Origin of the sequence: Pseudomonas entomophila (assembly GCF_018417595.1) — a bacterium.
GTDB lineage: Bacteria > Pseudomonadota > Gammaproteobacteria > Pseudomonadales > Pseudomonadaceae > Aquipseudomonas > Aquipseudomonas entomophila_C.
Genome location: NZ_CP070982.1, coordinates 2,519,002 through 2,576,672 on the forward strand (window position 1 = coordinate 2,519,002; position 57,671 = coordinate 2,576,672).

Annotated in this window: 49 protein-coding genes and 1 pseudogene (1 of these 50 running past the window's edge); 32 read left to right on the forward strand and 18 right to left on the reverse strand. The window is 61.3% G+C overall.

Annotated elements, in window-relative coordinates; translation table 11 throughout:
• Window positions 1-316, forward strand: the 3' portion of a protein-coding gene (gene tam / locus JYG34_RS11355) for a trans-aconitate 2-methyltransferase (protein ID WP_213660769.1). The gene continues 461 nt to the left of window position 1, outside the view; only the last 316 of its 777 coding nucleotides appear in the window; its start codon lies beyond the left edge, outside the window; its stop codon occupies window positions 314-316.
• Here the strand turns inward: tam and JYG34_RS11360 are convergent.
• On the reverse strand, window positions 293-667 hold the full coding sequence (locus tag JYG34_RS11360) for a DUF2784 domain-containing protein (protein WP_213660770.1): 375 nt from the start codon (window positions 665-667) through the stop codon (window positions 293-295). The two genes, tam and JYG34_RS11360, sit on opposite strands and share 24 nt — an antisense overlap.
• A 682-nt stretch (window positions 668-1,349) precedes the next feature.
• Entirely contained in the window at window positions 1,350-2,219 is an 870-nt protein-coding gene (locus tag JYG34_RS11365; protein ID WP_213660771.1) for a LysR substrate-binding domain-containing protein, read from the reverse strand.
• 263 nt (window positions 2,220-2,482) lie between these two features.
• Between JYG34_RS11365 and JYG34_RS11370 the strand changes: the two genes are divergently transcribed.
• Together JYG34_RS11370 and JYG34_RS11375 are read left to right on the forward strand one after the other, a co-directional pair.
• Window positions 2,483-3,799, forward strand: coding sequence for an MFS transporter (locus tag JYG34_RS11370; protein ID WP_213660772.1), 1,317 nt, complete (start codon window positions 2,483-2,485; stop codon window positions 3,797-3,799).
• A gap of 14 nt (window positions 3,800-3,813) precedes the next feature.
• On the forward strand, window positions 3,814-5,205 hold the full coding sequence (locus JYG34_RS11375; protein WP_213660773.1) for an FAD-dependent oxidoreductase: 1,392 nt from the start codon (window positions 3,814-3,816) through the stop codon (window positions 5,203-5,205).
• A gap of 8 nt (window positions 5,206-5,213) precedes the next feature.
• Here JYG34_RS11375 and JYG34_RS11380 read toward each other — a convergent pair whose 3' ends face one another.
• Window positions 5,214-6,500, reverse strand: a complete 1,287-nt coding sequence (locus tag JYG34_RS11380; protein WP_213660774.1) for a sensor histidine kinase — start codon at window positions 6,498-6,500, stop codon at window positions 5,214-5,216.
• A complete protein-coding gene (locus JYG34_RS11385; RefSeq protein WP_213660775.1) occupies window positions 6,497-7,237 on the reverse strand; it encodes a response regulator in 741 nt (246 codons plus the stop codon). The genes JYG34_RS11380 and JYG34_RS11385 overlap by 4 nt, the downstream gene beginning before the upstream one ends.
• Before the next feature lie 218 nt (window positions 7,238-7,455).
• Here JYG34_RS11385 and JYG34_RS11390 point away from each other — a divergent pair, with 218 nt between their 5' ends.
• From JYG34_RS11390 to JYG34_RS11450, 13 genes are all read left to right on the forward strand, one after another.
• Entirely contained in the window at window positions 7,456-7,725 is a 270-nt protein-coding gene (locus JYG34_RS11390; RefSeq protein WP_213660776.1) for a DUF2790 domain-containing protein, read from the forward strand.
• Between the two features lie 15 nt (window positions 7,726-7,740).
• Window positions 7,741-8,298, forward strand: a complete 558-nt coding sequence (locus JYG34_RS11395) for a thioredoxin family protein (RefSeq protein WP_213660777.1) — start codon at window positions 7,741-7,743, stop codon at window positions 8,296-8,298.
• 135 nt (window positions 8,299-8,433) lie between these two features.
• A complete protein-coding gene (locus JYG34_RS11400; protein WP_213660778.1) occupies window positions 8,434-9,312 on the forward strand; it encodes a DMT family transporter in 879 nt (292 codons plus the stop codon).
• A 292-nt stretch (window positions 9,313-9,604) separates the two neighbouring features.
• A complete protein-coding gene (locus tag JYG34_RS11405; RefSeq protein WP_213660779.1) occupies window positions 9,605-11,929 on the forward strand; it encodes an FdhF/YdeP family oxidoreductase in 2,325 nt (774 codons plus the stop codon).
• A 99-nt stretch (window positions 11,930-12,028) separates the two neighbouring features.
• On the forward strand, window positions 12,029-13,420 hold the full coding sequence (locus tag JYG34_RS11410; RefSeq protein ID WP_213660780.1) for a cytochrome ubiquinol oxidase subunit I: 1,392 nt from the start codon (window positions 12,029-12,031) through the stop codon (window positions 13,418-13,420).
• A 14-nt stretch (window positions 13,421-13,434) separates the two neighbouring features.
• Window positions 13,435-14,451, forward strand: a complete 1,017-nt coding sequence (gene cydB, locus JYG34_RS11415) for a cytochrome d ubiquinol oxidase subunit II (protein ID WP_213660781.1) — start codon at window positions 13,435-13,437, stop codon at window positions 14,449-14,451.
• A gap of 310 nt (window positions 14,452-14,761) precedes the next feature.
• Entirely contained in the window at window positions 14,762-15,244 is a 483-nt protein-coding gene (locus tag JYG34_RS11420) for an Hcp family type VI secretion system effector (RefSeq protein ID WP_213660782.1), read from the forward strand.
• The gene (locus tag JYG34_RS11425; RefSeq protein WP_213660783.1) at window positions 15,241-15,957 is read left to right on the forward strand and encodes a DUF4225 domain-containing protein; all 717 of its coding nucleotides are present in this window, start codon (window positions 15,241-15,243) and stop codon (window positions 15,955-15,957) included. The genes JYG34_RS11420 and JYG34_RS11425 overlap by 4 nt, the downstream gene beginning before the upstream one ends.
• Before the next feature lie 511 nt (window positions 15,958-16,468).
• Entirely contained in the window at window positions 16,469-16,759 is a 291-nt protein-coding gene (locus tag JYG34_RS11430) for a hypothetical protein (protein ID WP_213660784.1), read from the forward strand.
• A gap of 1,700 nt (window positions 16,760-18,459) precedes the next feature.
• Window positions 18,460-19,158 carry a hypothetical protein gene (locus tag JYG34_RS11435; RefSeq protein WP_090342397.1) on the forward strand — a complete coding sequence of 233 codons (699 nt, stop codon included), beginning with the start codon at window positions 18,460-18,462 and terminating at the stop codon, window positions 19,156-19,158.
• Between the two features lie 113 nt (window positions 19,159-19,271).
• On the forward strand, window positions 19,272-21,068 hold the full coding sequence (locus JYG34_RS11440) for a hypothetical protein (RefSeq protein ID WP_213660785.1): 1,797 nt from the start codon (window positions 19,272-19,274) through the stop codon (window positions 21,066-21,068).
• A complete protein-coding gene (locus tag JYG34_RS11445) occupies window positions 21,065-21,976 on the forward strand; it encodes an ATP-binding protein (protein ID WP_213660786.1) in 912 nt (303 codons plus the stop codon). Before JYG34_RS11440 ends, JYG34_RS11445 begins: the two co-directional genes overlap by 4 nt.
• The gene (locus JYG34_RS11450) at window positions 21,966-23,294 is read left to right on the forward strand and encodes a hypothetical protein (RefSeq protein WP_213660787.1); all 1,329 of its coding nucleotides are present in this window, start codon (window positions 21,966-21,968) and stop codon (window positions 23,292-23,294) included. The genes JYG34_RS11445 and JYG34_RS11450 overlap by 11 nt, the downstream gene beginning before the upstream one ends.
• 45 nt (window positions 23,295-23,339) lie before the next feature.
• Here the strand turns inward: JYG34_RS11450 and JYG34_RS11455 are convergent, their stop codons facing one another.
• Both JYG34_RS11455 and JYG34_RS11460 read right to left on the reverse strand, forming a co-directional pair.
• A complete protein-coding gene (locus tag JYG34_RS11455; RefSeq protein ID WP_213660788.1) occupies window positions 23,340-24,431 on the reverse strand; it encodes a site-specific integrase in 1,092 nt (363 codons plus the stop codon).
• Window positions 24,432-24,762: 331 nt separating this feature from the next.
• Window positions 24,763-25,116 carry a hypothetical protein gene (locus tag JYG34_RS11460; RefSeq protein ID WP_213660789.1) on the reverse strand — a complete coding sequence of 118 codons (354 nt, stop codon included), beginning with the start codon at window positions 25,114-25,116 and terminating at the stop codon, window positions 24,763-24,765.
• A gap of 182 nt (window positions 25,117-25,298) precedes the next feature.
• Between JYG34_RS11460 and JYG34_RS11465 the strand changes: the two are divergent.
• A pseudogene (locus JYG34_RS11465) lies at window positions 25,299-25,619 on the forward strand (recombinase family protein); the annotation flags it as partial.
• A gap of 26 nt (window positions 25,620-25,645) precedes the next feature.
• Window positions 25,646-26,038, forward strand: a complete 393-nt coding sequence (locus tag JYG34_RS11470) for a hypothetical protein (protein WP_186711847.1) — start codon at window positions 25,646-25,648, stop codon at window positions 26,036-26,038.
• Window positions 26,039-26,430: 392 nt separating this feature from the next.
• Here the strand turns inward: JYG34_RS11470 and prpR are convergent, their stop codons facing one another.
• On the reverse strand, window positions 26,431-28,383 hold the full coding sequence (prpR, locus tag JYG34_RS11475; protein ID WP_213660790.1) for a propionate catabolism operon regulatory protein PrpR: 1,953 nt from the start codon (window positions 28,381-28,383) through the stop codon (window positions 26,431-26,433).
• Window positions 28,384-28,585: 202 nt separating this feature from the next.
• On the opposite strand from prpR, the gene JYG34_RS11480 reads away from it, so the two are divergent.
• The 7 genes from JYG34_RS11480 (at window position 28,586) to JYG34_RS11510 (ending at window position 35,761) form a co-directional block, all read left to right on the forward strand.
• Window positions 28,586-29,644, forward strand: a complete 1,059-nt coding sequence (locus JYG34_RS11480) for a phosphotransferase family protein (protein ID WP_213660791.1) — start codon at window positions 28,586-28,588, stop codon at window positions 29,642-29,644.
• Window positions 29,641-29,997, forward strand: coding sequence for a 4-hydroxypentanoyl-CoA kinase subunit LvaB (lvaB, locus tag JYG34_RS11485; protein ID WP_213660792.1), 357 nt, complete (start codon window positions 29,641-29,643; stop codon window positions 29,995-29,997). The genes JYG34_RS11480 and lvaB overlap by 4 nt, the downstream gene beginning before the upstream one ends.
• A gap of 53 nt (window positions 29,998-30,050) precedes the next feature.
• Window positions 30,051-31,223: an acyl-CoA dehydrogenase family protein gene (locus tag JYG34_RS11490; protein ID WP_213660793.1), complete on the forward strand. Its 1,173-nt coding sequence runs from the start codon at window positions 30,051-30,053 to the stop codon at window positions 31,221-31,223.
• On the forward strand, window positions 31,223-31,990 hold the full coding sequence (locus JYG34_RS11495) for an SDR family NAD(P)-dependent oxidoreductase (protein WP_192440023.1): 768 nt from the start codon (window positions 31,223-31,225) through the stop codon (window positions 31,988-31,990). Before JYG34_RS11490 ends, JYG34_RS11495 begins: the two co-directional genes overlap by 1 nt.
• A gap of 86 nt (window positions 31,991-32,076) precedes the next feature.
• Window positions 32,077-33,726 carry an acyl-CoA synthetase gene (locus tag JYG34_RS11500; RefSeq protein ID WP_409264239.1) on the forward strand — a complete coding sequence of 550 codons (1,650 nt, stop codon included), beginning with the start codon at window positions 32,077-32,079 and terminating at the stop codon, window positions 33,724-33,726.
• Between the two features lie 56 nt (window positions 33,727-33,782).
• A complete protein-coding gene (locus tag JYG34_RS11505) occupies window positions 33,783-34,106 on the forward strand; it encodes a DUF485 domain-containing protein (RefSeq protein WP_213660794.1) in 324 nt (107 codons plus the stop codon).
• A complete protein-coding gene (locus JYG34_RS11510) occupies window positions 34,103-35,761 on the forward strand; it encodes a cation acetate symporter (RefSeq protein WP_213660795.1) in 1,659 nt (552 codons plus the stop codon). Before JYG34_RS11505 ends, JYG34_RS11510 begins: the two co-directional genes overlap by 4 nt.
• 49 nt (window positions 35,762-35,810) lie before the next feature.
• On the opposite strand, the gene JYG34_RS11515 is transcribed toward JYG34_RS11510, so the two are convergent.
• The 10 genes from JYG34_RS11515 to JYG34_RS11560 form a co-directional block, all read right to left on the reverse strand.
• Entirely contained in the window at window positions 35,811-35,963 is a 153-nt protein-coding gene (locus JYG34_RS11515; RefSeq protein ID WP_213660796.1) for a hypothetical protein, read from the reverse strand.
• A gap of 66 nt (window positions 35,964-36,029) precedes the next feature.
• The gene (locus tag JYG34_RS11520) at window positions 36,030-36,938 is read right to left on the reverse strand and encodes an NAD(P)-dependent oxidoreductase (RefSeq protein WP_213660797.1); all 909 of its coding nucleotides are present in this window, start codon (window positions 36,936-36,938) and stop codon (window positions 36,030-36,032) included.
• Window positions 36,939-36,992: 54 nt separating this feature from the next.
• Entirely contained in the window at window positions 36,993-38,372 is a 1,380-nt protein-coding gene (locus tag JYG34_RS11525) for an aspartate aminotransferase family protein (RefSeq protein WP_213660798.1), read from the reverse strand.
• 96 nt (window positions 38,373-38,468) lie between these two features.
• On the reverse strand, window positions 38,469-39,722 hold the full coding sequence (locus JYG34_RS11530; protein ID WP_213660799.1) for a diaminobutyrate--2-oxoglutarate transaminase: 1,254 nt from the start codon (window positions 39,720-39,722) through the stop codon (window positions 38,469-38,471).
• A gap of 46 nt (window positions 39,723-39,768) precedes the next feature.
• Complete coding sequence (locus tag JYG34_RS11535) at window positions 39,769-41,193, reverse strand: gamma-aminobutyraldehyde dehydrogenase (RefSeq protein ID WP_213660800.1); 1,425 nt, start codon at window positions 41,191-41,193, stop codon at window positions 39,769-39,771.
• A 79-nt stretch (window positions 41,194-41,272) separates the two neighbouring features.
• Window positions 41,273-42,604 (reverse strand): APC family permease, encoded by a 1,332-nt coding sequence (locus JYG34_RS11540; RefSeq protein ID WP_213660801.1) that lies wholly within the window; start codon window positions 42,602-42,604, stop codon window positions 41,273-41,275.
• Window positions 42,605-42,616: 12 nt separating this feature from the next.
• A complete protein-coding gene (locus JYG34_RS11545) occupies window positions 42,617-43,774 on the reverse strand; it encodes an iron-containing alcohol dehydrogenase (RefSeq protein ID WP_213660802.1) in 1,158 nt (385 codons plus the stop codon).
• A 217-nt stretch (window positions 43,775-43,991) separates the two neighbouring features.
• Complete coding sequence (locus tag JYG34_RS11550) at window positions 43,992-44,867, reverse strand: alpha/beta fold hydrolase (RefSeq protein WP_213660803.1); 876 nt, start codon at window positions 44,865-44,867, stop codon at window positions 43,992-43,994.
• Entirely contained in the window at window positions 44,864-46,390 is a 1,527-nt protein-coding gene (locus JYG34_RS11555; RefSeq protein ID WP_085663859.1) for a flavin-containing monooxygenase, read from the reverse strand. The genes JYG34_RS11550 and JYG34_RS11555 overlap by 4 nt, the downstream gene beginning before the upstream one ends.
• A gap of 301 nt (window positions 46,391-46,691) precedes the next feature.
• The gene (locus JYG34_RS11560; RefSeq protein WP_213660804.1) at window positions 46,692-47,270 is read right to left on the reverse strand and encodes a TetR/AcrR family transcriptional regulator; all 579 of its coding nucleotides are present in this window, start codon (window positions 47,268-47,270) and stop codon (window positions 46,692-46,694) included.
• 388 nt (window positions 47,271-47,658) lie between these two features.
• On the opposite strand from JYG34_RS11560, the gene JYG34_RS11565 reads away from it, so the two are divergent.
• The 7 genes from JYG34_RS11565 to JYG34_RS11595 all read left to right on the forward strand — a co-directional run bounded on the left by JYG34_RS11565 (window position 47,659) and on the right by JYG34_RS11595 (window position 56,619).
• Window positions 47,659-48,546 (forward strand): phytanoyl-CoA dioxygenase family protein, encoded by an 888-nt coding sequence (locus JYG34_RS11565; RefSeq protein WP_213660805.1) that lies wholly within the window; start codon window positions 47,659-47,661, stop codon window positions 48,544-48,546.
• Window positions 48,547-48,617: 71 nt separating this feature from the next.
• Entirely contained in the window at window positions 48,618-48,833 is a 216-nt protein-coding gene (locus JYG34_RS11570) for a hypothetical protein (RefSeq protein ID WP_213660806.1), read from the forward strand.
• 177 nt (window positions 48,834-49,010) lie between these two features.
• On the forward strand, window positions 49,011-49,658 hold the full coding sequence (locus JYG34_RS11575) for a hypothetical protein (RefSeq protein WP_139833475.1): 648 nt from the start codon (window positions 49,011-49,013) through the stop codon (window positions 49,656-49,658).
• 505 nt (window positions 49,659-50,163) lie between these two features.
• Window positions 50,164-51,552 (forward strand): DUF1329 domain-containing protein, encoded by a 1,389-nt coding sequence (locus JYG34_RS11580; RefSeq protein WP_409264902.1) that lies wholly within the window; start codon window positions 50,164-50,166, stop codon window positions 51,550-51,552.
• Window positions 51,553-51,576: 24 nt separating this feature from the next.
• Complete coding sequence (locus JYG34_RS11585; protein ID WP_331833015.1) at window positions 51,577-53,223, forward strand: DUF1302 domain-containing protein; 1,647 nt, start codon at window positions 51,577-51,579, stop codon at window positions 53,221-53,223.
• 8 nt (window positions 53,224-53,231) lie between these two features.
• Window positions 53,232-55,646 carry an efflux RND transporter permease subunit gene (locus JYG34_RS11590; protein ID WP_213660809.1) on the forward strand — a complete coding sequence of 805 codons (2,415 nt, stop codon included), beginning with the start codon at window positions 53,232-53,234 and terminating at the stop codon, window positions 55,644-55,646.
• A gap of 10 nt (window positions 55,647-55,656) precedes the next feature.
• Window positions 55,657-56,619 carry a WD40/YVTN/BNR-like repeat-containing protein gene (locus JYG34_RS11595; protein WP_213660810.1) on the forward strand — a complete coding sequence of 321 codons (963 nt, stop codon included), beginning with the start codon at window positions 55,657-55,659 and terminating at the stop codon, window positions 56,617-56,619.
• A gap of 116 nt (window positions 56,620-56,735) precedes the next feature.
• On the opposite strand, the gene JYG34_RS11600 is transcribed toward JYG34_RS11595, so the two are convergent.
• Window positions 56,736-57,605, reverse strand: coding sequence for a phytanoyl-CoA dioxygenase family protein (locus tag JYG34_RS11600; protein WP_213661152.1), 870 nt, complete (start codon window positions 57,603-57,605; stop codon window positions 56,736-56,738).
• Window positions 57,606-57,671: the final 66 nt, after the last annotated feature.

Sequence of the window (57,671 nt, forward strand, 5' to 3'; positions counted from 1 at the left end):
GTCCGACAAGTTCGCCGACTTCAGCCTGCCGCCCCGGCATGGCGCGGCGTTCTATTACGATCTGCTCAGCCCGTTGTGCGCACGGGTGGATGTATGGCGCACCACCTACCATCACCCGTTGATGGGCGGCGCGGAGGCGGTCGTGGAGTGGTTCAAGGGGTCGGCGTTGCGGCCGTACCTGGCCAGGCTGGATGAACAGGAGCAGGCGGACTTCCTGCAGTTGTACCTGCAGGCCATGCAGCATGACTATCCACCGGCCACCGATGGCAAGGTGTTGTTGCCGTTCCCGCGGTTATTTGTGGTGGCGACGCGCTAGGCGCCAGAGCACGTAGCCGTAGATTCCCAGGTTGAGCAGCAGGACGAAGGTACCGAGCCATAGTTGGATCTGCGGAGTCAGCCCGACCGGATAGATAACCGGCCAGATGTAGTGTTCGACGAATCCCCCGGGGTAGCCGCTGTCGCCGGCAGCGGCGCGCAGGCGGTTCTCCCAGGCGGTGAGCGGGCACTCCAGGTGCAGGCCCTCCACCGCCAGGCCCCAGGCGAGGGCGGGCAGGTGGATGAACAGGGCACGGCGGTGCTTGAGCGCCAGCAGGCCGCCGAACAGGACCAGCAGGATGAAGGACAGGTGGAACAGGACCAGGGTGTCGGCGGCTAGGCGGTAGAGCATGGGTGGGGCCTTGGGGGGAGCCGGGTATGTTAGGGGGGCATTGTATTTGAGTTCCTGAGTTCCTGAGTTCCTGAGTCGTTAGTTGGTTTTTGTGTTTGTGGGCATATCCGTTTGCTTTGTTGACGCAGAGTCACCTTTGCGCCCTTGCGGCCAGGCCTTTCAAGGTGTTCGACGTTAGCGTTGTAGCGCCAATGAGATCGAGCGCCGCCCGCGCGGCGCATCGCGGATGAATCCGCTCCTACATCGGTTGCAACGTGCCGCACCTGTCAGGCCATGGTTGCCAGCCTTGGCGCATGGCGTGAGCCGGGCGGGGCGGCGGTAGCGCCTGCCGAAAAACCGCGTCGTACAAACAAGGCGAACAACCATGGCCTATCGGTCATGGCCACGTTGCAACGAATGTAGGAGCGGATTCATCCGCGATGCGCCGCGCGGGCGGCGCTCGATCTGATAGACGCCGCAAGAATCCCGGCGGGCATCTGGCGGCCCTGATGCGGTCACGCCCCCTGCGTCCAAAGACCTTGAAAGGGATGGCCGTAAGGGCGCAAAGGTGAATCAGCGTCTCCATCGCCAATGGATATGCTTACAAAACTCCAAACCCAAACTCTTAAAGCCGAAGCCGAAGCCGAAGCCGAAGCCGAAGCCGAAGCCGAAGCCGAAGCCGAAGCCGAAGCCGAAGCCAAAATCAAAGCCCCTCCCGCACCATCTCCAGAAACGTAGCCACCACCCGTCGCGTCCGCTGCTCGCTCAGGCACACCAGCGTCTCGGTCAGATGCCGCTGGCAATCGACAATCGGCAAGGCACAAACCCGGGCATCGGCCCCGAACTCCGCCGCCGACACCACCCCCACGCCAATCCCCACCACCACGGCCTCGCGCGCCGCCTCCCGGCCTTCCACCTGGATCGCCGGACGAATGCGCAACCCGGCCCGCTGCATTTCCTCATCCAGCGTCTGCCGCGTCACCGACCCCGGCTCGCGCAACACCAGCGGCGTGTCGTCCAGGTCCGCCAGGCTGATCTCGCCACGGCTGGCCCACGGATGCTGATGCGAGACGAACGCCACCATCGGGTCCCGGCGCATCGGCACGCAATACAGGCGTTCGTCATCGACATCACGCCCCAGCAGGGCAAGGTCGGCCTGGTAGCTGAACAACCGGGCCAGCGACTCATCGGTGTTGCCGGTCTCGATCTTCACCTGGATGCCCGGGTAGCGCTGGCAGAAGCGCGCGATCTGCGGCAGCACGTGCACCGGGGCATCCACCGCCAGCACCAGGCTGCCGGTGTGCAGGGCGCGGGAGTCCTGCAGCAGTTCAACGGCCTCCGCCTCGCAGGCGAACAGGCGCTGGGTCACCCCCAGCAGGCGCTCGCCCAGGTCGGTCAGTTGCACCGAGCGTTTGTTGCGGTGGAACAGCAGCACCCCGAAGCGCTCCTCCAGCTTGCGCACCTGGTCGGACACCGCCGGCTGGGTGAGGAACAGCCGTTCAGCCGCACGAGTGAAGCTGCCCTGTTCGGCGACGGCGTGGAAGGCCTTGAGTTGAGCATGGGAGACCGACATCGAAGACTCCTGTTACAAGCTGGGCTTATGAGTGAAATACGATAAATCGATTTTATTTATCAGTCTGCACCTGTTTCCATGTCTTTCAACCCCGGACTGGCCGCCACAAGCGGCGTTCAAGGGCCATGGCTGCCGAGGGTCACGCCAGACCGCCGAGCCATCTGACCAGGTGACGTCCCTCCGTCACGCAGTGCGCAACACAACAACAAGACAGGCGTTTCTTCACATTCTGCCGGCACACTCAAGCAAGAGGTCAGATCCACATGAATCAATCCCTGGGCGCCATCAAGCGGTGGCGCATGCAGATCTTCGCGATCACCTGGCTGGCCTACGCCGCCTTCTACTTCACCCGCAAGGCCTTCTCGGTCGCCAAGCTCGGCATCGCCGAAGACCCGACGTTCATGCTCGACAAGGCCGCCATGGCCAACCTCGATGCGATCTACCTGGCCGCCTATGCCGTGGGCCAGTTCACCTGGGGCATGCTCGCCGATCGCTTCGGGCCGCGGGTGGTGGTGCTGGGTGGCTTGTTGATCTCCGCCGTCGCCGCCGTGGTGATGGGTAGCTACGCGACCTTCCCGATCTTCGCCACCTGCATGCTTGTACAAGGCCTGGCGCAGTCCACCGGTTGGGCGGGGTTGTGCAAGAACATCGGCAGTTTCTTCCCCGCCTCGCAGCGTGGGCGGGTGCTTGGGCTGTGGAGCTCGTGTTATGCCTTCGGTGGGTTGGTCGCTTCGCCGTTCGCCGGTTGGTGGGCCTACACCCTGGTCGGCACCTGGCATGCGGCGTTCTTCTCCAGCGCCGCGGTGGTGGCGGGCGTAGCCGTGCTGTTCTTCATCTTCCAGCGCAACAAGCCTGAGGATGTCGGCTTGCCGGCGGTGGAACCGGAACCCCAGAGCATGGCCCCGGGCGCGAACCTGTGCAGCGTCTGGGCGCCACTGCGCGAGATTCTGCGCAACCGCACGGTGCTTACCCTGGGGCTGGCCTATTTCATGCTCAAGCCCGCGCGCTACGCCATCCTGCTCTGGGGGCCGGTGATCGTCTTCGAGCAGATGCCCACGGTGGGCAAGGTGGGCGCGGCGATCATTCCCACCGCCTTCGAGCTGGCCGGGCTGCTCGGGCCGATCATCATCGGCCTGGCCTCGGACAAGCTGTTCGGCGCCCGGCGCATGCCGGCCTGCGTGATCAGCCTGGTGCTGCTGACCGTGACCCTGGCGGGCTTCATGGCGGCGATGCACAGCGGCAGCGTGGCGCTGGTGGTGGCCTTGCTGTTCGTCATGGGCCTGACCCTGTACGGCCCGGACTCGATGATCAGCGGCGCCGCGGCCATCGACTTCGGCACCGCCAAAGCCGGCGCCACGGCGGCCGGTTTCGTCAACGGCTGCGGCTCGGTGGGCGCGGTGCTCGGTGGCTTGCTGCCGGGCTACTTCGACAGCGTCACGGTGTTCATGATCTTCGCCGGCACCGCGCTGTTCTCCGCCCTGGTGCTGCTGCCGCACTGGAACAGCCGCCCGGCGACCGCGCCACAGGCCAACGACGTGGCTCCCAACACCGGCATGGCGATCAAGCCACTGCGTACCTAGAGGAAAGCGAGTAGATGAGACCCTTCTGGCTGCAACAGGCCCTGGACCAGGAAGACGAAGCACTGTGCCCGCCGCTGCAAGGCGACGCCCGCTGCGATGTGTGCATCGTCGGGGGTGGCTACACCGGGCTGTGGACGGCCCTGATGCTCAAGGAGCAAGCGCCGCAACTCGACGTGCTGCTGGTCGAGGCGGACATCTGCGGCGCCGGTGCCAGTGGCCGCAATGGTGGCTGCGCACTGTCCTGGTCGGCCAAGTACTTCACCCTTGAGCGTCTGTTCGGGGTGGTGGAGGCGATACGCCTGGTGCGTGAGTCGGAACGCAGCATCGAGGCCATCGGCGCGTTCTGCCGCGCCAATGGCATCCACTGCGACTACCGTATGGACGGTACCCTGTACACCGCCACGAACCAGGCCCAGGTTGGCGGTACCGACGCGGTGATCGCCGCGCTGGAGCAGAAGGGGATCAATTCGTTCCAGCGTTTGCCGTTGGCACAGGTGCAGCGGGTTGCCGGCTCCAGCCGCCACCTCGAGGGCTGGTATTCACCGGCCGCGGCCACGGTGCAACCCGGGCGGCTGGTGCGCGGCCTGCGTCGGGTCGCCCTGCAGCGCGGCGTGCGCATTCATGAGGGTACCGCGATGACCGGGCTGGAGCATGGCGCCCCGGTGCAGGTGCGCACCCAGGGTGGGACCGTTCGCGCCGACCGCGTGGTGCTGGGGCTCAATGCCTGGATGGCGCGGGCCTTCCCGCAGTTCGAGCGCAGCGTGGCGATCGTCTCCAGCGACATGGTGATCACCGAGCCGTGCCCGGAACTGCTGCGCCAGATCGGCCTGGACAGCGGGGTCAGCGTGCTCGACTCACGGATCTTCGTGCACTACTACCACAACACCTCCGATGGCCGGCTGATGCTGGGCAAGGGCGGCAACACCTTCGCCTATGGCGGGCGCATGCTGCCGGTGTTCGACCAGCCATCGCCTTACCAGCCATTGCTGCGCGACAGCCTCACGGAGTTCTTCCCGGCGCTGGCCGATGTTCCCCTGGCAGCCAGCTGGAACGGCCCCTCGGATCGCTCGGTGACCGGCCTGCCGTTCTTTGGTCGGCTCGACGGGCAGGGCAACGTGTTCTACGGCTTCGGTTACTCCGGCAGCGGTGTCGGGCCGTGCCACATGGGCGGGCAGATCCTGGCGTCGCTGGCACTGGGCCTGGACAACGACTGGACCCGCTCACCGCTGGTCAAGGGGCCGCTCGGGCAGTTCCCGCCGGAACCGATCCGCTACCTGGGGTCGTTGATGGTGCGCAACGCCATCCGGCGCAAGGAGCATGCCGAGGACCGCGGTGCACGACCGCGCCGGCTGGATGTGCGGTTGGCGCGCTTCGCGGCGGCGGCGGGGAAGGCGGACAAGGGCTGAGCGGCGCTTCAGCGCAGCTCGATCTGCGCGCACAGCCCGCCTTCCAGGCGATTGCTCAGGGTCAGGTTGCCGCCCATGGACTGGATCAATTGCTGGGCGATCGCCAACCCCAGCCCGGTGCCGCCGGTGCTGCGGTTGCGCGAGGCCTCGACGCGGTAGAACGGCTTGAGCACTTCGTCCAGTTCGTCTGCCGGGATGCCCGGGCCGTCATCCAGCACGCGGATCAGCGTCACCCCCTGTTCGTGGTTCACTTCCAGGCGTGCGGCACCGGCGAACTTCAAGGCGTTGTCCACCAAGTTCACCAGCACCCGGCGCAGGGCATGGGGGCGGGTTTCCAGGGTGGCCTGGGCGCTGCCATGGCGATCCACCCTGGCACCGCTGTCCTGGTAGTCGAAGACCAGGCTGTCGAGGAAGGCGTCGAGGTTGACCCGGCAGGGCGCCTCGGTGCTGCTGTCCATGCTGCGGGCGTAGGCCACGCCCTCGCGCACCAGGTGCTCCATGGCATCCAGGTCATGCCACAGCTTTTCCTTCTCCAACCCTTCGTCCATCTGCTCCACCCGCAGCTTCATGCGCGTGATCGGGGTCTGCAGGTCGTGGGAAATGGCGGCCAGCAGTTGCATGCGCTCCTTGAGGTAGGCGGCGATGCGCGCCTGCAGGGCGTTGAAGGCGACTGCGGCGTAACGCACTTCACGCGGGCCGCTCTCGTCGAGCAGCGGCCCGGGGCTGTTCGGGTCGAGGTTGTCGACAGCCTGCACCAGGCGTGTCAGTGGCCCGATGGCCAGGCGAACCGCCAGCCAGGTGCACGACAGCAGTACCAGCAACTGGATCAGCAGGACCCCGGGCAGCCAGGTGGCCACTGGCACCGGAGTGGGGGTGACATCGATGGTCAGCGGCGCGCCATCGGCCAGGCGCAGGTGGGCCTGGAAGTGCGCGTTGGGGCCGGGAATTTCCTGGAACGTCAGGCGGTACTGGCCGCCGATGGCCTTGACGATCGACTCGGCGGCCATGGGCGGGTCGGCCGTTGGCATTGCGGTGCCTTGCACACCGCCATCCAGGCGGTAGCGGTAGGTACGTCGCTCCAGCCGCGTGAGCCAGGCCGGGCGTTCTGCCGCAGGCAGGCGGTCGAGGATGGCCACCGAGGTGGCGACGTCCATTTCCAGGTTGCTGAGCATCATCGAGCGGCTGCTGACGTAGCGCTCGTAGGCTTGCAGGCTGAACGACAGGCCGTAGGCCAGCACCAGGCCGGTGAAGAAGATCAGGGCCAGGCGCGAGGCCAGGGTGCGCGGCCACTTCATATAGACGCCCCCAGCAGTTGCACCGCCAGGGAGAATACATAGCCCTCGCTGCGCACGGTCTTGATGCAGGTGGGCTCGCGGGCGTCATCGCCCAGGCGCTGACGCAGGCGGCTGACCAGCAGGTCGATGGAACGGTCGAAGATGTCTGCTTCGCGGCCCTGGGTGAGGTTGAGCAGTTGTTCGCGGCTGAGCACCCGCTGGGGGTGGTCAAGAAACACTCGCAACAGGCGGTACTCGGCGCCGGACAACGCCACCAGGGTGCCTTCGCTGTCGAGCAGGTGGCGCGCGGTGGTGTCCAGGCGCCAGGGGCCGAAGGCGATCAGCTGGCTGCTTTCGCTGATGGTGAGGTTGGGCGGCAGCATGCGGGTGCGGCGCAGCACGGCGTTGATCCGCGCCAGCAGTTCGCGGGCGGAGAAGGGCTTGGTGAGGTAGTCGTCGGCGCCCATTTCCAGGCCGATGATGCGGTCGGTCTCGTCGTTGCGCGCGGTGAGCATCAGCACCGGCGTGTTGCGGTGCTTGCCCGCACGCAGCTCGCGGCACAGCAGCAGGCCATCGTCGCCGGGCATCATGATGTCGAGGACGATCAGGTCGACCGCGTTGTTCTCCAGGAAGGCGCGCATCTGCCGGCCATCGGCGACGATGCTGGTGCGCAGGCCGTTCTTCTTCAGGTAGTTGCCGACCAGTTCGCGGATCTCGCGGTCGTCGTCGACGACCAGGATGTGATCGACATGTTCCATCGGGCGGTGTCCTTGTACGTTGGGAGTGGGCGCAGTCTACCGAGGTGATTGCGGCTTGCCTGCCCCGGTTTGTATTGCAGTGTATCTGTTGTATCCGCAGATACAGGAGGAGGCACGGCGGCCGCTGGGCCGACACAAGCGGGATACCTGGCGGGCATCAAATGGCGCTACCGGGAAGCACACGCCTTCCCACATAAAGCCGCACAAGGAGACACACCATGAACGCCAAGACCTTCGCCAGCGCCAGCCTGTTCGCCCTGCTCAGCCTGGGTGCCTTCGCCGCACAGGCCGCCACCCAGCCAGCCCCCGAAACCATGCCGTATCACTACGGGGAGCATCTGGACGTGAAGAAAGTGCTGTCGATCCAGACGGATCCGAGCGTCAGCTGCGGGGTGGCCAACTCACGCATGAACTACCTCGACTCCCAAGGCCGCCAGCACGACCTGCAATACCTCACCTATGCCACCGATGGCTGCCACGAACACTGATCGGGAGCCTGGCCGATGACTTCGATACCTGGCGGCGCCTGGCGCCGCCCTGGGCGTGTGTTGCTGGTCGCCGTGGCGGCCACCTGCGCCCTGGGTGGCCTGGCCCTGGCGGCCCGGTCGCCCGCGCCCGACCTGGGGGCCATGCCACCGTTGGCCGGCGCGCAGCAGTGGCTCAACTCGCCACCACTGGATGGCGCCGCGCTCAAGGGCAAGGTGGTACTGGTCGACTTCTGGACCTATGACTGCATCAACTGCCGGCGCAGCCTGCCGCATGTCAACGACTGGGCCCGGCGCTACGCCGACCAGGGGTTGGTGGTGATCGGGGTGCACACACCGGAGTACGACTACGAGCACGATGTCGGCAACCTGCGCACGCAGGTCCGGCAGTTGGGCATCGGCTACCCCGTGGCGGTGGACAACGACTACCGCATCTGGAATGCCTGGGGGAATCAGTTCTGGCCCGCACATTACTTCGTCGACCGCCGTGGCCAGGTCCGTCATGTGCATTTTGGTGAGGGGGACTACGCAGGCCAGGAACAGGTGATCCGGCAATTGCTGGACGAGCGGGAGTGACCCAGGCCTGGGGAAAGTGGCCGATCAGCGAACGGAATGTACCAATTGGAACATAAAGCTTTGTCCATCCCCGGGGTTCTCTTCTAGAATCCGCGCATGCCCAGGCGCCATGCCGGGCCATCGCCCGAGAGCCTCATGAGTTCCAGTACGCCGCTGTCCGGAGTCAACCAGCCGCTGCGCGGCATCGCCCTGGTGGTGGTGGCCACCTTCCTGTTTGCCAGCCACGATGGGCTTTCGAAGTTTCTCGGTGGCGTGTACCCGATCATCATGGTGGTGTGGGCGCGCTATGTGGTGCACACGTTGCTGATGGCCGGGATCTTCCTGCCCAAGGCGGGCCTTGCCGTGTTGCGCACCCGCCGGCCGCTGCTGCAGACCCTGCGCGCACTCAGCCTGCTCAGCACCAGCTTGTTGTTCACCGCTGGCCTGCAGTATCTGCCGCTGGCGGAGGCAACCTCGGTCAACTTCCTCGCGCCGGTGCTGGTCACCGCGTTGTCGGTGCCCTTGCTCAAGGAGCGGGTCACGCTGGGGCAGTGGGTGGCGGTGGTGATGGGGTTCATCGGTGTGTTGGTGGTGGTTCACCCGGGGGGCGCCCTGTTCACGCCGGCCATCCTGTTCCCGTTCGGTTCGGCGCTGGGGTTCTGCTTCTACCAGTTGCTCACGCGCAAGTTGGCGGCCCATGACAGCCCGACCACCAGCAACTTCTACGCGGGGTTGTGCAATACCTTGATCATGACGGCGCTGGTGCCGTTCTTCTGGCAGGTGCCGGCTTGGCCGCACGTGTTGTTGATGTTGGCGCTGGGCGGCTGCGGCATGACCGCGCACCTGCTGTTGACCCAGGCGTTCCGCCATGCCGCGCCAGCGTTGCTGGCGCCGTTCAGTTACTGCCAGATCGTGTTTGCCGGGTTGCTGGGGGCGGTGGTGTTCGGTCAGGTGCCGGACGGGATGAGCCTGGCGGGAATTTCGGTCATTTGCCTGAGCGGGTTGGCGGCGGCGTGGATGCAGCGGCGCGGCTAAGGTTTCGGGGCGCTGTCAGGATTGCATTCGCCGGCAAACCATTTTGAAGTTCATATAATCAGCCTGTTTGAAGTTTTGCGCGATGTCCGATTGTATTTAATGAACACGTGATTGGTGTTATCTATCGTGGTGGCATGATAGAGAGTGCCGATCATTTCGTCATAACTTTTGATTGGACGGCCGTGTATCGCAGTCAATAGCCTGTAGGGGTCGACAGTGTTGAAGTTGGTTATTCGGATAACTTGAAACTTCGCGCTGGTTATTCCGCACACCGCGATCACGGGTGACCCTGATGAACGAAGAAGAACATATCAAGCGTTACAATGGCCCGGCCGCAGGCTGGGGCGCGCTCAAGAGCGTGACCAAGGCCTGGCTGGGCAGCGAGAACGCCGTCAAGAACATCCGCATGATGCTCAAGACCAACCAGGACAGTGGTTTCGACTGCCCCGGCTGTGCCTGGGGCGAGTCGCCCGAGAGCGGCATGGTCAAGTTCTGCGAGAACGGCGCCAAGGCGGTCAACTGGGAAGCCACCGGGCGCTCGGTGGACCCGGCATTCTTCGCCAAGTACAGCGTCGGCGCACTGCTTGAGCAGAGTGACTACTGGCTCGAATACCAGGGCCGGCTGTCCCATCCGATGCGTTATGACGCCGCCACCGACCACTATGTCGAGATCAGTTGGGACGACGCCTTCGCCCTGATCGCCCAGCACTTGAACAGCCTTGAGTCGCCTGATCAGGCTGACTTCTATACATCGGGTCGAGCCAGCAACGAAGCCGCCTTCCTTTATCAGTTGTTCGTGCGCACCTTCGGTACCAACAACTTCCCCGATTGCTCGAACATGTGTCACGAGGCCAGTGGCCTGGGCATGTCCAGCACCCTGGGCGTGGGCAAGGGCACCGTGGTGTTCCACGACCTGGAGCAGGCCGACGCGATCTTCGTCATCGGCCAGAACCCTGGCACCAATCACCCGCGCATGCTCGAACCCTTGCGTGAAGCGGTGGAGCGCGGCGCCCAGGTGGTGTGTTTCAACCCGCTGAAGGAGCGCGGCCTGGAGCGCTTCCAGCACCCGCAGCACCCGTTCGAGATGCTCAGCAACGGTTCCGAACCGACCAACACCGCTTACTTCCGCCCAGCCCTGGGCGGCGACATGGCAGTGCTGCGCGGCATGGCCAAGTTCCTCCTGCAGTGGGAGCGCGAGGCCCAGGCCAACGGCATGCCGCCGGTGTTCGACCATGCCTTCATCAAGGCCCATACCGATGGTATGGACGACTACCTGGCGCAGGTCGACGCCACTTCCTGGGAACACATCGTCGAGCAGTCCGGCCTGAGCAAGGCCGAGATCGAGCTGGCCGCGCGCATGTACCGCAAGGCCGAGCGGGTGATCATGTGTTGGGCCATGGGCGTCACCCAACACCGTCACTCGGTGCCGACCGTGCAGGAGATCGTCAACCTGCAATTGCTGCGCGGCAATGTCGGCCGCCCGGGCGCCGGGTTGTCGCCGGTGCGTGGCCACAGCAACGTGCAGGGCGACCGCAGCATGGGCATCGACGAGAAACCGCCGACCTGGTTGCTCGACAACCTGCAACAGCGCTTCGGCATCGAGGTGCCGCGCGGCCACGGGCACAATGCCGTGCTGGCGATCCAGGCCATGGAGGAGGGGCGCACCAAGGTGTTCGTCGCCCTGGGCGGCAACTTCGCCCAGGCCACCCCGGACACCCCGCGCACCCATGCGGCGCTGCGCAACTGCGAATTGACCGTGCACATCGCCACCAAGCTCAACCGCTCGCACCTGGTCACCGGCCGTGACGCGCTGATCCTGCCGTGCCTGGGGCGCACCGAGATCGATATCCAGGGTGAAGGCCCGCAAGGTGTCACGGTCGAGGACACCTTCAGCATGGTGCATATCTCCCATGGCCAACTGAAACCGCGTTCGCCGCACCTGCGCTCGGAGCCGGCGATCATCGCCGGCATGGCCAAGGTGACTCTGGGCGATCGCCCCATCGACTGGGACTGGGTTGTGGCCGACTATGGGCGCATCCGCGACCTGATCGCCGATACCATTCCCGGATTCGCCGACTTCAATGCGCGCCTGCACCACCCCGGCGGCTTCTACCTGGGCAATGCCGCCGCCGAGCGCGAATGGAACACCGCCAGCGGCAAGGCGCAGTTCACCGCCTGCCCATTGCCGGCGCAACTGGTCAACGACGTGGTGCTGGCCCGTGGTGAAAAACCTGACCTGATCCTGCAGACCTTGCGCTCCCACGACCAGTACAACACCACGCTGTACGGCCTGGACGACCGCTACCGTGGCGTGTTCGGCCTGCGCGAGGTGGTCTTCGCCAATGAGGCGGACATCCGTCGGTTGGGCTTCGCGCCGGGTGACAAGGTGGACATGGTGTCGCTGTGGGAGGACGGCCTGGAGCGGCGGGTCACGGGCTTCACCCTGGTGGCCTACGACATTCCCACCGGCCAGGCAGCTGCCTACTACCCGGAGACCAACCCGCTGGTGCCTCTGGAGAGCTACGGCGACCAGACCTTCACCCCCACCTCGAAGTTCGTCGCCATTCGCCTCGAGCGGGCACAGCCGGATGCGTTGATCCACGCCGTCGCCGGATAACCCTCAACTGCCTTCATTCATCGACTGCGGGCCCTCGGGCGTGCGGCGCGCTGCTGGCCGCCGCACGGCAGGGGCCTGCCTGTCCACAAGGATATTGTCATGTCGACTCTGAGTGCACTGGACCTGGCGCGGCTGCAGTTCGCCTTCACGGTCTCGTTCCACATCATATTCCCGGCCATCACCATCGGGTTGGCCAGCTTCCTGGCCGTGCTCGAAGGCTGCTGGCTGAAAACCGGCCATTCGGTCTACAAGGATCTCTACACGTTCTGGTCGAAGATCTTCGCCGTCAACTTCGGCATGGGCGTGGTCTCGGGCCTGGTGATGGCCTACGAGTTCGGTACCAACTGGGCGCGGTTCTCCGACTTCGCCGGCAGCGTGACTGGCCCCTTGCTCACCTACGAGGTGCTCACCGCGTTCTTCCTCGAGGCGGGCTTTCTCGGGGTGATGCTGTTCGGCTGGGGCAGGGTGGGGCGCAAGCTGCATTTCTTCGCCACGATCATGGTGGCGATCGGCACGCTGATCTCGATGTTCTGGATCCTTTCGTCCAACAGCTGGATGCAAACACCCCAGGGTATCGAGATCGTCGATGGCCGTGTGGTGCCGCTGGACTGGTTCAAGATCGTCTTCAACCCGTCGTTCCCCTATCGCCTGGCGCACATGGCGCTGGCCGCGTTCCTCTCCACCGCGTTCTTCGTCGGCGCCTCGGCCGCCTGGCACCTGCTGCGCGGGCGCGACACCCCGCAAGTGCGCAAGATGCTGTCGATGGCCATGTGGATGGTGCTGGTCGCAACGCCCGTGCAGGTGGTGGTCGGTGACGCCCACGGCCTGAACACCCTGGAGCACCAGCCGGCGAAGATCGCCGCCATCGAAGGGCACTGGGACAACAAACCGGGCGAAGCCTCGCCGCTGGTGCTGTTCGGCCTGCCGGACATGGCCAGCGAAACCACCCGCTACAGCCTCGAGGTGCCTTACCTGGGCAGCCTGATCCTGACCCACAGCCTGGACAAGCAGATCCCGGCGCTGAAGAGTTTCGCCAAGGAAGACCGCCCCAACTCGACGATCATCTTCTGGAGCTTCCGGGTCATGGCCGGGCTGGGCATGCTGATGCTGGCCTGCGCGCTGCTGGCCCTGGCGCTGCGCCGCAACGGCGCGCTGTACCGCCAGCGTGCTTTCCTCTGGTTCGCCCTGCTGATGGGGCCGTCGGGGCTGATCGCCCTGCTGGCCGGCTGGTTTACCACCGAAGTGGGCCGCCAGCCCTGGGTGGTCTACGGCATGTTGCGCACCACCCAGGCGGCGTCGAACCATAGCACCATGCAGATGAGCATCACCCTGGCGGCGTTCGTGGTCATCTACTGCCTGGTGTTCACCGTGGGCATCGGCTACATGATGCGCCTGGTGCGCAAGGGCCCGACCGCGTACCAGGTGCCGCCAACCCCCGAGCAACCGCAATCGCTGGCCAGCGCGCGGCGCCCGCTGTCCGTCGCCGACTGAAAAGGAGCAGGCACATGGCAATTCAAGGTATCGACCTGTCAGTCATCTGGGGCGTGATCATCGCCTTCGGCCTGATGATGTACGTGATCATGGACGGCTTCGACCTGGGGCTGGGGATTCTCTTCCCGTTGATCGAGGACGCCAGTGATCGCGACGTGATGATGAACACCGTGGCACCGGTATGGGACGGCAACGAGACCTGGGCGGTGCTGGGGGCGGCGGCGTTGTACGGCGCCTTCCCGCTGGCCTACTCGGTGATCCTCGAGGCCCTGTACCTGCCGCTGGTGCTGGTGCTGGCCGGGCTGATCTTCCGCGGCGTGGCCTTCGAGTTCCGTTTCAAGGCCCACCCGCGCAAGCGTCACCTGTGGGACAAGGCGTTCATCGGCGGCTCGGTGCTGGCGACCTTCTTCCAGGGCGTGGCCATTGGCACCTACATCGGCGGCATCCCGGTGGTGGACCGTCAGTTCGCCGGCTCTGGCTGGGACTGGCTGGCGCCGTTCCCGTTGTTCTGCGGCGTCGGCCTGTTGCTGACCTACGCACTGCTGGGTAGCACCTGGCTGCTGATCAAGACCGACGGCATGCTCGAGTCGCGCATGCGCCACTACAGTCGTCCGCTGACCTACCTGCTGGCGCTGGTGATCGTGGTGATCTGCGCCTGGACCGCCTGGCTGCATGACGACATCGCCCAGCGTTGGTTCGGCGCCAGTCACTGGCTGCGCTCGGCGCTGATCGCGGTGCTGGCGGTGGTGGCCGTGGTGGTGATCCAGAATACCTTGCGCAAGCGCCACTCGCACCTGCCGTTCATGGCCGTGGTGGGGTTGGTGTTCCTCGGTTACCTGGGCCTGGCGATCAGTCTCTGGCCGAACATCGTGCCCCCGGGCATCACCCTGTGGCAGGCGGCCGCTCCACTGACCAGCCAGCTGTTCGCGCTGATCGGGGCGCTGTTCATCATCCCGATCATCCTGGGGTACACCTTCTGGAGCTACCACGTGTTCCGCGGCAAGGTGCAGGCGGGGGATGCGTATCACTGAGGGGGCTTTCGATTGCAGGGTGCCGGATAGGTGCGGACGATAGCCTTGCAGCATTTTCGAGGTCGAGCGGCGCGCAGGCGGCGCTCGATCTGTAGGGCACTGCAAGTGATATCGTCCAGCACCTGGCTGCCATCATGCGATAAAGAACCCGCCTTCAAAGATCCTGAAGGTGATGCGTTCTGGGCAGCTATGAAAGTCAGTGATGTCTGTCGTACTTGGTAACTTCTCAATGGCGTAATTTCGGACGCGTCTGACATACAACACGGTTTTACGTTTTTACAGTGCGAACTTTTTACAGGGAGTTCGCAGCATGGCTTATCACGGCTACATGACGATCACGGGCGCGCTTCAGGGCCTGATTTCGGCGGGGTGTTCCGCCCAGGATTCCATCGGCAACAAATGCCAGGCGGGTCATCGGGACCAGATCATGGTCCTGGCCTTCGATCACAGCCTTTCCAACCTCGACAACGTCAGCCGGGCGCTGCACCGGCCGGTCTACCTCACCAAGTTCATCGACAAGTCCACCCCGTTGCTGGCGCAGGCGCTCGATTCGAGGGAGCGGGTGGAGTGTGACCTCACCTTCTTCCGCACCAGTGCTGCGGGCCTGCAGGAGCGGTACTACTCGGTAAGGCTCGGCGGCGGGCTGATCGTCCAGCAGAACGTGGCCATGCCCCATGCCGTCCTGCTCAACGAGCAGGAACCGCAGGAGCACCTGGCGATCCGCTATCGGGAGATTTCCTGGGTGCACCATGCGGCGGGAACCACCGGTTATTCGACCTGGGGTGAAGAATGACGGCGCGCAGCGAGCACGAGGTCCCGTGGGATGACGACTTCTGGGAAGTGAGCCATGCGGCGGCCCGGCTGACTCAATATGCCTGCGAGGTGGCCGCGCGGTGTTTGGATGACGGGATGTTGCGGCTGCAGTTCACGCAGGAGATGGCGTATGTCGGGAAGGGCATTGTGGAGGAGGTCCGGACCGGCAGGAACACTGCGGAGGAGGGACTGAAGAAAATCAGGGAAGAACATCGCGCCCTCTACTCTGATGTTGTTGAATATATGAAAATTGTCGCGGGGCTAGGATCGGGGATTTTACAGGTCGCGGGTGGCGTTGCCGTTTGTAAGTACTCCGCTGGCCTCATGTGCGGTACAGCAGGCATGGCGCTTGTTCAACATGGATTGAATAATGTTTATGAGAATGGGCGTAATATTATTCAGGGAGGGAACGATACCGTAGGGCCGCTTCGTAGAGGCTATCAAGAGATCGCCAAGTCGCTTGGCGGTAAAGCATCGCATGGAAATATCGCATACGGACTTGGTGATCTACTGCTGTCTGGTTATTCTCTAGGCCGATTTGTCGTCTTGCCTACCGCTAGGCGTTTATTTAGATATATCGATTCAGATAAAGTTCGGGCTCATGTGGCGATGGGTGCCGGGCCGTTGACGTTTGAGCTAGGGGTCAATGTGCTGACGGGTGACCTGATTTGGGTAGAATGGAACAAGGAATGATTGTTCTGCTCTTCGGGTTTTGTGTGGCGGTAGGTGTCGTGCTGGCCTACATTATGAAACTCCGGCTCTCTGGTCGACGGCTTGGTTCGTGGATGTTCTGGGGGTGCGTTGGATATAATGTGTTCTTTGTTAGCTATTATCTTAGGGTTGTTCAGTCCTCCTATTTTCTTTTCATAGGATATCGACCTGACTGGCTGGAAGGTAACGCCGTGGTTGGTTGGTTATGTGTTTTGGGTATGGCTTTGCATAGTTATGCCGTGCCTGTGCAAAGGCAGGGCTCTAGACGTTAGTGGCCTGTCTCGGAATTACGTTCTCTTTTGGCGAGTGGCTTGGGAACTCCACAACCCCTCATCCGCCAGGATGGGTAGCCGGGAACAGGGCAGGTTCGGGAAACGGCAGGTGAACACCGTTTGGCCTCCCTGCGCAGACGGTCGCATGGCATACTCGTTGATGGCATGCGGCCATCTCGGTCTTCATGCCTATCCCAGTCTGATCTGCTCAAGGAAGATTCATGAAGTTCAAGTTCGCGTTGCTGGCCTCGCTGATTCTGCTATCACCCCTGGCCCTGGCTGACAGCTGCCGGTCCAATAACGTCGGCGGCCAGGATTGCCGTTACAGTGACGGCACCACCTCCAGAAGCAGGGCCAACACCTTTGGCGGTCAAGACACCACCTACAGCGATGGCAGCAGTTCCAGATCCAAGTCCAATTACTTCGGTGGCCAGGACACCACCTATAGCGATGGCCGCAGCTCCAGAAGCAGAACCAACACCTTCGGCGGCCAGGACACGACCTATCTATAGTGATGGCCGCAGCTCCAGAAGCAGATCCAACAAATTAGGTGGTCAGGACACAACCTACAGTGGAGGTAGCCGTTCGAGCGGCCGATCCAATAAGGATACCCGCCACCCCAATGCGAAGGGTGAGCGCTGGTAGTGATCCGCCGTTGTCCTGGGGGGCCAGGGGCTGTTCGTTTAGCCGGCGCCCCTACACCGTGGCAGGGTTTCAGCATCGGGTAACTCGGCGGATTGCGGTGTTTTCTACTCATGGGTTTTTTAGTGCTGCTTACTGTAGCGCCACAGTCATCTTAACTAAATCTTCCAATTTCTGGCTAGTCGATAATCTCGGCATTTCAATGGTTTGCGTTCCTGTCAGCTCGCGGATTTTAATATTTACTTGGTGCTTTCGAGGTGAGGGTTTAGTTGAGCTGGAGCGTTGTTACTAAAAGTTGGCGAATAAGCATGCAGCTACGCAATAAGAATTGCTGCTTTAGGTTCTTGAGGATATATAGTTTTCTGCTGGTCGGGTGTAATGACTCAAGATGGTCGTCAGGACCCTATCTATTGGTAAGTCCTGTCGATTGCGTCCTTGTTTTTGGAACTCCTTTTGAAGATGCCGAATGTGCTTTCTCCGATACTGGGGTAAGCACTGCGTGATGTCTGCTGCTGACCATCCACAATCCAGCAGAAAAGCCAGTAATCCGTTTCTCCACATAATCCGTCCTTTTAATGCATCAGGTGTAATGCGCTTTGCTCGGGATCTGAAATGATTTTGTAGGTTAACTGCGGGCGTGTTAGCTAGTAATTCGCCTGCTCTAATGTCTGGAAACAGGAGTCCCTCGCTAAGTTTGGAAAGTCCTAGCCAAGCGTGAGTTGCTCGCACTGGACATAGCTGAGGTAAATAGCCAATAGTCAAAAGCTGGGGCGGCGACTTAAGCGATTTTGGGGTTGGGCGAACTGTTATCTGCATTTTTTTTGGCGTCACCACCACGTCCTTTAGGCTCAGTGCGCAAGTCTCATTCATCTCCAATCCGTACCAGTAAGAAACGAGCAATATCGCTCGATTACGCACTGATGTGAGGAGTTTATGATGCATCAGGCGTGCTCTGTCTTGGTTCAGGAGGGCGCGGGCTTTTTTGAGCTCGTGTCGGTGGCGATGGATCTCGCCTTTTAACATTTTAGTCAGTTCGGAGACACAATGAAATGTAGGAGTCGTCTGTGAAGATATGGGTGCTTGTAAGCATATTACCTTCTCGAACTCCCTGCAGAGCCTTAACGCGGAGGGGCATTGGGTGGGATCTGCAAATCCGAGTGTCCGATGATAGCGAGAGAGCGCGGTTATGATCCGACTGATTTCGGTAGGGGTACTTCGGAAGCTACGCAACAGATAGAGGCACAATTCTTCAGCTGTGCAGGGAAGGCCACCTTCATAGTAATTTTGGAAATCACGTATATAACCCATTGTTTGACGGTCTAATAGGGAGGGTGTGGGGCCTGGCATGGATAATGTTTTCATCGGGTCGCTTCCTCTATGCTTGTGATTCCGTAGCGGCTTATTGTTTTTCTTACGCTATGCGGTACCTTTTATTCCCAATAGGCATTATGGGTGCAGGGCAACTGTGCGATTATCACATTGTGGAATCCGCCCCCCATCCGTCATAGAAGACCTCCGCGAGGGGTTGGCATATCTACCTAAGCATGAAGTCTATGTTGAGGGTGTAGATATGTCTAAAAAAATCGCGAAGCAAGCGACGCCCAGCAATGCCTTGATTGCTCAGATGCGTAACCGTGGCTCTGTCCGCAGCAGCATTTGGCATGTTTATAGTTTGAAAGCCAATAATGACTTGATCCTAGAAAGCCATCGTGAAGTCGCGCATTGGTTGGTTTATCTTGAGTTTGACTCATCAATAGTAAGTTTCTGGAAGCCACGCGGCGATGAATTTAATGCAGATCAGCGAGGTGGGCGCAAGGTAAAACTTGATGCGATTGCTACGAATGCCGAGGGCTTGATCGAGTGGCATGAGGTGAAGTCCGGATACATTGATGATCTAGAGGCGCATGAGCAACTGAAAGTTCAGAAGGAGTTGGCGCGGGCTGCAGGGGCTCTTTACCGACTTTTCGATGAGTCAACACGAAGCGCCCGTCACTATGAAGTTATACCCTTACTAAGATTGGCAAATTTCGTGGCGTTGACGCGCTGGAGTGCAGATATCAACACAACAGAAGCGCTTCTTTTTCAACTCATCGGGCGAAATGGAACCGGTACTATCGGTAGTTTGGCGCAGATGTTACCTAACCTCGACATGACGGAGTTGGTCGGCGGGCTCAGCCGTTTGGCAATCAAAGGGCAGGTAAAGTTAACGATTGATGCTTTCACCCCAAACCTGCAGACCACATGGTCTTGCAAAGTTGAACGGCCATGAAGCGGGTTGTGATACCCCAGAGCGTGCAAGCTGGGAACTGGCCGAGACTGCCAGCCTCGGCAGTCCCCGAGGAGCACTGGGAGCTGTTCTGTAAGCGTCGCACTGCAGTGCAGATGTACATTGAAGGTCACGCTTTGCGCGTAATTGAGCAGAAGACCCACCTAAAAGGGTGGGAGGTTAATCGGTTAGCGACCCGCTTTCTGACTTTGGATGACCAAGGCCAGTGTATTGGCGAAAGAGCTTTGCTTCCCTATATTCATCTCAAATCCTACGAGCGACGCAAACCATCGGGTCACAAATATAGTGGCCAGCAGGGAGGGATGTCGGGCTGTCTTCAGCATTTGCTTAAAATATATCCGGAAGTTGAAGAGCAGATGATCGCGGTTATCAAAGATTCCGCACAGACGCTTGATGATCAGAGGAACGCAATTGCGTTCCTTGCCAAAAAGTTCATGCAGATTTTGCACGCCGTTGCCCCTGACCATCGTGGTTGGCCGTATTCGACTAAGTATCAGGGGCGTGTGAGCATACGCCGCTATATTCTCGCTCTGCGCAACCAATTTCCGGCCTCGTACATTAACGCGCATGGCAGTCCCGAGGCGAGAGCGCATATTGTCACGGGTACCGGGCATCGGCCATACCTTGTCGCGCAGCGACCGTTCGATGTTGTGGAATTGGATGGCCATTTTCTCAGTGCTTTTTTTGTTTTGTTGGTTGAGCAAGTAAATGGCTTGATGCTACCGATTCCGTTAGACCGTATGTGGTTACTCGCTGCTATTGATCAATATTCCCATGCTGTGCTTGCGTACAAATTGGTCTTGCGAAGCCAGCCTGGAGCCAGTGATGTTCGCGAAGTGCTTGTGCGAGCAAGCTTGGGGGGGTGGAAGGCGCAAACACTGGAAAACACCAATTTTCCCTATAAGGTCGATGCTGGTTTTCCTTCTAGTGTGATTGAGGAATGTTGTGGTGTCACGTTCAGCGTACTTAGTGTTGACTCGCATCTATCCAATATAGCTAAGAAAATTACGCTTCAAGCGCGGCAGGATTTCGGCTTCCATCATTACTTGGGGCCAACCGGACGTTTTGAAACGCGCGCAAAGATCGAGCGACTTTTTGCGGAGGTTGTACGACACACAGCTTTATTACCTTCGACAACCGGTAGTAACCCTCGTCATGGCAGAGCAGATGGCGCGCAGGAAAAAGCCGTTGATTATCAGTTGGATCTGACACGATTTATCCAAGCATTGGACGTCGCGCTAGCCAATTATAATACGGAACCGTCGGAAGGTATTGGCATGTTTTCGCCGTTGGGCTTGATTCGACAGTATATGAATCAAGCTGCCATACTACCACGCATTGCCGTTGAGCGTCGTGAACGGCTGAAAGTCGACTTGATTACTAAGTATGTCACGGTGCGCGGAAGCTTGGCGGAAGGGCGGCGACCATACGTCATGCTGGATCGGGTCAGGTATACCAGTGAGCATTTGGCGGCCAACTTTGATCTGATCGGGCTCAGATTGTGTGTGGAAATTGATGAACATGATTATCGCGCTGTCAACGCTTTCCTACCCAATGGTGCTGCAATAGGTGTACTCCACGCCTGCGGTTGGTGGGCGACCTTTAGGCATACGCCGTACATTAGACGTTTGGTTAATTCGTTGATTGCTCAACGAGCGTTGACTATCACTGAGGATCTTCCACCCAGTCAGCAGATCTGTGATTATTTCATTCGCCACAACGAACCCAACCGGGCGCTACTGGTTAAGCAGGCCGAGGATCCGAGCCTGTCGACATTGCCGCGCGCCGTCGTGCCTGTGAAAAAACCGGTGAAGGATTACCTGCTTCAGCCGGGTCAAGAATATCCTGGTCTTCCCTCAGCTGGGCATGCCGATAACCGAGGTGGATCATGAATATTACGCATCCCTTAATCAGCAAGCAGGCGCAAATTATCACGCCTGCGTTCATTTGGGCGGTGCGATTGTGTCTTGATCGGGTTGCAATGAGACGTTCCGCAGTGATGTTTCGTGGGCATTCACGGGTTGGTAAAAGTCGCTGCGCTGTGTTTGTGGCCGAGCAGCTAAAAAAACAGTTTCCTGAATGCCATGTTGTTTTGCACATAGCGCTGAAGCGGAAAGATTCGCGCCCTAACTTGCTTAGGGAACTTTGTTATTCTGAAAGTATTCATCCAAAGGAGCGTGTGGATCTGCGCTATCATTTGGTAGCTCATGTGGAATCATTATTGGTCGGGCAGCAGGCTGGGCAATATATTTTGGTTATAGATGAGATTCAAAGATTGTTGCCGGTGGATTACTTTGACTTGGCGGATATCTACAATTTGCTACAGGTGAAGAACATCTGCATGACGTTGATTGCCTTTGCTCAGCCGCATATCGATGAACAAGTTACTATGATTAATAAGCGTCGTGACCAGCAGTTGATCGCACGGTTTTTAACCGAGATATTGACTTATCCTGGCTGTCGTGGGGTCGACGAACTCGGCGTGATATTGAATGCCTACGATACGGGCTCCGAGTTCCCCTCTGGTTCAGGAACGAGCTATACCGCGCATTTTATACCCAAGGCCTTCTCGGCAGGTTTTCGTTTGGCACTTGCTACCGAGTCGCTATGGCTCGAATTGTCGGCCAGTACTTCCGGGAATTATACAAACAACATTCCCATGGACCATCTGTGTGAGTCGGTACTCAATCTACTGCTCAGCCTTGCAGCCAAGGACAGCACCTCCATGGAGCTTGATCCTCACTGGGTGAGTGAGGCCGTGCAAAAAAGCAACCTACGGGCTTTTTGTGATGCATTATAACCGTGGCTATTTCTTTCCCGATGGGTTTCCCACGCCCTTCGAAGCGGCCTTTGCTACTGTGCAAAAAGCTGCGGTCATCAACGGGGTGCCGGCACGCGCTTTGTTGCTGGCCTTCAGTCCTGGCGAAGGCGACCATCGATGGCGCCACGGCAGCGTGGCCAGCGCAACGATTCAAGGGTTGTACGCGCCCGGGCGCCCCTACCTGGCGAATACGCACTTCATTGGCAGCGTTGCACAATTTTTTTCCCCGCGTGCCATGGATAAGTTGCAGTACTGCCCACTGTGTGCCGCTGACTCAGGTTACCTCTCGCTCTTTTTCCATTTGCGATGCGTCCGATGGTGTCCATGGCATCGGGTTGAACTCAAATCTTTGTGCGCGCAATGTGCTGATGCCGCGGCTTTTTGTCCCGATCGGAACAGTCAGCCATGTGCCACCTGCGGTTATTCCGTGCCCAGCTTGAAAGTGATCCTCGACAGCTTGCGCTCGGGTCTCTGTGCTCAGCGTGCCGCTCATAGTTTGCGGCTATTTAGCACCCTGGCGCGTCTTCAGCGTTTGGGTATTTTAGACACCATGCGGTTGGGGGAGGGTCCTATAGATCCTCCCGTTCTGATTCAACCTCATAGTTTTTATGACGCGTTCGAAGAAGACTCGACCCTACGGCGATACCGGGTGGCATTAGACATGAGAGGGGGTGAGGATAGCTTGACACAACCGCGGCAGGTGGATGTGGTCTATCGACGGTTTGTGTCATTCTGGAGGTCGAGGCTACTTCGGCGCCATCGTCATTGCCTGCATAACGCCAACAGTTGCCTGGGGATCCGCGAACGGGGATCGTGCGTGTTTGCGCTCACGCTGATGCTGTTTCGGCAGAAATTTGAAACATTGCCTATTTCAAATACTCGCATTTGCATGTCTGACGCGGCTCTGGAGTGTCTAAGTGAGTTGGGCTTCACGCGTAGTAGCCTACGCAGTTATTTCAAAGTAATGTTTTATCGGTTGCTTTCCCGGCTGTGGTATCGCAGTGCCCATAGCAACGGTTTTTCTGTCCGTGTTGATTCTCGCTTCTTCTTCACGCCCTTTCTGAGCAGAACGCCATCGCTTAGCGACTACCTCGGTGAGAGCATCCGAGGACGGGTCCATGAAATCATTATCGACTTGCCTGCCGGGCTGCCGGTGCTCCGCAAGCTCATGAACCACGGGCGCACCGATGCGTTGCTGCGGATTTCCCACGTTGCCGGCACCGTTTCAGTTCATACCGATGCCCAGCCAAAGTTCCTGTTCGGTTTCGAAATCCTGGCGAGCGCCTTTGTATTTTGAGTTCAGTGCACTGTGCGGGATGAAGGATGTCACTGATCGAGGCGATTATTCATCGGAAGGCGCGCTGACGTTCGCTTGAGGTGTGAGGGCCTGGCCAAGTAGGTTGGTTGCACGACTGCCCAGCAGGGTGCCGGCCTGGAAATAGCCCATCACGGTATTGACGCTGCGGTGCTCGGTCATCGCCATCACCTCTCCCAGTGGCACTCCCTGGCGCCCGGCCTCGGTGACAAAGCCCGAGCGCAGGCTGTGCGCTGCCCAATCCCCTTCAAGCCCGGCCAATTGCGCTCGACGCTTGACGATACGCGCCACCTGATCGCCTGATAGACCGGTGCTACTGACCCGGCCGCCTCTGTACAGCCGACGGAACAGTGGGCCGGTCTGCGCGGGCGCCGCCTCCAGCCACGCCTGCAGTGCATGGGCCGCAGGCCCTTGCAGGGGCTTTTCCCGCCGCTCGCCACCGGTGTCAGTCTTCGTCGCCCCCAACGCGTAGAGCCAAGTGTCTGCGTCCAAGCGACGGAGGTCCTGAACCTGCAGGCCAATCACTTCTGAACGCCTGCGTCCGCCGCCACTCCACGCCAACAGCAACAGAGCACGGTCGCGGAGGCCGCGAATACCGTCAGTACAGGTAGCAAGCATCGCTTGCAGCGGTTCCAACACCACGGCGGTTTTCTTGCGCACCGAGACGCCGTGGCGAGCCTGGGCCTTACGGGCCTCACGCAACAGGGTTTTTACGACCTGACTCTCTGCCGGGTTTTCCCACTGCTGCAGGCGATGCCACTTGGCCAGGACAGCCAGACGGTGGCTGACCGTGCTGAACGCCAACGGGCCTGGTTTTCCCTTGACGCCGGCGGCGATCAGCGCGGCATCGAGATTCGCTGGCAGCAGGTGGCTCCAGCCGCCCGCGCCGTCGGGTCGGGCAAGGTGGTCGACAATGAACTGCACCGCCACCTCCGGGGGCAAGGCGCCATCACCGAGTGCGCGTCGGTAGCGCAGTTGCAGCCAGGCGGACCAATAGGCAAGGGCGCTCTGGTAGCTGCGCACAGTGTTGGTCGCAGTACCGGCGGCGATGAATGCGTCGGCGGCGGCACGGGTGCTGGCGGCCAGTTCCGCCGACACTAAAGGCGAGGAGGAGGGCATCGCTATCGGTTCTGTCAATGTCTTCTCGCTCAACGGTGCAATAGGTTCGGATAACCTGTGGCTTATCAGGCCTAATATAACGAAGAGGTCGGCATGACGATATCCATGATCGTGAAGGGCCGTTATCGACCCAAAGCTGCCTGTGGAGAGCGACAGCAATCGGCTAACTGCGATCATTCAGCTGAAACGCAGTCCCGCCACCAGCCTTTTAGCCTTGGGCATCCCGCACTCTTCAAATGTTGAATCTACAGACTCTAAATGGCTTGGAATCTTCTGAGCACGGAGGATTCAGGCTACAGCAATAGAGACCGGGAGACCGCGCAAAGGGTTGTCATTGAGGGCTGCCAGGCCCCAGGCAAGCCTCGATCATTTCCGCGACGTCAAGCAAACGCTCGCGCAAAGCGGGAAGCCAGACCACTGCCACGGACGAGTTCCGCTGTGCCAATTCAAGCACTGCCTGAAGCGCATGGTCCGAATGCCGCATTAATTCAACCAAATGAAGGCCGCTGGGACCATGGCTGCCCGCCAGCCAGTGCTTAGCGGTGCGTTCACTGGCATCGGTCCAATTGCGCAGCATCTTGATTGCGCGATGTGACGTGCCTAATTCGGTACGTAAGGCAGCGGCTACGGCGCCGGCGTAGATTTCTGCATTGATTGGAAAAGGATTGCCCATTTTCGCGATCATTTTTCTGTGGCTCCTATTTATATTCGTTTGTGGAGCATCTGACGAAGGCCGGTAGGCGTAGTGCAATCTACGGCTTGGCCTGGGTGTAGACCCCAAGCCGCTGAGGGGGCATCGATCAACAAATGAGACGAGCACAGCTATCCCTGGCAGAGGGCAGCAATAGAGCCGCTGCCTACGTCCGCATGTCGACGGAACACCAGCAGTACTCCACTGAGAACCAGCTGGATGCGATTCGCGTTTATGCCGCAGCGCATGAGCTGGAGATCGTCCGGGTGTACACCGATGCAGGGAAAAGTGGCTTGAGCCTGGATGGTCGGGAGGCTCTTCAGCAGCTACTCCGAGACGTTGACGTGGGTCAGTCCGAGTTCTCTGTGGTTCTGGTCTATGACGTAAGTCGTTGGGGGCGCTTTCAGGACCCTGATGTGAGCGCCAGCTACGAAGTTCGATGTCGGCAGGCGGGTGTCAGGGTCGAATACTGCGCCGAACAGTTCGTTAACGATGGCTTCGAAGCCACGATAGGGAAAAGGATATGGCAGGAGGGAACATCATCTGCGGCACCTTCCAAAGTGCCGACAAATCGGGATCAGCCTTGGAGGCAGTGTTAGATGCACTCCCATTGCAGGCTCACGAACTGGTCGAAAATGTCAAACAGCAACTCGATACAGCCGAATTTGTCCTTATAGAAGTAGAGCAGGCGAAACGCTTGCTTCCATTTTTAAAGGTCTACCAGGCGCAATTGATCGTTGAGATCGGGCACGATGATTGGGCTCGGGCAACGAAGGAGGAAGAGTCTTCGCTTGAAACTGTCGAGGCAAAGTGGGGATCGGGTAAGGGATGGAGACTTTACTGCGTGCGAGATCTCGTAGGTGCTTGTGAAAATGCGCAGATAGAGATGGAACCAGTGTGCATTGCGTTTAGTTAACTGCCTCCAGCCCGTTTTCACACAGCCTAGGTCGAAAGCGGTCAGTCGCGTCCAGACCGGCTGAACATGCACATCGCGAAAACGCACCTCCGGGCGCCATACTGTCCTACTCCGACTGCTCCGACTGCATCAGCATGGTCCTCAGGTGACTGAGCAAGAATGCCGGACGATACAGCACACCGCGCATAGTCGCCGGATCTGATATAGGGCGAAGCGCTCGCAGAATGAGTATCTCCAGTTAACTAAACAGGTTGAGCGCCCCCCACAACAAAGTCGCTAGCAACCCGGCGATGTACGTCGAGCCATTCAAGTTGGCGGATGATTAGACGGTATCGGGCCTTGAGACTGTCCAACCAGACGTCATGGGTTGAACATGGGGTTGGGGCTTTCATTCAGTTGGCAGATCGCAAGCGCCGCCACAAGGTTGTGCGGCTGATGCCGAGACGGCGGGCGGCTTCGTCGAGGTTGCCGTGGCAGCTTTCCAACGTTTCCTTTACATAGCGTAGTTGCGCGACCTTGCCGATGGTGTGCAGGTCCGTTTCGCCTGACGACTTTTTCCGGGCGGGTGAAGGGGGAGGGCCTTCGCAAAGTTCAGGTAGCACGCGTGCCAGGTACTGCTCGTTCACGCGGTGTTCTTCAAGCAGTTCGCGTGCCGAGAGCATCGCGCGCTCGATCACATTCTCCAGTTCCCGGACATTGCCCGGCCAGGCATAGCGTTCAAGGTACGGCAGCAGTGCGGCGGGGATGTCTGCAGCTCCCGGTGGTTGCCCCTGAACGAGCAGGCGCTGGCTGATGCCCCGGCAGATCAGGGCAATGTCCTCAGGGCGCTCTCGCAGCGGGGTGGTCTGCAGACGCAGGATGTTGAGCCGGAAATACAGGTCGGTACGGAAATCGCCATCGTCCATGGCGCTGCGCAGGTCCTGGTGGGTGGCGGCAATGATGCGCACGTCGATGGCAATCGGTTCGGTGCTGCCCAGGCGTAGGACTTCGCGCTCTTGCAGCACGCGCAGCAGGCGTGTTTGCAGCGAAACCGGCATGTCGCCGATCTCGTCGAGGAACAGCGTGCCGCGGTGTGCCGCTTCGAACAGGCCTTGCTTGCCACCTTTGCGCGAGCCGCTGAAGGCGCCTTCCTCATAGCCGAACAATTCACTTTCCAGCAACGACTCGGGAAACGCCGCGCAGTTGATGGCGACAAAGGGGCCTTGCCGGCGCGGGCTTTCGTTATGGATTCCCTGGGCGAGCAATTCCTTGCCGGTGCCGCTTTCACCGGTAATCAGGATGGTCGAATGGCTGGTGGCAAAACGCTTGGCCAACTGCAGCATCTCGCGGTTGGCCTTGCTGTTGCCGTTGAGCTGGTCGAGCCGGTAACGGGCAGTGAAAGCACCGGGGCGGCGGGTGGATCGGATGCGCTGGTCGGCACGTTGCACAACAGTGATGTCCTGGCAGGTCAGGACCAGGCCGGTACGTTCGCCGTTCTCCAGGATAGGCAGTAAATTGCTCACCACGACGTGCGAGCCGAGCCGCATCACGCGATTTTCTTCACCCGTGACTTCCTGCAGCGCCTGCTGCATGTCCAGTTCCGGGCACAGCTGCTGCAGCGGCCGGCCCAACGCTGCGCTAACCGGCAGGTCCAGCAGCTGCGCAAGGGCCGGGTTGAGCGACTGCACCACGCCTTGGTTGTCGACCGCTGCAACGCCGTCGGGGATATGCCGCAGCACGGCATTCAGATGCCGCCGTTTGGCGATCTCGACGCGTTGAGTGTCGAGAATGCCCAGGGCTTCCTCCAGCGCTTTGCGCGCGGTTTCTTCGCTCAGCGACAGCACGCCATGCAGCCCTGCCTGCTCCGCCAGCTCCACCACCGTCGACGAGCCGATGATGCTGCGACAGCCTAGCTGGGCCGCCTGTTCGACGGCCTGGCGCGCCTCTTCCAGGGAGGTGTAGGCGGCCTGGTGAACCTGGACGGTGAAGAGCGCGGCCATGGCTTGCAGGTCGTGGTTGATGTGGTTGTAGCTGAGCACGGCCACCTGGGAGGAGCGTTCGCGGGCCTGCCCCAATGCCCGTAGCAGGTCGCCACTGCCCACGCGCATCGCCAATACCGGGCGTGTCAGGTGTTTGCGCAGGTAGGCGGCGGTCGCCCCGGCGCAGACGAACACATCGACCTTGCCTGCCTGCTCCAGTTCTCGGGCGGTTTGCAGTGCTTCAGCCACCGAGGTGTCGAGGACTTCGATACGGGTATCGGGGTAGTCCGTCGTGAGCCCGGCCACCACATGGGCGAGCCGGCTCCGTTGTTGGGGGCGCTGCAAGTGGCTGATCAGCACGACGACCTGGGAGGCAAGAGCATCCATCACGGGGCCTGTTCATATTTGAAATGTTTCGATAATGAATCAATAGCTTGCAAATATGCAACGAGCAGCCTGACTTTCGCTCATCGGTGAGTTGTCAGAACCCAGGCTGCATGCGGCCTGTGGCTGACGCTTGACGAGTTGGCCCAGGCCTTGCTCTTGGGCTTGTGCCAACCCAGAAACCAAAGGCAGGGCCTACAGACCCATGAGCAGTTCACCAACGATTTCCCAGGCCAGCGATACGTTCGCGGCCATGACTGACGATCATCGCCTGGCCGAGTTCATCCGCGAGCAGGCCTCGGCAACGCGGGTAGTCATCCAGGCGCGCAAGCGCCTGAGCGGTGGCGCCATCCAGGAAAACTGGCTGCTGGAGCTGCTGATCGAAGGCGGCCCGTGGGCCGGTGCCCGGCGCTGGGTACTGCGCAGCGATGCGCTTTCAGCGCTACCCGCCAGCCTTGACCGTGAACAGGAGTTCGCCGTGCTGCAGGTGGTTCACCAGGCCGGCGTGAAAGTGCCACGACCGCTCTGGCTGTGCCGCGATGTGCGCGTGCATGGGCGGGCGTTCTTCCTGATGGAGTATGTGCCGGGTATCGCTGCCGGTCGCGCGCTCAGCGCCGGCGCCGGCCCTCAGGGCCGGGTGCAACTGGCGGCGCAGCTTGGCGCCAACCTGGCGCGTCTGCATCAGGTCCGCCCGCCGTGCGCCACGCTGGGCTTCCTGTCCGTTCCGGACAGCTCGCCGGCCCTGGCGACCATCGATGCCTACCGCCGCTACCTCGACACCCTCGCCGATGCCTATCCGGTGCTGGAATGGGGCCTGCGCTGGTGCGAGCTGCATGCGCCGCGCAGCAGCACCCTGTGCCTGTTGCACCGTGACTACCGCACCGGCAACTACCTGACCAGCGAAGACGGGCTGGAGGCTGTGCTCGACTGGGAGTTCACCGGCTGGGGCGACCCTTGCGAGGACCTCGGCTGGTTCACCGCCCGCTGCTGGCGCTTCACCCGCCCAGACCTCGAAGCCGGTGGCATCGGCCAGCTGGAAGACTTCCTGCGGGGTTATCACGAGGTCTCCTCGCTGTGCATCGAGCGCAGTCAGCTCCACTACTGGCAAGTCATGGCCACCCTGCGCTGGGCGGTGATTGCCTTGCAGCAAGGGCAGCGCCATCTGTCCGGTGAAGAACCGTCGCTCGAGTTGGCACTGACAGCCCGGCTGTTGCCGGAGCTCGAACTCGACATCCTGCACATGACCGGAGCCGAAGCGCCATGACCCAACCCAACGCCCACGAATTGCTCGAGATTGCCCGCGCGACGCTTCTGGAACAACTGCTGCCAGCGCTGCCTGGCGAGTTGCGTTACCCGGCCCTGATGATCGCGAACGCCATGGCCATTGCGGCCCGCGAAAACCGCTTGGGTGCTCAGGCCGAGGATCAGGAACACGCGCGTCTGGCCGCCTTGGTCGATGACGCGCCGTCGACATTGCCCGACCTGCGCCGCCAACTGGCTCGCGCCATTCGCCAGGGCAGCCATGACGCCCCGCAAACCCGGCGCACCCTGGTCGAGACATTGCGCCAGATCACCGTTGCCCGATTGGCGATCAGCAACCCCAAGGCCTTGCCCTGAAACCGAATCGACCACCCCATTCCTCCGATAGACAAGAACACACAAGGACAGCCATGAACTTCACTCTCCCGGACGAACTGCTCGCCTTGCAGGCCACGACTCGAGACTTCATTGCCGAACAGGTCATCCCATTCGAGAACGACCCCCGCCAGGACAGCCACGGCCCCAGCGACGCACTGCGCCAGGACCTGGTGGCCCGCGCCCGCGCCGCTGGCTTGCTGACGCCTCACGCCAGCCGCGAAATGGGCGGTCTGGAACTGAGCCATGTGGCCAAGGCGATCGTCTTCGAAGAAGCCGGCTACTCGCCGCTGGGCCCGGTAGCGCTGAATATCCATGCGCCGGACGAAGGCAACATCCACCTGATGGACGTGGTCGCCACCGAGGCGCAGAAAGACCGCTGGTTGCGCCCGCTGGTCCAGGGCCATGCCCGTTCCTGCTTCGCCATGACGGAGCCCGCGCCCGGCTCCGGCTCGGACCCCTCAATGCTGCGCACCACCGCCACCCGCGATGGCGACGACTACCTGATCAATGGCCGTAAGTGGCTGATTACCGGGGCCGAAGGCGCCGACTTCGGCATCATCATGGCGCGCATGGAGGATGGCACGGCGACCATGTTCCTGACCGACATGAAGCGCGACGGCATCATCCATGAACGTCAGCTGGACTCGCTGGACAGCTGTTTTACCGGCGGTCACGGGCAGCTGCGTTTCGACAACCTGCGTATCCCGGCGAGCGATGTCCTCGGCGAGATCGGCAAGGGCTTCCGTTATGCCCAGGTGCGCCTGGCGCCCGCACGCTTGACTCATTGCATGCGTTGGCTCGGTGCCGCGCGCCGCGCCCACGACATCGCCTGCGACTATGCGCGCACCCGTGACGCCTTCGGCAAGCCGCTGGGCGAGCACCAGGGCGTGGGCTTCATGCTCGCCGACAACATGATGGACCTGCACGTGGTGCGACTGGCGGTCTGGCACTGCGCCTGGGTGCTCGACCAGGGCCGGCGCGCCAATGTCGATTCGAGCATGGCCAAGGTGATCAGCGCCGAGGCGCTGTGGCGGGTGGTCGATCGTTGCGTCCAGGTATTGGGTGGCCGCGGGGTGACCGGGGACACCGTGGTGGAGCGGATCTTCCGCGACATTCGCCCGTTCCGCATCTATGACGGTCCGAGCGAAGTGCACCGCATGAGCCTGGCGAAGAAGCTGCTCGACCAGCGCCTGGAGGTCCACTGATGCAGCCGAACCTTGTCCGACTGTTCGCCCTTGACGGGCGTCGCGCCCTGGTGACCGGGGCCTCCAGCGGCCTGGGCCGTCACTTCGCTATGACCCTGGCCGCTGCAGGCGCCGAGGTGGTGGTGACCTCCAGGCGCCAGGCGCCGCTGCGGGCGTTGGTGGAGGCCATCGAGGTGGCTGGAGGGCGGGCGCGGGCCTTTGCCCTCGATGTGACCAGCCGTGAGGACATCTGCCGGGTGCTCGATGCCGCCGGCCCACTGGATGTCCTGGTCAACAATGCGGGGGTGAGCGACAGCCAGCCTTTGCTGGCCTGCGATGATCAAACCTGGGACCACGTGCTCGACACCAACCTCAAGGGCGCCTGGGCCGTGGCCCAGGAAAGCGCCCGGCGCATGGTGGTGGCGGGGAAGGGGGGCAGCTTGATTAATGTCACCTCGATCCTCGCCTGCCGTGTGGCCGGTGCCGTCGGCCCTTACCTGGCGGCCAAGGCCGGCTTGGCCCACCTGACCCGCGCCATGGCGCTGGAGTTGGCGCGCCATGGCATCCGGGTGAATGCCCTAGCGCCCGGCTACGTGATGACTGATTTGAACGAGGCCTTCCTGGCCAGCGAGGCCGGTGACAAGTTGCGTTCGCGTATCCCCAGCCGACGCTTCAGCGTGCCGTCGGACCTGGACGGCGCCTTGCTGCTGCTCGCCAGCGATGCTGGGCGGGCGATGAGCGGCGCTGAGATCGTGGTCGATGGCGGCCATCTGTGCAGCAGCCTGTAACGCGCCCTGGCGCAATAACAACAAGAACAGGAGATAGGTGTGTGCGTGCAAAATCTGAGCAATGTGTCGATGAGGTGCCTGCCATGATGGTTCCAACCCTCGAACATGAGCTTGCTCCCAACGAAGCCAACCATGTCCCGCTGTCCCCGCTGTCGTTCCTCAAGCGTGCCGCCCAGGTGTACCCGCAGCGCGATGCGGTGGTTTATGGCGCAAGGCGCTACAGCTACCGTCAATTGCATGAGCGCAGCCGCGCCCTGGCCAGTGCCTTGGAGCGGGTCGGTGTTCAGCCGGGCGAGCGGGTGGCGATATTGGCGCCGAATATCCCGGAAATGCTCGAGGCCCACTATGGCGTGCCCGGTGCCGGGGCGGTGCTGGTGTGCATCAACATCCGCCTGGAGGTGCGCAGCATTGCCTTCATTCTGCGTCACTGCGCGGCCAAGGTATTGATCTGCGATCGCGAGTTCGGTGCCGTGGCCAGTCAGGCGCTGGCCATGCTCGATGCGCCGCCTTTGCTGGTGGGCATCGACGATGATCAGGCCGAGCGCGCCGACCTGGCCCTCGACCTGGACTACGAAGCGTTCCTGGCCCAGGGCGACCCCGCGCGACCCTTGAGTGCGCCACAGAACGAATGGCAGTCGATCGCCATCAACTACACCTCCGGCACCACGGGGAACCCCAAGGGCGTGGTGCTGCATCACCGCGGAGCCTACCTAAACGCCTGCGCTGGGGCGCTGATCTTCCAGTTGGGGCCGCGCAGCGTCTACCTGTGGACCTTGCCGATGTTCCACTGCAACGGCTGGAGCCATACCTGGGCGGTGACGTTGTCCGGTGGCACCCACGTGTGTCTGCGCAAGGTCCAGCCTGATGCGATCAACGCCGCCATCGCCGAGCATGCCGTGACTCACCTGAGCGCCGCCCCGGTGGTGATGTCGATGCTGATCCACGCCGAGCATGCCAGTGTCCCTCCGGTGCCGGTATCGGTGATCACTGGCGGTGCTGCCCCGCCCAGTGCGGTCATCGCGGCGATGGAGGCGCGTGGCTTCAACATCACCCATGCCTATGGCATGACCGAAAGCTACGGCCCCAGCACATTGTGCCTGTGGCAGCCGGGGGTCGACGAGTTGCCACTTGAGGCCCGGGCGCAGTTCATGAGCCGCCAGGGTGTCGCCCACCCGATGCTCGAGGAGGCCACGGTGCTGGATACCGATACCGGCCGCCCGGTTCCAGCCGACGGCCTTACCCTTGGCGAGCTGGTGGTGCGCGGCAACACCGTGATGAAAGGCTACCTGCACAACCCAGAGGCCACCCGGGCCGCATTGGCCAACGGCTGGCTGCACACGGGCGACCTGGCCGTGCTGCACCCGGATGGCTACGTGGAAATCAAGGACCGGGCCAAGGACATCATCATTTCCGGCGGCGAGAACATCAGCTCGCTGGAGATCGAAGAAGTGCTCTACCAGCACCCTGATGTGGTCGAGGCCGCAGTGGTGGCGCGCCCGGATTCGCGCTGGGGCGAGACCCCTCATGCGTTCGTCACCCTGCGCCCAGATGCGCTGGCCACGGTCACCGAAGCGGACCTGATCCGCTGGTGCCGTGAGCGGCTGGCGCATTTCAAGGCGCCGCGACATGTGTCGCTCACGGAGCTGCCCAAGACCGCCACCGGCAAGATCCAGAAGTTCGTCCTGCGCGAGTGGGCCCGGCAACAGGAGGCGCAGACCGCCGACGCCGAGCCATGATCGAGCGGCAACACCTGCACACCCCATAACAACAAGTACATTGATCGAGGTGTCCCATGTCCAGCCTGTTATACGCGCGTGTTCGCGCCAGTGCCCGGTTCCAGCAACTGGTGACGCGCAGAAACCGTTTTACCCTGAGCCTGTTCGTGCTGATCCTGACCACGTTCTATGGCTACATCGCGTTGGTATCGTTTTGGCCCGAGCTGATCGCCAGGCGCCTGGCCGAGGGGTCGAACATGACCTTCGGCGTCGCGGCCGGCGGTTTCCTGTTCGTGTTCTTCTGTGCGCTGTCGGCGTTCTATGTGTACCGGGCCAATGGCGAGTTCGACCGCTTGACGCAGGCGTTGGTTGCCGGGTTGGAAGAGGAGCAGGGCGCATGAAGACACTACTGCCTCTGGCTTTGTTGCTGCACTCCGGCCTGCTGTTGGCATCGCCTGCGCTCGACGCGGGTCAACGTCAGCCGCTGAACCTGCATGCCATCGGCATGTTCATGGTGTTCGTGCTCTTCACTTTGTGCATCACCTGGTGGGCAGCGCGGCGCACCCGCTCGACGGCGGACTTCTACAGCGCCGGTGGCGGCATCCTGGGCTGGCAGAACGGCCTGGCGTTGGCCGGTGACTACATGTCCGCCTCGACGTTGCTGGGGATCACCGCGCTCATCTACACCTCCGGCATGGACGGCTACATCTACCTCATCGCCTTCTTCGCGGGCTGGCCGGTGTTGCTGCTGTTGATGACCGAGCGGTTGCGCAACCTGGGCCGCTTCACTTTCGCCGACATCACCTCGTACCGCCTCGACCAAGGCAAGGTGCGCACCATGGCCGCCATCGGCTCGCTGACCGTGGTGTGCTTCTACCTGGTGGCGCAGATGGTCGGGGCCGGGCAGCTGATCAGGCTGCTGTTCGGCCTGGACTACCACATCGCCCTGGTGATCGTTGGCGCGCTGATGATGCTGTATGTCACCTTTGGCGGCATGGTGGCAACTACCTGGGTGCAGATCATCAAGGCGTTCCTGCTACTGGTAGGCGGTACGCTGGTGCTGTTCCTGGCGCTGCGCGAGTTCGACTTCAGCTATGACACGCTGGTCACCCAGGCCATGGACACCCATACCCTGGGCGAGCGCCTGCTGGCGCCCGGCAGCCTGCTGGCCGACCCATTGACCGCGCTGTCGCTGAGCCTGGGGCTGGTGTTCGGCACTGCCGGGCTGCCGCATATCCTGATGCGCTTCTTCACCGTGAGCGATGCCCGTGAGGCGCGCAAGTCGGTGCTCTATGCCACCGGATTCATCGGCTACTTTTTCAATGTCATTTTCCTGCTGGGCCTGGCGTCGATCGTGATCGTCAGCCAGCAGCCTCAGTTTTTCGAAGGCGGGCTGGTGGGTGGCAAGCTGCTGGGCGGGGGCAACATGGTGGTCATGCACCTGGCCAAGGCGGTAGGCGGCAACCTGCTGCTGGGCTTTTTGTCTGCCGTGACCTTCGCCACCATCCTGGCCGTGGTGTCAGGCCTGGCGCTTGCGGGTGCTTCCGCCATCGCCCATGATCTCTATGCGCGGGTGATCATGAAGGGCGCAGCCAGCGAGTCGCAGGAGCTGCGGGTGACCAAGCTGGCCACCCTCGGGCTTGGGTTGGTGGCGATAGCTCTGGGCATCGTGTTCGAAAACATCAACGTGGCCTTCATGGTCGCGCTGGCGTTCGGCATCGCAGCGTCGGCCAACTTCCCGGTGCTGTTCCTGTCGATGTTCTGGTCGGGGTTGACCACGCGCGGCGCGTTGGCCGGTGGCTACGTGGGGTTGATCAGCGCCATGGGCTTCGTGGTGCTTTCCAAGCTCGTGTGGGTGGATGTGTTGCACTTTGCCGAGCCGCTGTTCCCCTATACCCAGCCTGCGCTGTTCTCCATGCCGCTGGCGTTTGCGGTGGCGTATGGCGTTTCCCGGCTAGACCGGACTGCGCGAGCCAAGGCAGAAAGGGCGGCGTTCGCCGACCAGTTCGTAAGGGGCCAGACCGGCCTTGGCGCCAGCGGTGCGGTCGATCATTGATTACCTGCGGCCGCTGGCGGATGCGTGCCAGCGGCCAGGTGATACCTCGTTAATATCCCCTGAAAATCTCGCCGATGTTGGTGATCGGATGCCCCATGTGCTGCGCCGCCGCTCGGTTGACGAGAGAAGGCCTGGGGGCAAGCATGGCACTCAGGAAAACGGCCAGCGTCAACACGGCCAGTAGAAAACCAAATCGGCGCATATGATCCTCCAGCGATTTTTATTGTTGTTGTCTTCAGGTTCGATCCGAAAGGCCAGTATCACGCGGTTAGTGCCCAGGCGCTTTGTCGTGGGCGAATGACTGGGTGATGACTGCAATGTCCTGGTCGCCATAGCCCATTGATGCCGCGCGCTGCGCGACTTGGCATACCGCGTCGAACACTGGCGTCCAGGCCCCCTGTGCATGCAGGGATTGGGCAATGTGCGCGAAGGCATCTACATGTACATCGAGCCTCGCCTGGTCGCCTGCGAAATCCTGCGCTTCGAGCCGGCGTGCCGCTTCCTCGAGTGCGTCGGCGACGAAAAAGCGTGACGTGTCGAGCAGGAGCCTGGCTGTCCTCGAAACCGACAGGCCAAACCGTTCGCTCGCACCCACTGCCTCGAAGAACGCAACCATCACGGCAAACGCATGGGCGTGGAGCACGCTCGCGAAGGCCAATGCTTCGCCCCAGGGAAGGAACACCGTATGGCCGGCGAGCCCTTCAAGCAGCGACCGGTGCTGCTCGAAGGCCTCAAGATCGCCGGTATGAATACTGTGGCTTTCGCGATGGCCGACGTTGCGCGGGTAGGCCACGATCATCCCTTTGACGTAATGGCCGCCCGCCCGATTGACGAGGCCCTGAAGCGCCGGTCCCTCGTCCTGGGCGTTGGTGGTGTAATCGACGATCGTACGGTTGGCCAGTGCATGCATCACACCTGGCATCCCGAGCACCTCGTGGGTCGCGTGGTTGTCCAGGAGCACGAAGATCGTGGCCGGGCTTGCAACCAGCGCGGTTTCAACGCTGTCGCACAGGTGAGCGCCAGCGGCGACGAGCGACGCAGCCTTGCCGGGTGATCGATTCCAGATCGCCACGCGTTTGCCTTGCTTGAGCAACGCGTGTGCCATGAGCGTTCCCATCGCACCGAGCCCGACCACGGACACATCAAACTCGAAACTTTCATCATTTTGTTCGCGCACGTTCAAAGCCTCTTGATTGTTGTTTTATGTGAGGCCCCACGGGAGAGCCTTTGCTCACCGCAGGTTCTGCGATCGGGCCCAGTCTGTTGCGTCAGCCAACGTGCGCTCGAAGGCGCTGAAGATCGCTTCGATGTCGCCCTGCGTGGTAATCAACGGCGGGCAGAACGCGATCGTGTCGTAGAGGGCGCGAATGATCAGCCCATGCTTGTGGGCCTGTTTGAACACGTAGCCACCCAGTGCACCTTGCTGGGCGAACGGTTGGCCGGTGGCCTTGTTCGCAACCAGTTCGATCCCGCCCATCAGCCCGACGCCTCGGACGTTGCCGACCAGCGGGTGGTCTTCGAACGCGCGCAGGTGGCGCTGGAACATGGGGGCTAGGCGCTGGACATGGCCAACCAGGTCGCGCTCTTCGATGATGCGGATGTTTTCCAGCGCAATCGCGGTGGCGACGGGGTGGCCCGTGCAGGTCAGGCCATGGGCGAATGCCCCCAGGCGCTGGCTCTGGCTCACCAGTACATCGTTGATGGCATCGGACACCACCACGGCCGCCAGCGGCTGGTAGGAAGAGGTGGGCTGCTTGGAGAGCACCATGATGTCGGGCTGGATGTCGTACAGCTGAGCCCCGAACATCGTGCCCAGCCTGCCAAAACCGGTGACGATCTCGTCGATCACCACAAGAATGTCGTAGCGCCTGCACACTGCCTGGATCGCCGCCCAGTAGCCAGTGGGAGGAGGGATCACGCCGCCCGCTGCGATCACCGGTTCGCCGACGAAGGCGGCAATGCTTTCCGGCCCTTCGGCGAGGATGTAGCGCTCCAGTTCGTTCGCCAGGCGGGCCGAAAAGGCTTCCTGCGTTTCCCCTGGCCGGGCGAACCGGTAGAAGTTCGGGCACGTCAGGTGGTGAACAGGGATGGCCGGCAGGTCGAAGTCGCGATGAATCGAGGGGATGCCGGTAAGGCTCCCGGCAGCGATGGTGGCACCGTGATAGGCCTGCTGGCGAGAGATGAATTTCTTCTTGTGCGGTTTGCCCAGCGCGTTGTTCACGTACCACAGCATCTTCACCACCGAGTCGTTGGCTTCGGAGTCTGAATTGGTGAAGAAAACATGGTTCAGGTCGCCCGGCGCCAGCTCGGCCAGCTTGGCGGCGAGCGCCGCCGCCGGGGCGTTGGTCTTGTGGCTGAAGCTGTGGTAGTAGGGCAGTTGCCTGAACTGCTCGACGGCGGCGTCGACCAGGCGCTTTTCACTGAAGCCCAAGGCAACGCTCCACAGGCCCGACATCGCCTCGATGTAGGCGTTGCCTTGCTCATCGAAGACCCGCACGCCGTCGCCGCCGGCGATCACGAGGGGGCCGATTTCCTGGTGCTGCGCCAGGTTGGTGTTGGGGTGTATGAATGAAGCCAAGTCATTCTGGATGGTTGAAGTGACGTTGCTCATTGGTGTGATTTCCTGCCACGGACGGGTTGTCGACTGCATGCGATGAGCCTGCATGCGGCGCTGTATCGATACAGGCCGCACCGCAGGCCCGTGCAGTTACTGGCTAAACGCTGCCGCGACCGATTCGCCGAAGGCTTTCAGGCCTTCTTCAAGCTGGTCGGTCGGGGTGTTCACCGGTGGCATCAGCTTGATGATTTCGCCGTTCGGGCCGCAGCGGTCGACCAGCACACCCGCCTGCAGCACACGCTGCTGGGCATCCTTGGCGAATGCGACGTTGCCGCGACCGAAGTCGATGCCGGCGATCATGCCGCGACAGCGCGCGGAGGCGACGCCAGGAATTTCCGCGAAACCGGCGACCGCGCGCTCCATGGCCGCGCAGTTGGTGGCCAGCAACTTCAGGAACCACTCATCGCGCCAATAGCCGAGCGCGATCTGGGCCGTCAAGAAGGCCAGTTGGTTGCCGCGGAAGGTGCCGATGTGATCGCCCGGTTGCCACACATCCAGCCCGGCGCGAATCAACACGATCGCCATCGGCAGGCCGAAGCCGCCGATCGATTTGGCGCAGGTGATCAGGTCTGGCACCACCCCGGAGCGCTCGAAGCCGAAGAAGTCGCCGGTGCGCCCGCAGCCGGCCTGGATTTCGTCGCAGATGAGCAACACGCCGTGATCGCTGGTCCACTTGCGCAAGCGTTGCAGCCATTCGTTGGAAGCCGGGTAGACGCCGGCCTGGATCTGCACGGACTCGACGATCACCGCAGCTGGCAGCTCCGAGCCGCTGCCCTGGTCGTTGGCCAGGCGCTCGAGGAAGCCAATGCTGTCGAATTCGCCGTAGGGGCTGTCTTCGTACGGCACGAACGCCACGTCGGTGGAAAGCCCAGGGCCACGGCGAGTGCGGTTGCCGGTGACGGCCAGGGCGCCGGCGGTCATTCCGTGGTAAGCCCCATAGAACGAGACGACCTTGGTACGCCCCGTCGCCTTGCGCGCTAGTTTCAACACCGCCTCGACGGCGTCGGCACCGGTCGGGCCGGTGAACTGCACCTTGTAGTCCCAGCCGCGTGGCTTGAACAGGTCGCGCTCGATCGCTTCGAGAAACTGGCGCTTGGTGGTGGTGTGCAGGTCGAGGGCGTGGGTCACGCCGTTGGACGACAGATACGCGATCAAGGCATCGCGCATGCGCGGGTCGTTGTGGCCGTAGTTCAGGGCTCCGGCGCCAGCGAAGAAGTCCAGGTACTCGCGGCCGTCTTCACCTCGGATCTTGCTGCCTTGGGCGGTATCGAACACCAGCGGCAAGTCACGGCAGTACATCCGCACGTTGGACTCGAGCCTTTCGAACGTCTCGATGTTGTTCATGCAAACCTCTTGAAAAAATGATCTGGGCTATCTGGGGCGTGGGCAGTCAGTGCTTGAACATCACGTGGCGAACCACGGTGTAGTCTTCCAACCCGTACATCGACAGGTCCTTGCCGTAGCCGGACAGCTTCACGCCGCCATGGGGCATCTCGCTCACCAGCATGAAGTGGGTGTTGACCCAGGTGCAGCCGTATTGCAGGCGGGCGGCCAGGCGGTGGGCGCGCCCTACATCGGCGGTCCACACCGACGAGGCCAGGCCGTAGTCCGATTCATTGGCCCATGCCAGTGCCTGGGCTTCGTCTTCGAATGGCGTAACCGTCACCACCGGGCCGAAGATTTCACGGCACACCACCTCGTCCTCCTGTGTGGCGCCGGCCAGGACCGTCGGCTCGAAGAAGAAGCCGCCACCCGCAGCGCGCTTGCCGCCGGTGACCACCTCGATGTGAGGCAGTTCCTTGGCACGGTTCACGAAGCCCTCGACACGCTCCAGGTGCTCTTGGGTGATCAGCGGGCCCATCTCGGTCGCCGGGTCATCCTGAAGCCCGCACTTGATGCTGGACACGGCTTCGCCGAGCTTGCGCACGAACGCCGGGTACACCGCCTTCTGCACATAGAGGCGGCACGCGGCGGTGCAGTCCTGGCCGGCGTTGTAGAAGCCGAATGCGCGGATGCCTTCGACGGCGGCGTCGATGTCGGCATCGTCGAAGATCAACACCGGCGCCTTGCCACCGAGTTCCATGTGCATCCGTTTGACGCTGTCGGCGGTGCCTTCGATGATGCGGCTACCGGTGCGCACCGAGCCGGTCAGCGACACCATGCGTACCTGGGCGTGACTGGTCAGTGGCTCACCCACCGAGGCGCCGCAGCCGTGGACGATGTTGACCACACCGGCGGGGAAGATGTCGGCGAGCAACTCGCCCAGTTTCAAGGTGCTCATCGGTGTGTGTTCCGACGGCTTGAGCACGACGGTGTTGCCGCCGGCCAAGGCCGGGCCCAGTTTCCAGGCCGCCATCAGCAGGGGGTAGTTCCACGGCGCGATGGAGGCGACCACGCCCACCGGGTCGCGGCGGATCATCGAGGTGTGGCCCGGGATGTACTCGCCCGCCGCCGAGCCCTGCAGGCAGCGCACGGCACCGGCAAAGAAGCGGAACACGTCGGATACGGCAGGCAGTTCATCCTGCAACACGGCGGTGAACGGCTTGCCGCAGTTGTCTGCCTCCAGGCGGGCAAACACCGGCGCCTGGGCGTCGATGCTGTCAGCGAGCTTGAGCAGCAGTGCCGCCCGGTCCTTGGGCGGTGTTTGCGACCAGGCATCGAAGGCCGCATCCGCGCTTTGCACCGCGGCATGGACCTGGGCACGGCTGGCTTCGGTGGTCTGTACCAGGACGCTGCCCAGGGACGGGTTGTACACGTCGAGGTTTTCGCCTTCGCCGGCCACCAGGGCACCGTTGATCAAGAGTTTGGTTTGCATGTCGATTCTCGCCATTGAACGGCAAGGCCAGGGCCTTGCCTTGTGGTTGTCGTCAGGGCATTCGATTGAAAGGTGGCCGCTACGCCAGCGCGTCAGGCACTGGGTTGCGGAAGAAGCTGGTCCGGCAGGCGAGGTAAACCGCGCCCAGGGCGAGCCAGCTACAACCCATGATCAGTGCGTCTTTATCCAGGCTGGCCAGCATCCAGCCGGCCGTGACCAGGCCGATGAGTGGGAAGAGCACGCCGCGTAGCAGGCCAGCCCCGTCCTTGACGCGTGCGTCGAAGGTGAGCCGCAACGCGCAGAGGTTGACGGCGGTGAAGGCCAGAAAAGCGCCGAAATTGACCAGGGACGTCGCGGTGGCGATCGTCAGGCCAAAACCTGCGGTGCCGAAAATGCCGCAGAGCAGGATGTTGAAGACCGGGGTCTTGTAGCGAGGGTGCAACGCCCCGAACAGCTTGCGTGGCAGTTGGTTGTCCCGGCCGAGGGCGTACAGCAGCCGGCCCACGCTGGCCTGGAATGACATGCCTGCGGCGAAGTGGGCGATGATGATCCCCGCCAGGACCACGGCGAAGAACAGGTCGCCGCCGATCATGCGGGCGATCTCGAAGGCAGCTCCGTCCACGAACTCGAAGGTGGGGGAGGGGTGCGCCAGGTACATGAAGTACGAGGAGCCGACGTAGACCGCCCCGCCGGTCAACGCGACCAGCAGGATGGCGCGCGGCAGTGTGCGGCCCGGGTCGCGGGTTTCCTCGCTGAGCGTGGACAGCGCGTCAAAGCCCAGGAACGAGTACGCGGCAATGGCGGCGCCGGCCATGCTGGTGGCGAAGGGCACATCCTGGTTGAAGAACGGCTTGGCCGACAACAGCCCGCCAGGGCCGTTGGCCGCGACGATGTAGTGCACGCACAGGCCGATGAACACGACGATGATGGCCAGTTGCGCGACCATCAACAGCACGTTGAAACGGTTGGCAACCTGGATACCCAGCACGTTCAGCAGCGAGGTGGAGACGATGAACCCGACGATCCACACCCACTGCGGCACTTCTGGAAACGCCATGTTGAGGTAGCTCGCGCCGAGCAGCCAGATCAGCATCGGGATGAAGAAGTAATCGAGCAGGGCGGCCCAGCCCACCATGAAGCCGAGGTTGGCGCTGAGCATCTTGCGGGTATAGGTGTAGGCCGACCCGGCCACCGGGAACACCCTGACCAGCCGGCCATAGCTCAACGCCGTGAACACCACGCCGGTCGCTGCGATCAGGTAGGCCATCGCCGTGGTGTTGCCACTGGCCTGCGAGATCACGCCATAGGTGCCGAAGACGATCAACGGGGCGAGGAAGGCCAGGCCGAACAGCAGGACCGAAAACGGGCCCAGGGTGCGCTTCAGCGAAGCGCTGGGGGTTGATTCGCTCATGACTGGCAGCCCTCACGCTACGAAGTGGTAAGCAGTGGCGACGATTTCACGGTAGGTTTCCACGGTCATCTCCTTCGCATTGCTGCCATCGGAGAAGTTCTTCTTCGACTTTTCAGCGATGGCCAGGAAGTCTTCCTCGCGCACGCCTTTCACCTCGGCGAAGCGGGGGATGCCCAGGTCCTTGCTCATCTGGAACAGGTAGCCGACGGCGGCCTCGGCGGCCTCGGCCGGCGAGAGGTTGGGGTCGATGCCCAGTGCGTAGGCGACCTGCGCGTGGCGAATGATGTCGGCATCGCGGTTATGGCCGAACACGAAGGGCAGGAAGATCGCGTTGCCCACGCCGTGTGGCGTGTCGTACATGCCACCTATGGCTTCGGAAATGCAGTGCACGCTACCTACGTCCGCATTACCGAAGGCCATGCCGGCGATCAGGCTGGCCGCCAGCATCTGCTCGCGGGCGTGCAGGTTGCCGGGTTCCAGCACGGCGGGCCTCAGGTGTTGGCTGATCAGGCGAATGGCATGCAGCGCCAGGCCGTCGCTGATGGGGTTCGACACGCGGCAGGTGTAGGCTTCGATGGCGTGGGTCAGGGCATCCATGCCGGTTGCGGCGGCAATCGACGCGGGCAGCGTGTCGAGGATATGAGAGTCAAGCAAGGCCAGAATTGGCCCGAGTCGGTAATCATGCACGCTCATCTTGTAATGACGGGCGGTGTCGGTGATTACCGAGAAGCAGGTTACTTCGCTGCCGGTGCCGGCCGTGGTCGGAATGGCAACGATAGGCGGGATGGCATGGGTGAGCGTGAACGACCCTTCGTAGTCCTCGATCCGACCCTCATGGCTGAGCAGTACGCTGATGGCCTTGGCCGCATCCATGGCACTGCCACCGCCTATGGCTAGCAAGCCATCGATACCTTTGCCGCGGTATCGCTGCGCGATCTGATTGACGTCCTCGCTGCGCGGATTGGCCTTGATGTCCGACACTTCCTCGAAGGCGATGCCTGCCTTCTTCAGGCTGGCGTAGACGCTGTCCAGCAGGCCCGCCGCCTTGACCCCAGGATCGGTCACGATGAGCACGCGGGCCAGGCCAAGTGAGTGCAGGTGTTCACCGGTGCGCTCGCGCAGACCAGGTTCCATCACAACTTTGCTGGGGAGTAAAAACTTGAAGTCCATACGTACCTCTTGCTCAATTGTTGTCATTGTTGAAAGGGCAGTAGAGGAGCACTTGCGCCAGGCCGTGGATAACAGCTCGAGCGGGTGATGTGTGGCCTGGCATTTCGCGCAAGCCAGCATTTTGTTGTTCTGGGTTTTGCTTGAACCTGTGGTCAAATGCCTCCTTCGGGGGGAAAGAGGGGCGGCCAAGCTGCACGCCCCTGAAAGGGTGATCGTGCTACAGCATGTGTCCTGCCAGCAGGGACAGCAGCGTGCCGGACAGGCAAGGCGGGAAGTCGTGCCCCATCCCGGGCAGCAGCACCAGGCTGGAACCACGGATAGCTGCAGCCGTGGCGTACCCGCCGCTGGTCGCGACCATGAGATCTTCATCGCCATGGATGACCAGGGTCCGGCAACGAATCCGTTGCAGTTCCTGGGTGCGGTCGCCGGAATTGATGATCGCGCCGATCTGCCTGGCCGTGCCGATGTTGCTGGCCTCGCCACCGCCTCGCTCCCAGGCCAACAGGGCATAGTCACGGAAGGCGGGCTCATTCCACTCCAGGGGCGAGCCGATCAGGCGCATGATGTCCAGGTAGTCGCGAACGCTTTCCTGCTCGCTGCGCGGCGGGCGGCGCAGCAGCTGCCGAATGGATTTCAACGCCGGCTGGCCGACGCGCAGCGATCCGGTGGTCGAGAAGATCGAGGTGAGCGTCCTGATACGCTCGGGGTAACGGGCAGCGAGGGTCTGGGCGATCATGCCGCCCATCGACATACCCACCACGTGCGCCGTTGCCAGGTTCAGGCCGTTCATGAGCCCGATCACGTCGTTGGCCATGTCACCCAGGTCATAGCCGGGGGTGCGCTTGCGCAAGAACTGCTGCATGGCCGTGGGAGGCACCACGTCGGTGAAGAACGACCGGCCCGAGTCTCGGTTGTCCAGCGTGATGACGCGAAACCCCCTCTCGACGAGGCCGGCGATGATCGGTTGCGGCCAGTAGGTCAATTGCAGCCCCAGGCCGACGATGAGCATCACCGCTGGCGCTGATTCGGACCCGTGGCTGCGATAGCAAAGGGGGCGCTCGCCAGGCAGTTCGCAGAAGCGATCGGGGCTCATCCGCGGCTACCCTGTTGTTGCAGCTCGACGTTCGCGCGCAGGGGCGTGCTGGGTACGGAGGAGAACGCCAGGCACTTGTCAGCCACAGCGCCGCGGCGCAGGAGTTTGGTATCGCGGAAGTAGTCCATCGACATCACCCAGGGCTCGCTTGGCCCTTGGCGCGGAATGCTGTCCAAGGCGCGTTGCACATAACCGGCACCGAAATCCAGCAGAGGACGGGTCTGGATACCGTCTGGCGCCCGGGGTTCGCAAACGTTGTAGCCGTGGTTGTCCATGAAACCCAGCAAGCGACAGAAGTGATCGCACAGCAGGCACACTTTCAGGGTCCAGGAGGAGTTGGTGTAGCCCACCGCGAACGCGAAGTTGGGTACACCGGATAGCATGGTTCCTTTGTAGGCGAGAGTGTCGCTCAGCACCACTGGCTTATCGTCCTTGTACAGACTGATCCCCCCGAACATCTGCACATTCAGCCCCGTGGCGGTAATTACGATGTCAGCTTCCAACGCCTTGCCGGATTTCAGCAACAGGCCGGATTCGGTGAACCGCTCGATATGGTCGGTGACGATGTCGGCCTTACCCGCGCTGATCGCCTTGAACAGATCGCCTTCAGGTACCGTGCACAAGCGCTGGTCCCAAGGGTTGTAGGGCGGATTGAAATGGACGTCGACCGGGTAGCCTTTCGGCAGCTCCTTGCGCGTCAGCCACAGCAGCAATTTGCGGGAAAGCTTGGGGAAGCGCTGGCAGAAGGCCCAGAAGGCCAGGGTGATCCTGGCGTTCTTGTAGCGTGTCAGAGAGTAAGCGGTTTGCTCGGGCAGGACCTTGCGCAGAAACGCCGCAATCGCATCATTGGCTGGTTGGTTGATGATGTAGGAGGGCGTACGCTGCAGCATGGTGATGCTGGCGACTTTGTCCGCCATCGCCGGAATCAGGGTCACTGCCGTCGCGCCGCTGCCGATCACTACGACACGTTTGCCCGTGTAATCCAGGTTCTCTGGCCAGTGTTGCGGATGAACGATCTGCCCCTTGAACTGTTCGGCTCCCTCGAAGCGGGGGCTGAATCCTTGGTCGTACCTGTAGTAGCCGCCCGCGCTGAACAGCCAGCGACATTCGATTGTGCGGGCCTGCCCCAGGTGACCGTCCTCCACCCGCACCGCCCACAAGCCCTTATCCGTTTGCCAGTTCGCCGAGATGACTTTCTGCTTGTACTGGATCAAGGATTCCAGCTCATGCTCGTCGATCGCTTCACGCAGGTACTCGAGAATGTCTGCGGCGTCCGCCAGGGATTTCGCCTTGGTCCAGGGCTTGAAGTCGAAGCCGAAGGTGTACAGGTCGGAGTCCGAGCGGATGCCGGGATAGCGGAACAGGTCCCAGGTGCCGCCCATTCGCTCACGGGACTCGAGAATCGTGAAGGTCTTGTGAGGCTGATGGCGTCGCAGATAGGCGGCCGCGCCGATGCCAGACACACCGGCTCCCATGATCAATATATCGAGTGGCTCAACCGGAAGAGCAGTGTGCGAGGACATAGGGCTTCCCATTATTGTGTTATAGGGCTGATCTTTTGACTTGATCATTTGACCATGATGAGACGACAGATTACCCGGGGCAAGGTGCAAAATGCACCGAGAAGCAATTTTTTTGGGACGATTTGAACCTGGTGGGATTGGGGTAGGGGGTATTGCGCGTCGGACGACTCCAGGTTTTGGCGTCGTTATGACAGGGCGTATGTGGGTTTGTGTGGGAAGAGGCGACAGTCCGTTTGTCTGTCAGACCCTATGGATACCGGATTGCCGTGTCACACCGGACCACGGCAATCTGAATGACGTCTCAGTAGCTGGCCACCAGCAGCTTAACCGCCTGGCAAGCCGTTTCTGTCTCAGCCTCCAGGCGTTCGAGGTTGCCGTGGGCGGTCCAGGAGAGAAGCAAACCATCGAAAAGGTTGATGAGCAGCCGACTGACTGTGGTGAGTGCGGCCTGATCCAGCGCATCGCCGGTCGCCTTCTGGATGGCCTGTTGGGTGGCTTCGATGGAAACGGTATAGATCTTCGCTGCCATTTCCGGGTCATTGCGCAGGTTCCAGAAGAACAGCTCGAACTGGGTTATGGCCCGCTCGGGGTGTGCGATGAACCACTTGACCAACTGGCGCAGCATTTCCCCTACCGATTCGGCAGGGAGAGCGTTTGCCGGAGCCTGCAGCGATCGCTGCGGCATGTTGATCAAGGACTCGTAGACCGCATAGAACAAGTCTTCCTTGGTGTGAAAAACGTAATGCAGCGAGGCCAGCGGCGAATCTGCCGCTGCCGCGATGCGCCGCGTCGTGGCGTTGGCTATGCCGTGTTCTGCGATCACCTTGATGGTCGCTTCAATGAAATCCTGTCTGCGTTCTTCCGCGCCTATCCGAGCCATTCAGCGTTCTCCCCTTTTGGCCTTGCGCCAGCCGCCGGGTCCGGCGTCGGCGGTGACGAATGCTATCGCAAAGTCATGGCCCAATCCATGAGATGAGTCGATGCAACCCTTTCCGTCTGCGGTCTTGCCGTCGGTATGTGGCCATTGCCCAGAGGCAGATGCTGACTGCCGTACCTCACCGAGGCCGGGGCAGTGGCGAGGGGGTAAAAAAACCAGATCAAATGACTTGATCAAATGACTATATTCAATAATCATGGCAATGCCGAGCAGATTATTTCGGGCTTCGGCAGCGGCATAAGAGGTTGCTGTGGTGGTTGCGCCGGTGGGACGAGGCGGTTGCCCGGGCTCGCTGGATAGAACAATGAAAAACCGGACAGGTAGAAGGCAGATGGATACACAAAAACTCTCGACGGTCAGCAGTGATGCGTCGGTGGAACAAGTGGTGGAAATCATTCGGCGTGACGGCGGGGTCATCATTGCTGATTTCGTCTCGCCAGAGACGCTCAAGTGCCTCACCGAAGAGCTGGACACCTACTTGAATGTCACGCCCTGCGGAGAAGACCCCTATTTCGCAGGCATGCAGACCCGTCGTATCGGTCGCATCATCGGGCGAAGCGACACGGCGGTGGAGGTGGCACTTAACCCGTTGTTCATCGGCGCGGCCAGGCAGATCCTGCAGACACCGACCCATGTCTGGGTGGGCAGCGACCGCATCGAGATGGCACCTGACATTCAACTCAGCATTACCCAGGCCATTCAGATCGGCCCGGGCCAAGGCCTTCAGCCCCTGCACCGCGACGATGCCACCTCGCTGTGGCGACATCCCCAGTTCGGGCGCGAGGCCCGCCTGCAGATCATGCTGGCCATCTCGGACTTCACCGAAGAGAACGGTGCCACGCGCGTTATTCCAGGCAGTCATCAATGGGATGACGAGCGCGGGCCGACCCAGGAAGAAACCATCGCCGCCGAGATGAAAGCAGGCTCTGCGCTGTTGTGGCTGGGGTCGGTCTATCACGGCGGTGGCGCCAATACCACAGCGTCTCCTCGTACTGGTCTGACCATGGCCTACGACTTGGCCATCCTGCGCCTCGAAGAAAATCACTTCCTTTCCATTCCCATTGAACGGGTTCGCCAGCTCCCCGCAGAAATGCAACGCCTGCTGGGCTGGAGTGTGAGCTCCACGCTGCTGGGCTGGGTGGAAATTGATGGCCAGATGCGAGACCCACAAGAGCTCTTGGGCATGCCTGCGTTTTCCGAGGCGGGAAAAGGCTTCTGAGCCCCTGAGTTTGCACAGCCTGCTGCGTATTGAATTTCTGCCCTTTTGGGCGCAACCAAGGAGATGACACCATGGCGTTCTCAATCGACTCGAAAGTTGGCGAGCTGCTGGATAACAGCACTACGAGCCAGATCCTTGAAAAGCACCTGCCCGGTGTGGGTAAACACCCACAAATTGGCATGGCCCGTGGCTTTGCCTTAGTGACGGCGGCGAAATATTCTGGCGGGTTTATTTCTCAGGAAACGCTGAATAAAATCGACAGCGACCTGAGGTCTCTGGTCGACTAATCACGGCCATGCTGACCTGCTCGTATAACTTTAGTTACCGGTGCAGGTCAAATAATTCAGCCCGTATTTCCCCGCTGATCGGGTTTGCAATAGTCGTCCGATTGGCTGCCGATTTCGACGTGCAGTGTGATGTCGATCCTCAGATTGAGAGAGGCTGTTCTCGTGGAACTGATAGAAGTGAGTATCCTGGGCTCATGTATATTGCTAATCATCTGTGGTCTGTATTATGGGGCGGCATTCCTCGGGCGAAGAAATTATCTGCTCGGCGGAGAGTTTTTGATTGTCGGGATATCCGCGACGAATTTCGCGATCTTCCTCGTTACGGGCTGGCTGGAAAATTATAACGTTGCCATATTCCTCGATGCTTTTTCCCGGGGTGTTGGAATTCCAGTTATTGCAACGCTTGGCTTGATGGCGGTAACGCACGATTACAAACCGTCCCCGGTGAATGACATTGTGTTGTTCCTGGCTGGCTTTACGGTTGCAGCCATTTACTTCATGTCGAGTTCATTCAAGCAGTTCCTGCCTTATTTTTATATGGTGATGTGGCTGGCGTACACAGCGTACCTGGCCTATTTCATTTGGCGACTGGTTTGTGCCAGAGAGCTTCTGCATGCGCTGGCTACCACCTTGGGCGGTGTGGCGGGGCTAACGATAGCATTCCGGTATGACTTCTTTCCGATTCCGGGTGACGACTCAAAGATGGTATTCATGACCTTTGCTTTCTTGACTTGGTCGTACTCGATTGTGCAATCGTTCTATGCCTATGGTGCACTTCAGCGTTCTAGAAGTGCCCCAGTTGAGGCGTTACTCAATGCTCGTTGAATTGAGCGGCGCAGGTGCGCCGTTATGCCGCCAATTTCTTGATTCGAAGTAACTCCATGTCGGGCCATAGGCCCGCTTCTTTACCGCCTCCAGGGGCGGTTTTTTTATGGGTAATTGATTCATTTCCATGATTGGGTTTTCAATGGAAATATTTAAGGCTTGCTCAATGTAAACGGCAGCTTGCGATGGGTAAGTATAACTAGCAATGCATCATGGTTGGGCATGCGCTGGTAACACATGTTTCTTTACTTCCCATTAAGGTGCAGGCATCTGATGAACATAGATCGCCACTGTCGACTAAACACCTGATTTATCTAACTTAATCATTCCACGAGACTTCTGGCATATGGATTGCTTTCTGATCATTTGACATGGTCAATTGATCATGTCAAATGATCAGCTTGCGATAGGTGCCCATTTCCGTGTGGATGGTCGGGTAGCCGGTCCAGGCCCTTTGTTCGAGGAGCCTCCAATGAAAGAAGTATCTACAGGGCAGAAAGACGACATGTCCGCCCGCTGTATTTTCAGGCATCTGCTGGTTACCCTCGCGGTATCGACCGCGATGTGCTCGGTACAGGCCGCACCCCAGGTGGCGGGGGAGCTGGGTTCGAAGCTGACGCCACTGGGCGGTGAGGTGGCCGCTAGTTCAAGCGGGGATATTCCGGCCTGGACTGCTCCGGGGCCGCAAGGGGGGGGCTGGAGCTATGGCCAGGTGCGGGGGGACCACTGGAAGTTCAAGGATGACAAACCCCTCTACAGCATCGACTCGAACAGCGTGACGCAGTATACGAGCAAGCTGTCCCCCGGCCAGCTCGAACTGTTCAAGAAGATTCCGGGCTATCGCATGGACGTCTACCCGACCCGCCGCACCTGTGGCGTACCGGACTTCGTGGCGGATAACACGCGGCAGAACATTGGCTTCGCCAAGCTCGACTCCACAGGGGTTGCCCTAGAGGACGCCCATGTGCCAGGCATCCCGTTCCCTCTGCCCAGTACCGGCGCAGAGGTGATGTGGAACATGAAGATGCGCTATCGCGGCCTTGGTGTCGAAATTCCCAAAAGCATTTCAGGCATTTCACCGCGCAAGGGTGGGGAGTGGTTACGCCAGTCGTCAGACACCTTTTTCTTTACGCCCTGGGGAAAGAAAGGCAGTGCACTTTTTTCGTCCATTGGCCGCTTGGAAAACGCCACGTTCTCCAGTTACCGGGAGCCAGCGGCGCTGGCCGGCCAGGCTGGTGTGCAGACGACTGTAGCAGGCGAGCAGGCCAGCACCTTCTACTATTTCCCCGGCCAGCGTCGGGTGAGGCGCATGCCATCGTATTCCTACGACGCTCCGCAGATCGGGCTGGACAACCAGTACACCGTCGATGAGGCGAACGTGTTCTTCGGAGCCATGGACCGCTTCGATTGGAAACTGATCGGCAAGCAGGAGCTGCTGGTGCCGTACAACGCCTTTGGCGCCTATGACACCGCAGCCAAGGTGGAAGGCTTCGCTGGCGACGATTCCATCGCGCCACAGTCGCGCCGCTACGAACTGCATCGTGTCTGGGTCGTCGAGGCCAATGTTCGCCAGGGCATGCGCCACCAGGCACCCAAGCGCCTGTTCTACATCGACGAGGACAGCTGGAACCCGTTGCTGGCCGTTGACTATGACAAGCAAGGGCAGATCTGGAAGGTGCGTGAAGGGTTCTCGATCCCCGTCTACGAGATCGGCGCGTGCGACGTGCAGGCCCAGGTCCAGTACAACCTCGCCGATCATCGTTACCTGTTCGACATGACCTCGATCGGCGCGGGCAAGAACGATATTCGCTGGCTCACCGAAGACAGTGGCAACCCTCGCCTGAAACGCGACTTCTTCACCTCCGACAACCTGCGAGCCATCAGCGAGCGCTAAACCCACGCCAGATCGAGAGCCCACATGAAAAAAATAATTACGAAAGCATCAGGCCTTGTCATCGTGTGCGCAACCCCACTGGCAATGGGGTTCACATTTGAAACCGAAACCCTCAATGGCTCCTTCGACTCCACGATCACCGCAGGCATGGGCCTGCGTACCGAGTCACGGGCCTGCAACCTGATCAACCAGGGGCCGACCGGGCACAACGTGCCCTCCGGCTGCCTGGCGCAGAGTTCCGGCGTGGCGGACCAGGGCGACCTGAACTACGACCGCGGCGACATGTTCACCAACTACCTCAAGGGTACCCATGAGCTGTTGCTGAAGATGCCCGAGGACTTCACCTTCATGGCGCGCGGGACCTGGATCCGCGACTTCGCTGCCACCGATACCACCGGCACGCTGTCGTTCAACACCCCAGAGAGCGTCGGCAGCAACGGGCTGAGTGACGACGCCCGCGACGACCTCGCCTTCAAGGCTCGCCTGCTGGACCTGTGGGTGAGCAAAGGCTTCGACATGGGCGGGCAGCGGGTCCGTGCGCGCCTGGGCAACCAGGTGATCAACTGGGGCGAAAGCCTGTTCGTGGCCGGTGGCATCAACAACACCAACGCCTACGACTACCAGGCCTTGGCGCGCCCCGGCGTGCAGCTCAAGGAGGCCGTGCTGCCCGCGCCGATGCTCAGTGTCGCTTCGGGCCTTGGCTCGGGTGTTAACGTCGAGGCCTACTATCAGTTCCGCTGGAACAAGAGCGAGTTGCCGCCGGTGGGCAGCTACTGGTCCACCAACAACGCGCTGGGCGAGGGCAGGGGGGACTACGGGTTCTCCGAGAAGGACGCCCGCGACAGCGGCCAGTGGGGCCTTTCGCTGCGCTGGCAACCGGAGGACAGCGACATAAACTACGGCTTCTACGTGATGCGTTATCACGACAAGTTGCCGTCATTGCGCGTCGCCATTCTTGACCCGGACACCTTCGCCGCTGCCCCCACCTGGGAATACCAGGAAGACCGAATGATGTATGGCATCAGTGCCAACATGCCGATCGGTGACTGGGCCGTCGGTACGGAGCTTTCGTACCGGCCGAAGGACTCGGTCATGCTCAACCCGGTCATCGACCTGTGCTCCAGCAATGGCGGCAAATGCTGGAAGGACGAAAAGAAGTTCCAGTGGCACCTCACCGGCCTGTACAGCTTCACGCCTTCCAACTCCCCGACGCTGCTCGACTTCACCGGAGCCAGCACGGGCACCTTGTTGTCCGAGCTTGTGGTCATCAAATACCCAGGGCTGCATGACGAGGTCAATGGCGAGCCACTCGCTGCGGGGCTCAATACCTGGCAGTTGGACCCTGCGACAGCGCCCAAGCCCCGTGGCGACAAGACGTCCTCTGGCATCAACCTGGACTTCAGCCTGACCTATGACGGCACCTTGCTGCCGGGCTGGCAGGTCACGCCAGGTGTATTCTATTCGCGCTCGCTAGGGGGCAGGACGCCGAACCTGAGTGCGACCTTCACCGAGGACGCGAGCAGCATGAACCTGTATCTGAACTTCGTGCGAAACCCGGCCAGTTGGCAGATCTCCCTCAACTACGCAAAGTTCATGGGCGGCGACACGCCCTACGACCAGCTTTATCGTGACCGCGACTATGTCGGCGTTGCGATTTCCCGCACCTTGTGAGGCCCGCCGTGAACGGTTCTGTAAAGTTATCCGAAGCTCCGGCACCTGGCCTGCTGTCACGTGTCGAGGGTGTGTTGTTCGGGCATCGTCGTCTGGTGCTGGCGACCCTGGCGGTGTTCACGCTGATCATGGGCTGGTTCGCCGTGCAACTGCGTATGGATGCAGGCTTCGAAAAGCAATTGCCGGTAGGCCACGAATACATCAAGACATTCGAGGCCTACCGCAACGACCTGCTGGGAGCGAACCGGCTGACCATCGTGGTCAAGGCCCGACAGGGCGATATCTGGAGCGCCCCGGGCCTGAAACGGCTGTATGACGTCACCCAGGCGGTGACCTTCCTCCCGGGGGGGGCCCGCAGCAGCGTGCGTTCGTTGTGGACGCCCAATGCCTTCGTCAACGAAATCACCGAAGAAGGTTTTCGCGCTGACCCACTGGTACCAGGAACGGTTTCGCCCGAGCACCTGGATGACCAGGTCATCGCGACGATCGCCAGCTCCACCGCCCAGGGTGGTTTCATCGGCACGCTGGTTTCCCGGGATCAGAGCAGTGCGATGATCACGGTGGAACTCAACGAATACGACACCAATGGCGCGCACCTTGACTATGTGGCGTTCAACCACAGGCTGGAGAAAGAGATCCGCCAGCAATTCGAGGATGGCGATTTCGAAATCCAGATCATCGGTTTCGCCAAGCAGATCGGTGATATTGCTGACGGGGCTTCAGCCGTGCTGGAGTTCTGTCTGCTGGCGTTGCTGCTGACGGCGGGGGCGGTGTACTGGTATTGCCACTCGCTGCGCTTCACGCTGCTGGCGCTGGTCTGTTCATTGGCCTCTCTGGTGTGGCAGTTCGGTAGCCTGCGCCTGTTGGGGTACGGGCTCGACCCGTTGGCGGTGCTGGTGCCCTTCCTGGTATTCGCCATCGGGGTGTCCCATGGCGTGCAACAAATCAACTTCATCGTCCGCGAGATCGCCATCGGCAAGAGCGCCGAAGCGGCGGCGCGTTCGAGCTTTACGGGGTTGCTGATCCCCGGGACGCTGGCGCTGGTGACCGCGCTGGTTTCCTTCGTGACGCTGCTGTTGATCCCGATCCCGATGGTGCGGGAGCTGGCGATCACGGCCTCGCTTGGCGTGGCCTACAAGATCATCACCAACCTGGTGATGTTGCCGTTGATGGCGTCGCTGCTGAGTGTCGATGACAAGTATGCGGCCGCCCAGGAAGTGTCCCGGCAGCGCCGCACCCGCTGGCTGCGTGGCCTGGCCCGGCTCGCCGAGCCACGCAGGGCACAATGGGTGCTTGGCTTTGCCTTGGTGGTATTCCTGGTGGCGATCTGGCAAAGCCATGACCGTGTCGTTGGCACGCTGCAGGCGGGCGCGCCGGAGTTGCGCGAGGACGCCCGCTTCAATCGCGATGCGGTTTCCATCGCCGGCAACTACGACATTGGCCTGGACTGGCTCAGCGTGGTGTTCGAAGTCAACAAGGAGCCCTCTGGCGAAGACAGCCAGGTGGCCTGCGAGGATGTTGCCCTGGGCCAATACCAGGATCGCTTCGTGTGGGCCATGCAAGGGGTGCCAGGTGTCCTGTCGGTAGCGTCGTTCTCCAGCAACATGCGCCAGTTCAATGAGGGCTACAACGAAGGCAACCCGAAGATGGCAGCGGTGCCCATCGACCCGATGAACTACGCCGCCCTGGCTACCGAGGTTGCGCGCACGCCCGGGCTGATGCGCACCGACTGCAGCATGTCCGCAGTGCACCTGTACCTGGCCGATCACAAAGCCACCACGATCAACCGGGTAGTGGATGCCGCCAAGGCATTCCGCAGCGAATACCCCCTGCCAGGCATCTCGGTGCGCCTCGCTTCGGGCAACGCCGGGGTGCTGGCAGCCATCAACGAAGAAGTGGAAAAAAGCGAAACACCCATGCTGCTTTATGTCTATGCCGCCATCGCATTGCTGGTGTTCGTGGTGTATCGCGACTTGCGGGCAGTCCTGGTGTGTTGCCTGCCGCTGACCATCGGCACCTTTATTGGCTACTGGTTCATGAAGGAGCTGCAGATCGGACTGACCATCGCCACCTTGCCGGTGATGGTGCTGGCGGTGGGCATTGGCGTCGATTACGCCTTCTACATCTACAACCGTCTGCAACTGCACCTGGCTCATGGGCAGTCGATTACCAAAGCCGTGGAATACGCGCTGCTCGAAGTGGGTGTCGCCACTATTTTCACCGCCATCACCCTGGCCGTGGGCGTGGCCACCTGGGCCTTCTCGGAACTCAAGTTCCAGGCCGACATGGGCAAGCTGCTGGCCTTCATGTTCATCGTCAACATGGTCATGGCCATGACCGTGCTGCCGGCCTTCGCCGTGTGGCTGGAGCGGGTATTCCCACGTAAGCGCCCCGTGCGCGTGATCGGCGCGCTGGTGCACTGAGGAGAGAAACATGAAGTTCAGGGTTTCATTCACCGCAGCCGTGCTCGCAGCAGCAGTGCCGCTGATGTCTCTTCAGGCCGCGCCGTTGCAGGCCGTACCGGCCGTACAGGCGAGCAATGCCACGCAGGCCACCATGCTGGCCGCCGGTTGGGCGGGGGCGCGCATGGTGGCCGTGGGCGACCACGGTGTCGTGCTGTTGTCCGACGATCAGGGCATGGAGTGGCGCCAGGCGAGGTCGGTACCGCTGTCCACGCCATTGACGGGCGTGTCTTTCGTGGATGCCAAACGCGGCTGGGCGGTTGGCCACTGGGGCGCGATCCTGGCCACAACCGATGGCGGGGAGTCCTGGCAGGCCCAGCGACTGGCCACCGAAGAAGACCGGCCACTGTTCGCGGTGCACTTCTTCAATGCCCGGCAGGGTGTTGCAGTAGGCCTCTGGTCGTTGGTGCTGACGACCGAGGATGGGGGCCAGACGTGGGCTGAGCAGCCGCTGCAGGCTCCGCCGGGGGGCAAGCGGGCCGACCTCAACCTGATGGGGTTGTTTGCCGACAGCCGCGGCACGCTGTACGCCACGGCCGAGCATGGGCAGGTGCTGCATTCCGAAGACCAGGGGAAGAACTGGCGTTACCTGGATACCGGCTACGAAGGCACCCTGTGGTCTGGCGCGGTACTGGCCGATGGGCGTCTGCTGCTGGGTGGCCAGCGCGGCACCCTGTTGCAGGGTTCAGCGGACGGCAAGGGCTTTCGCCGAGTGCCAACGCAAAGCAAAGGCTCTGTCACGAGCGTAGCGGTAGCGGGCTCTCGTGTGTTGGCGGTCGGGCTGGATGGGCTGAGCGTGCAGAGCAGCGATGGCGGGCACAGTTTTCAGGAAACGCAGACCGCTGATGGCCTTTCACTGACGGCGGCGTTGTTCAACGCCGAGGGCGTACCTGTCTTGTTTTCACGCCGAGGGGTAATGCCCTGCCAGGAGTGAAGGGCCGGTCACTCGCTCAGAGGCCAGGCATCGCAAAGCGATGCCTGGCGTGTTTCCTTGCCTGGGCGTCTGGGTGGTCGTGGCACCTTCAGGCCCAGGCAAGTCAACGCTGGACGCTAGAGCTGAAGGTAATCCGCCAGGTCTGCGTAGTTATGTTGCCAAAGGCCAGGGCTGCCATTGGGGTATTGGGAGCGGAAACCGAGGATCTTCTGTACCCGCGGAGAAAGCGTGCGCACCAGCTCGAGCGGCACGATCAACGGGTAGGCTTCTTCAGGCGTGATTATCGAAGCCTGCATCGGGATGGTCAGCCCGCGACGGTAATAGTCGGTGGTCACGTTGGCCCCGCCACCGTGAACGACCTTGCCGCCGAACAGCACGGCATCCCCGGCTTTCAAGAGGGCAGGAATCGTCATCTCTGGGGTGCCGACATCGTCGAAGTCATCCCAGTCCTGGCTCCCGGGGATCAAGCGCGTGGCGCCGTTTTCCTCGGTGAAATCGGTCAGCGCCAGCATCAGGTTGGTGATGGCGCGTGGCGCATGTTTGCTCATGGCCACGAACGGTTGGTACTGCATCATGTCACGGTGCAGCATTTGCGCTTTGTTGCCTGGGCCGATTTCGATCAACTGGGCCGTGGTCAGCCACCAGTCACCGCACTCCGGGGCGTAAAGCACGTTCCCCAGTTCGTGGAAGAGGTCGTCATCGAGGACTTCCTCACGAAAGGTCTTGCTGTGGGTGACGAGGTTGGTAAGCCGTTTGGTCTGGTGGCCATGGAACTCGGCGATCAGCGCGTGCTCGTGCCTGGAGCCGGCATCGAGCGCGGCCAGGGGGGCGTCGAGTTCGCTGTTGATTCGTGCGACTTGTTCAGGGGTCATGAAGTTGCGGATGATTACGGCACCTGCCTGGTCGCTCAGCAGCGCAATTTCTTGCGCGGAAGTCGAGCGGGTTACAACTGGCAGGCTTGGCGTGGAGTTGCGAGAGGCTGACATTGAGAACACTCCAGATTGAAAGGAACGGTTGCGCAGGCGGGTTGACGTTTGATCAACGGGCATCAG

Excerpts from the sequence above, each read along its gene's own strand:
- JYG34_RS11440 (WP_213660785.1), top strand. The coding sequence starts at position 19,272 with ATGTACATTGAAGGTCACGCTTTGCGCGTAATTGAGCAGAAGACCCAC.
- JYG34_RS11505 (WP_213660794.1), top strand. The coding sequence starts at position 33,783 with ATGTCCAGCCTGTTATACGCGCGTGTTCGCGCCAGTGCCCGGTTCCAG.
- JYG34_RS11375 (WP_213660773.1), top strand. The coding sequence starts at position 3,814 with ATGAGACCCTTCTGGCTGCAACAGGCCCTGGACCAGGAAGACGAAGCA.
- JYG34_RS11405 (WP_213660779.1), top strand. The coding sequence starts at position 9,605 with ATGAACGAAGAAGAACATATCAAGCGTTACAATGGCCCGGCCGCAGGC.
- JYG34_RS11495 (WP_192440023.1), top strand. The coding sequence starts at position 31,223 with ATGCAGCCGAACCTTGTCCGACTGTTCGCCCTTGACGGGCGTCGCGCC.
- JYG34_RS11530 (WP_213660799.1), bottom strand. The coding sequence starts at position 39,722 with ATGAACAACATCGAGACGTTCGAAAGGCTCGAGTCCAACGTGCGGATG.
- JYG34_RS11435 (WP_090342397.1), top strand. The coding sequence starts at position 18,460 with ATGTCTAAAAAAATCGCGAAGCAAGCGACGCCCAGCAATGCCTTGATT.
- JYG34_RS11555 (WP_085663859.1), bottom strand. The coding sequence starts at position 46,390 with ATGTCCTCGCACACTGCTCTTCCGGTTGAGCCACTCGATATATTGATC.
- JYG34_RS11515 (WP_213660796.1), bottom strand. The coding sequence starts at position 35,963 with ATGCGCCGATTTGGTTTTCTACTGGCCGTGTTGACGCTGGCCGTTTTC.
- JYG34_RS11510 (WP_213660795.1), top strand. The coding sequence starts at position 34,103 with ATGAAGACACTACTGCCTCTGGCTTTGTTGCTGCACTCCGGCCTGCTG.
- prpR (WP_213660790.1), bottom strand. The coding sequence starts at position 28,383 with ATGGATGCTCTTGCCTCCCAGGTCGTCGTGCTGATCAGCCACTTGCAG.
- JYG34_RS11500 (WP_409264239.1), top strand. The coding sequence starts at position 32,077 with ATGGTTCCAACCCTCGAACATGAGCTTGCTCCCAACGAAGCCAACCAT.
- JYG34_RS11385 (WP_213660775.1), bottom strand. The coding sequence starts at position 7,237 with ATGGAACATGTCGATCACATCCTGGTCGTCGACGACGACCGCGAGATC.
- JYG34_RS11525 (WP_213660798.1), bottom strand. The coding sequence starts at position 38,372 with ATGAGCAACGTCACTTCAACCATCCAGAATGACTTGGCTTCATTCATA.
- JYG34_RS11400 (WP_213660778.1), top strand. The coding sequence starts at position 8,434 with ATGAGTTCCAGTACGCCGCTGTCCGGAGTCAACCAGCCGCTGCGCGGC.
- JYG34_RS11450 (WP_213660787.1), top strand. The coding sequence starts at position 21,966 with ATGCATTATAACCGTGGCTATTTCTTTCCCGATGGGTTTCCCACGCCC.
- JYG34_RS11490 (WP_213660793.1), top strand. The coding sequence starts at position 30,051 with ATGAACTTCACTCTCCCGGACGAACTGCTCGCCTTGCAGGCCACGACT.
- JYG34_RS11455 (WP_213660788.1), bottom strand. The coding sequence starts at position 24,431 with ATGCCCTCCTCCTCGCCTTTAGTGTCGGCGGAACTGGCCGCCAGCACC.
- JYG34_RS11585 (WP_331833015.1), top strand. The coding sequence starts at position 51,577 with ATGAAAAAAATAATTACGAAAGCATCAGGCCTTGTCATCGTGTGCGCA.
- JYG34_RS11550 (WP_213660803.1), bottom strand. The coding sequence starts at position 44,867 with ATGAGCCCCGATCGCTTCTGCGAACTGCCTGGCGAGCGCCCCCTTTGC.
- JYG34_RS11595 (WP_213660810.1), top strand. The coding sequence starts at position 55,657 with ATGAAGTTCAGGGTTTCATTCACCGCAGCCGTGCTCGCAGCAGCAGTG.
- JYG34_RS11480 (WP_213660791.1), top strand. The coding sequence starts at position 28,586 with ATGAGCAGTTCACCAACGATTTCCCAGGCCAGCGATACGTTCGCGGCC.
- JYG34_RS11430 (WP_213660784.1), top strand. The coding sequence starts at position 16,469 with ATGAAGTTCAAGTTCGCGTTGCTGGCCTCGCTGATTCTGCTATCACCC.
- JYG34_RS11395 (WP_213660777.1), top strand. The coding sequence starts at position 7,741 with ATGACTTCGATACCTGGCGGCGCCTGGCGCCGCCCTGGGCGTGTGTTG.
- JYG34_RS11390 (WP_213660776.1), top strand. The coding sequence starts at position 7,456 with ATGAACGCCAAGACCTTCGCCAGCGCCAGCCTGTTCGCCCTGCTCAGC.
- JYG34_RS11560 (WP_213660804.1), bottom strand. The coding sequence starts at position 47,270 with ATGGCTCGGATAGGCGCGGAAGAACGCAGACAGGATTTCATTGAAGCG.
- JYG34_RS11535 (WP_213660800.1), bottom strand. The coding sequence starts at position 41,193 with ATGCAAACCAAACTCTTGATCAACGGTGCCCTGGTGGCCGGCGAAGGC.
- JYG34_RS11425 (WP_213660783.1), top strand. The coding sequence starts at position 15,241 with ATGACGGCGCGCAGCGAGCACGAGGTCCCGTGGGATGACGACTTCTGG.
- cydB (WP_213660781.1), top strand. The coding sequence starts at position 13,435 with ATGGCAATTCAAGGTATCGACCTGTCAGTCATCTGGGGCGTGATCATC.
- JYG34_RS11565 (WP_213660805.1), top strand. The coding sequence starts at position 47,659 with ATGGATACACAAAAACTCTCGACGGTCAGCAGTGATGCGTCGGTGGAA.
- JYG34_RS11470 (WP_186711847.1), top strand. The coding sequence starts at position 25,646 with ATGGCAGGAGGGAACATCATCTGCGGCACCTTCCAAAGTGCCGACAAA.
- lvaB (WP_213660792.1), top strand. The coding sequence starts at position 29,641 with ATGACCCAACCCAACGCCCACGAATTGCTCGAGATTGCCCGCGCGACG.
- JYG34_RS11410 (WP_213660780.1), top strand. The coding sequence starts at position 12,029 with ATGTCGACTCTGAGTGCACTGGACCTGGCGCGGCTGCAGTTCGCCTTC.
- JYG34_RS11545 (WP_213660802.1), bottom strand. The coding sequence starts at position 43,774 with ATGGACTTCAAGTTTTTACTCCCCAGCAAAGTTGTGATGGAACCTGGT.
- JYG34_RS11420 (WP_213660782.1), top strand. The coding sequence starts at position 14,762 with ATGGCTTATCACGGCTACATGACGATCACGGGCGCGCTTCAGGGCCTG.
- JYG34_RS11580 (WP_409264902.1), top strand. The coding sequence starts at position 50,164 with ATGTCCGCCCGCTGTATTTTCAGGCATCTGCTGGTTACCCTCGCGGTA.
- JYG34_RS11445 (WP_213660786.1), top strand. The coding sequence starts at position 21,065 with ATGAATATTACGCATCCCTTAATCAGCAAGCAGGCGCAAATTATCACG.
- JYG34_RS11540 (WP_213660801.1), bottom strand. The coding sequence starts at position 42,604 with ATGAGCGAATCAACCCCCAGCGCTTCGCTGAAGCGCACCCTGGGCCCG.
- JYG34_RS11370 (WP_213660772.1), top strand. The coding sequence starts at position 2,483 with ATGAATCAATCCCTGGGCGCCATCAAGCGGTGGCGCATGCAGATCTTC.
- JYG34_RS11360 (WP_213660770.1), bottom strand. The coding sequence starts at position 667 with ATGCTCTACCGCCTAGCCGCCGACACCCTGGTCCTGTTCCACCTGTCC.
- JYG34_RS11380 (WP_213660774.1), bottom strand. The coding sequence starts at position 6,500 with ATGAAGTGGCCGCGCACCCTGGCCTCGCGCCTGGCCCTGATCTTCTTC.
- JYG34_RS11365 (WP_213660771.1), bottom strand. The coding sequence starts at position 2,219 with ATGTCGGTCTCCCATGCTCAACTCAAGGCCTTCCACGCCGTCGCCGAA.
- JYG34_RS11570 (WP_213660806.1), top strand. The coding sequence starts at position 48,618 with ATGGCGTTCTCAATCGACTCGAAAGTTGGCGAGCTGCTGGATAACAGC.
- JYG34_RS11600 (WP_213661152.1), bottom strand. The coding sequence starts at position 57,605 with ATGTCAGCCTCTCGCAACTCCACGCCAAGCCTGCCAGTTGTAACCCGC.
- JYG34_RS11460 (WP_213660789.1), bottom strand. The coding sequence starts at position 25,116 with ATGATCGCGAAAATGGGCAATCCTTTTCCAATCAATGCAGAAATCTAC.